Source organism: Virgibacillus siamensis (genome assembly GCF_039522605.1).
Lineage (GTDB): Bacteria > Bacillota > Bacilli > Bacillales > Amphibacillaceae > Lentibacillus > Lentibacillus siamensis.
This window is the reverse complement of the sequence record NZ_BAAADS010000001.1, coordinates 1-57,671: the sequence shown is the minus strand read 5'-3', so window position 1 is coordinate 57,671 and position 57,671 is coordinate 1. Positions and strand designations below refer to the sequence as shown.

Annotated in this window: 57 protein-coding genes, 2 riboswitches and 1 other annotated feature (1 of these 60 running past the window's edge); of the genes, 36 read left to right on the top strand and 21 right to left on the bottom strand. The window is 42.3% G+C overall.

Annotated features, from left to right (window positions below):
* The 3 genes from ABD010_RS00285 to ABD010_RS00275 form a co-directional block, all read left to right on the top strand.
* On the top strand, positions 1 to 386 hold the 3' end of the coding sequence (locus ABD010_RS00285; RefSeq protein ID WP_343809199.1) for a vWA domain-containing protein. 967 nt of this gene lie to the left of the window's left edge; only the last 386 of its 1,353 coding nucleotides appear in the window; the start codon falls outside the window, past its left edge; the stop codon is at positions 384 to 386.
* A gap of 20 nt (positions 387 to 406) precedes the next feature.
* A complete protein-coding gene (locus ABD010_RS00280; RefSeq protein ID WP_343809198.1) occupies positions 407 to 1,198 on the top strand; it encodes a hypothetical protein in 792 nt (263 codons plus the stop codon).
* A gap of 66 nt (positions 1,199 to 1,264) precedes the next feature.
* Complete coding sequence (locus ABD010_RS00275; protein ID WP_343809197.1) at positions 1,265 to 2,680, top strand: VWA domain-containing protein; 1,416 nt, start codon at positions 1,265 to 1,267, stop codon at positions 2,678 to 2,680.
* Between the two features lie 61 nt (positions 2,681 to 2,741).
* On the opposite strand, the gene ABD010_RS00270 is transcribed toward ABD010_RS00275, so the two are convergent.
* The gene (locus tag ABD010_RS00270; protein WP_343809195.1) at positions 2,742 to 2,912 is read right to left on the bottom strand and encodes an SAV0927 family protein; all 171 of its coding nucleotides are present in this window, start codon (positions 2,910 to 2,912) and stop codon (positions 2,742 to 2,744) included.
* A 187-nt stretch (positions 2,913 to 3,099) separates the two neighbouring features.
* On the opposite strand from ABD010_RS00270, the gene ABD010_RS00265 reads away from it, so the two are divergent.
* Complete coding sequence (locus ABD010_RS00265; RefSeq protein WP_343809194.1) at positions 3,100 to 3,540, top strand: DUF86 domain-containing protein; 441 nt, start codon at positions 3,100 to 3,102, stop codon at positions 3,538 to 3,540.
* 14 nt (positions 3,541 to 3,554) lie between these two features.
* Positions 3,555 to 4,325 carry a TIGR01457 family HAD-type hydrolase gene (locus tag ABD010_RS00260; RefSeq protein WP_343809193.1) on the top strand — a complete coding sequence of 257 codons (771 nt, stop codon included), beginning with the start codon at positions 3,555 to 3,557 and terminating at the stop codon, positions 4,323 to 4,325.
* A 37-nt stretch (positions 4,326 to 4,362) separates the two neighbouring features.
* On the opposite strand, the gene ABD010_RS00255 is transcribed toward ABD010_RS00260, so the two are convergent.
* Positions 4,363 to 4,875, bottom strand: coding sequence for a phosphatidylglycerophosphatase A family protein (locus ABD010_RS00255; RefSeq protein ID WP_343809192.1), 513 nt, complete (start codon positions 4,873 to 4,875; stop codon positions 4,363 to 4,365).
* 90 nt (positions 4,876 to 4,965) lie between these two features.
* Between ABD010_RS00255 and ABD010_RS00250 the strand changes: the two genes are divergently transcribed.
* Together ABD010_RS00250 and ABD010_RS00245 are read left to right on the top strand one after the other, a co-directional pair.
* Positions 4,966 to 5,943 carry a protein kinase family protein gene (locus tag ABD010_RS00250; protein WP_343809191.1) on the top strand — a complete coding sequence of 326 codons (978 nt, stop codon included), beginning with the start codon at positions 4,966 to 4,968 and terminating at the stop codon, positions 5,941 to 5,943.
* Positions 5,944 to 5,970: 27 nt separating this feature from the next.
* Positions 5,971 to 6,939, top strand: a complete 969-nt coding sequence (locus ABD010_RS00245) for a 2-hydroxyacid dehydrogenase (protein ID WP_343809190.1) — start codon at positions 5,971 to 5,973, stop codon at positions 6,937 to 6,939.
* An 85-nt stretch (positions 6,940 to 7,024) separates the two neighbouring features.
* Here ABD010_RS00245 and ABD010_RS00240 read toward each other — a convergent pair whose 3' ends face one another.
* Positions 7,025 to 7,249 carry a NifU family protein gene (locus ABD010_RS00240; RefSeq protein WP_343809189.1) on the bottom strand — a complete coding sequence of 75 codons (225 nt, stop codon included), beginning with the start codon at positions 7,247 to 7,249 and terminating at the stop codon, positions 7,025 to 7,027.
* A 150-nt stretch (positions 7,250 to 7,399) separates the two neighbouring features.
* Between ABD010_RS00240 and ABD010_RS00235 the strand changes: the two genes are divergently transcribed.
* The 4 genes from ABD010_RS00235 (at position 7,400) to ABD010_RS00220 (ending at position 9,458) form a co-directional block, all read left to right on the top strand.
* Positions 7,400 to 7,726 carry a YuzD family protein gene (locus tag ABD010_RS00235; RefSeq protein WP_343809188.1) on the top strand — a complete coding sequence of 109 codons (327 nt, stop codon included), beginning with the start codon at positions 7,400 to 7,402 and terminating at the stop codon, positions 7,724 to 7,726.
* Positions 7,727 to 7,739: 13 nt separating this feature from the next.
* Positions 7,740 to 8,597, top strand: a complete 858-nt coding sequence (dapF, locus tag ABD010_RS00230; protein WP_343809187.1) for a diaminopimelate epimerase — start codon at positions 7,740 to 7,742, stop codon at positions 8,595 to 8,597.
* 81 nt (positions 8,598 to 8,678) lie between these two features.
* Entirely contained in the window at positions 8,679 to 9,035 is a 357-nt protein-coding gene (locus ABD010_RS00225; protein WP_343809186.1) for a HesB/IscA family protein, read from the top strand.
* A gap of 69 nt (positions 9,036 to 9,104) precedes the next feature.
* Positions 9,105 to 9,458: a hypothetical protein gene (locus ABD010_RS00220; RefSeq protein ID WP_343809185.1), complete on the top strand. Its 354-nt coding sequence runs from the start codon at positions 9,105 to 9,107 to the stop codon at positions 9,456 to 9,458.
* 59 nt (positions 9,459 to 9,517) lie between these two features.
* On the opposite strand, the gene ABD010_RS00215 is transcribed toward ABD010_RS00220, so the two are convergent.
* Positions 9,518 to 10,501 carry an NAD(P)/FAD-dependent oxidoreductase gene (locus ABD010_RS00215; RefSeq protein ID WP_343809184.1) on the bottom strand — a complete coding sequence of 328 codons (984 nt, stop codon included), beginning with the start codon at positions 10,499 to 10,501 and terminating at the stop codon, positions 9,518 to 9,520.
* Positions 10,502 to 10,723: 222 nt separating this feature from the next.
* Here ABD010_RS00215 and ABD010_RS00210 point away from each other — a divergent pair, with 222 nt between their 5' ends.
* Both ABD010_RS00210 and ABD010_RS00205 read left to right on the top strand, forming a co-directional pair.
* Positions 10,724 to 11,035, top strand: coding sequence for a YuiB family protein (locus ABD010_RS00210; protein WP_343809183.1), 312 nt, complete (start codon positions 10,724 to 10,726; stop codon positions 11,033 to 11,035).
* Between the two features lie 64 nt (positions 11,036 to 11,099).
* A complete protein-coding gene (locus tag ABD010_RS00205; protein WP_343809182.1) occupies positions 11,100 to 11,780 on the top strand; it encodes a 3D domain-containing protein in 681 nt (226 codons plus the stop codon).
* 210 nt (positions 11,781 to 11,990) lie between these two features.
* Here the strand turns inward: ABD010_RS00205 and ABD010_RS00200 are convergent, their stop codons facing one another.
* From ABD010_RS00200 to deoD, 3 genes are all read right to left on the bottom strand, one after another.
* The gene (locus tag ABD010_RS00200; protein ID WP_343809181.1) at positions 11,991 to 12,464 is read right to left on the bottom strand and encodes a divergent PAP2 family protein; all 474 of its coding nucleotides are present in this window, start codon (positions 12,462 to 12,464) and stop codon (positions 11,991 to 11,993) included.
* A gap of 178 nt (positions 12,465 to 12,642) precedes the next feature.
* Positions 12,643 to 13,242, bottom strand: a complete 600-nt coding sequence (locus ABD010_RS00195) for a biotin transporter BioY (protein WP_343809180.1) — start codon at positions 13,240 to 13,242, stop codon at positions 12,643 to 12,645.
* Positions 13,243 to 13,366: 124 nt separating this feature from the next.
* Positions 13,367 to 14,074 carry a purine-nucleoside phosphorylase gene (gene deoD / locus ABD010_RS00190; protein ID WP_343809179.1) on the bottom strand — a complete coding sequence of 236 codons (708 nt, stop codon included), beginning with the start codon at positions 14,072 to 14,074 and terminating at the stop codon, positions 13,367 to 13,369.
* Between the two features lie 199 nt (positions 14,075 to 14,273).
* Here deoD and ABD010_RS00185 point away from each other — a divergent pair, with 199 nt between their 5' ends.
* The 3 genes from ABD010_RS00185 to ABD010_RS00175 all read left to right on the top strand — a co-directional run bounded on the left by ABD010_RS00185 (position 14,274) and on the right by ABD010_RS00175 (position 16,359).
* Entirely contained in the window at positions 14,274 to 14,537 is a 264-nt protein-coding gene (locus ABD010_RS00185; RefSeq protein ID WP_343809178.1) for a phosphocarrier protein HPr, read from the top strand.
* 148 nt (positions 14,538 to 14,685) lie between these two features.
* A complete protein-coding gene (locus ABD010_RS00180; protein WP_343809177.1) occupies positions 14,686 to 15,174 on the top strand; it encodes a cation:proton antiporter regulatory subunit in 489 nt (162 codons plus the stop codon).
* A 6-nt stretch (positions 15,175 to 15,180) separates the two neighbouring features.
* Positions 15,181 to 16,359: a cation:proton antiporter gene (locus ABD010_RS00175; protein ID WP_343809176.1), complete on the top strand. Its 1,179-nt coding sequence runs from the start codon at positions 15,181 to 15,183 to the stop codon at positions 16,357 to 16,359.
* A gap of 96 nt (positions 16,360 to 16,455) precedes the next feature.
* On the opposite strand, the gene kapB is transcribed toward ABD010_RS00175, so the two are convergent.
* On the bottom strand, positions 16,456 to 16,848 hold the full coding sequence (gene kapB, locus ABD010_RS00170) for a kinase-associated lipoprotein KapB (protein ID WP_343809175.1): 393 nt from the start codon (positions 16,846 to 16,848) through the stop codon (positions 16,456 to 16,458).
* Positions 16,849 to 17,027: 179 nt separating this feature from the next.
* Between kapB and ABD010_RS00165 the strand changes: the two genes are divergently transcribed.
* Positions 17,028 to 17,210, top strand: a complete 183-nt coding sequence (locus ABD010_RS00165; RefSeq protein WP_343809174.1) for a hypothetical protein — start codon at positions 17,028 to 17,030, stop codon at positions 17,208 to 17,210.
* Positions 17,211 to 17,292: 82 nt separating this feature from the next.
* A complete protein-coding gene (locus ABD010_RS00160; RefSeq protein ID WP_390350871.1) occupies positions 17,293 to 17,865 on the top strand; it encodes a superoxide dismutase family protein in 573 nt (190 codons plus the stop codon).
* A 160-nt stretch (positions 17,866 to 18,025) separates the two neighbouring features.
* On the opposite strand, the gene ABD010_RS00155 is transcribed toward ABD010_RS00160, so the two are convergent.
* The 5 genes from ABD010_RS00155 to ABD010_RS00135 all read right to left on the bottom strand — a co-directional run bounded on the left by ABD010_RS00155 (position 18,026) and on the right by ABD010_RS00135 (position 23,208).
* The gene (locus ABD010_RS00155; protein ID WP_343809172.1) at positions 18,026 to 19,195 is read right to left on the bottom strand and encodes a MalY/PatB family protein; all 1,170 of its coding nucleotides are present in this window, start codon (positions 19,193 to 19,195) and stop codon (positions 18,026 to 18,028) included.
* Between the two features lie 388 nt (positions 19,196 to 19,583).
* Positions 19,584 to 20,918 (bottom strand): glucose-6-phosphate isomerase, encoded by a 1,335-nt coding sequence (locus tag ABD010_RS00150; protein ID WP_343809171.1) that lies wholly within the window; start codon positions 20,916 to 20,918, stop codon positions 19,584 to 19,586.
* A 151-nt stretch (positions 20,919 to 21,069) separates the two neighbouring features.
* Complete coding sequence (yugI, locus tag ABD010_RS00145) at positions 21,070 to 21,447, bottom strand: S1 domain-containing post-transcriptional regulator GSP13 (RefSeq protein WP_343809170.1); 378 nt, start codon at positions 21,445 to 21,447, stop codon at positions 21,070 to 21,072.
* Between the two features lie 88 nt (positions 21,448 to 21,535).
* Complete coding sequence (locus ABD010_RS00140; protein WP_464888485.1) at positions 21,536 to 22,618, bottom strand: potassium channel family protein; 1,083 nt, start codon at positions 22,616 to 22,618, stop codon at positions 21,536 to 21,538.
* Positions 22,619 to 22,659: 41 nt separating this feature from the next.
* Complete coding sequence (locus ABD010_RS00135; protein ID WP_343809168.1) at positions 22,660 to 23,208, bottom strand: thioredoxin family protein; 549 nt, start codon at positions 23,206 to 23,208, stop codon at positions 22,660 to 22,662.
* Positions 23,209 to 23,348: 140 nt separating this feature from the next.
* Between ABD010_RS00135 and ABD010_RS00130 the strand changes: the two genes are divergently transcribed.
* The 4 genes from ABD010_RS00130 (at position 23,349) to menB (ending at position 31,604) form a co-directional block, all read left to right on the top strand.
* Positions 23,349 to 24,407 (top strand): M20/M25/M40 family metallo-hydrolase, encoded by a 1,059-nt coding sequence (locus tag ABD010_RS00130; protein ID WP_343809167.1) that lies wholly within the window; start codon positions 23,349 to 23,351, stop codon positions 24,405 to 24,407.
* Positions 24,408 to 24,974: 567 nt separating this feature from the next.
* A complete protein-coding gene (locus ABD010_RS00125; RefSeq protein ID WP_343809166.1) occupies positions 24,975 to 29,372 on the top strand; it encodes a S8 family serine peptidase in 4,398 nt (1,465 codons plus the stop codon).
* Between the two features lie 165 nt (positions 29,373 to 29,537).
* Positions 29,538 to 29,684: riboswitch (FMN riboswitch) on the top strand.
* 154 nt (positions 29,685 to 29,838) lie between these two features.
* Positions 29,839 to 30,429, top strand: coding sequence for an ECF transporter S component (locus ABD010_RS00120; protein WP_343810142.1), 591 nt, complete (start codon positions 29,839 to 29,841; stop codon positions 30,427 to 30,429).
* Positions 30,430 to 30,782: 353 nt separating this feature from the next.
* The gene (menB, locus tag ABD010_RS00115; RefSeq protein WP_390350870.1) at positions 30,783 to 31,604 is read left to right on the top strand and encodes a 1,4-dihydroxy-2-naphthoyl-CoA synthase; all 822 of its coding nucleotides are present in this window, start codon (positions 30,783 to 30,785) and stop codon (positions 31,602 to 31,604) included.
* Between the two features lie 183 nt (positions 31,605 to 31,787).
* Here menB and ABD010_RS00110 read toward each other — a convergent pair whose 3' ends face one another.
* On the bottom strand, positions 31,788 to 32,171 hold the full coding sequence (locus tag ABD010_RS00110; protein ID WP_343809164.1) for a hotdog fold thioesterase: 384 nt from the start codon (positions 32,169 to 32,171) through the stop codon (positions 31,788 to 31,790).
* A gap of 13 nt (positions 32,172 to 32,184) precedes the next feature.
* On the bottom strand, positions 32,185 to 33,120 hold the full coding sequence (locus tag ABD010_RS00105; RefSeq protein ID WP_343809163.1) for a 1,4-dihydroxy-2-naphthoate polyprenyltransferase: 936 nt from the start codon (positions 33,118 to 33,120) through the stop codon (positions 32,185 to 32,187).
* A 231-nt stretch (positions 33,121 to 33,351) separates the two neighbouring features.
* Here ABD010_RS00105 and ABD010_RS00100 point away from each other — a divergent pair, with 231 nt between their 5' ends.
* The 9 genes from ABD010_RS00100 (at position 33,352) to ytkD (ending at position 43,524) form a co-directional block, all read left to right on the top strand.
* Entirely contained in the window at positions 33,352 to 34,734 is a 1,383-nt protein-coding gene (locus ABD010_RS00100; protein ID WP_343809162.1) for an isochorismate synthase, read from the top strand.
* A 2-nt stretch (positions 34,735 to 34,736) separates the two neighbouring features.
* On the top strand, positions 34,737 to 36,470 hold the full coding sequence (gene menD / locus ABD010_RS00095) for a 2-succinyl-5-enolpyruvyl-6-hydroxy-3-cyclohexene-1-carboxylic-acid synthase (RefSeq protein ID WP_343809161.1): 1,734 nt from the start codon (positions 34,737 to 34,739) through the stop codon (positions 36,468 to 36,470).
* Positions 36,471 to 36,698: 228 nt separating this feature from the next.
* Entirely contained in the window at positions 36,699 to 37,499 is an 801-nt protein-coding gene (gene menH, locus ABD010_RS00090) for a 2-succinyl-6-hydroxy-2,4-cyclohexadiene-1-carboxylate synthase (RefSeq protein WP_343809160.1), read from the top strand.
* Between the two features lie 138 nt (positions 37,500 to 37,637).
* Positions 37,638 to 39,071 carry an o-succinylbenzoate--CoA ligase gene (locus tag ABD010_RS00085; protein WP_343809159.1) on the top strand — a complete coding sequence of 478 codons (1,434 nt, stop codon included), beginning with the start codon at positions 37,638 to 37,640 and terminating at the stop codon, positions 39,069 to 39,071.
* Positions 39,072 to 39,149: 78 nt separating this feature from the next.
* Positions 39,150 to 40,667, top strand: coding sequence for a mechanosensitive ion channel (locus ABD010_RS00080; RefSeq protein ID WP_343809158.1), 1,518 nt, complete (start codon positions 39,150 to 39,152; stop codon positions 40,665 to 40,667).
* Positions 40,668 to 41,013: 346 nt separating this feature from the next.
* A complete protein-coding gene (locus ABD010_RS00075; protein WP_343809157.1) occupies positions 41,014 to 41,856 on the top strand; it encodes an ABC transporter ATP-binding protein in 843 nt (280 codons plus the stop codon).
* Positions 41,857 to 41,960: 104 nt separating this feature from the next.
* Entirely contained in the window at positions 41,961 to 42,281 is a 321-nt protein-coding gene (locus tag ABD010_RS00070; RefSeq protein ID WP_343809156.1) for a hydrolase, read from the top strand.
* A 142-nt stretch (positions 42,282 to 42,423) separates the two neighbouring features.
* The gene (locus ABD010_RS00065) at positions 42,424 to 43,029 is read left to right on the top strand and encodes a hypothetical protein (RefSeq protein WP_343809155.1); all 606 of its coding nucleotides are present in this window, start codon (positions 42,424 to 42,426) and stop codon (positions 43,027 to 43,029) included.
* A gap of 33 nt (positions 43,030 to 43,062) precedes the next feature.
* The gene (gene ytkD / locus ABD010_RS00060; RefSeq protein ID WP_343809154.1) at positions 43,063 to 43,524 is read left to right on the top strand and encodes an RNA deprotection pyrophosphohydrolase; all 462 of its coding nucleotides are present in this window, start codon (positions 43,063 to 43,065) and stop codon (positions 43,522 to 43,524) included.
* Between the two features lie 30 nt (positions 43,525 to 43,554).
* Here ytkD and ABD010_RS00055 read toward each other — a convergent pair whose 3' ends face one another.
* The 3 genes from ABD010_RS00055 to pckA form a co-directional block, all read right to left on the bottom strand.
* Positions 43,555 to 44,364, bottom strand: a complete 810-nt coding sequence (locus ABD010_RS00055; RefSeq protein WP_343809153.1) for an ABC transporter permease — start codon at positions 44,362 to 44,364, stop codon at positions 43,555 to 43,557.
* Positions 44,351 to 45,160, bottom strand: a complete 810-nt coding sequence (locus tag ABD010_RS00050) for an ABC transporter ATP-binding protein (protein ID WP_343809152.1) — start codon at positions 45,158 to 45,160, stop codon at positions 44,351 to 44,353. The genes ABD010_RS00055 and ABD010_RS00050 overlap by 14 nt, the downstream gene beginning before the upstream one ends.
* A 240-nt stretch (positions 45,161 to 45,400) precedes the next feature.
* Entirely contained in the window at positions 45,401 to 46,990 is a 1,590-nt protein-coding gene (pckA, locus tag ABD010_RS00045; protein ID WP_343809151.1) for a phosphoenolpyruvate carboxykinase (ATP), read from the bottom strand.
* A 210-nt stretch (positions 46,991 to 47,200) separates the two neighbouring features.
* Positions 47,201 to 47,308: riboswitch (SAM riboswitch) on the top strand.
* Positions 47,309 to 47,438: 130 nt separating this feature from the next.
* Between pckA and metK the strand changes: the two genes are divergently transcribed.
* Together metK and asnB are read left to right on the top strand one after the other, a co-directional pair.
* A complete protein-coding gene (gene metK / locus ABD010_RS00040) occupies positions 47,439 to 48,641 on the top strand; it encodes a methionine adenosyltransferase (protein WP_343809150.1) in 1,203 nt (400 codons plus the stop codon).
* 154 nt (positions 48,642 to 48,795) lie between these two features.
* On the top strand, positions 48,796 to 50,700 hold the full coding sequence (gene asnB, locus ABD010_RS00035; RefSeq protein WP_343810141.1) for an asparagine synthase (glutamine-hydrolyzing): 1,905 nt from the start codon (positions 48,796 to 48,798) through the stop codon (positions 50,698 to 50,700).
* Positions 50,701 to 50,910: 210 nt separating this feature from the next.
* Here the strand turns inward: asnB and ABD010_RS00030 are convergent, their stop codons facing one another.
* Complete coding sequence (locus ABD010_RS00030; protein WP_343809149.1) at positions 50,911 to 51,438, bottom strand: gamma carbonic anhydrase; 528 nt, start codon at positions 51,436 to 51,438, stop codon at positions 50,911 to 50,913.
* Between the two features lie 87 nt (positions 51,439 to 51,525).
* On the opposite strand from ABD010_RS00030, the gene ABD010_RS00025 reads away from it, so the two are divergent.
* A complete protein-coding gene (locus ABD010_RS00025; protein WP_343809148.1) occupies positions 51,526 to 52,593 on the top strand; it encodes a tetraprenyl-beta-curcumene synthase family protein in 1,068 nt (355 codons plus the stop codon).
* On the opposite strand, the gene mnmM is transcribed toward ABD010_RS00025, so the two are convergent.
* On the bottom strand, positions 52,590 to 53,159 hold the full coding sequence (gene mnmM, locus ABD010_RS00020; protein ID WP_343809147.1) for a tRNA 5-(aminomethyl)-2-thiouridylate-methyltransferase MnmM: 570 nt from the start codon (positions 53,157 to 53,159) through the stop codon (positions 52,590 to 52,592). The two genes, ABD010_RS00025 and mnmM, sit on opposite strands and share 4 nt — an antisense overlap.
* A gap of 124 nt (positions 53,160 to 53,283) precedes the next feature.
* Positions 53,284 to 53,496: a binding site (T-box leader), on the top strand.
* A 118-nt stretch (positions 53,497 to 53,614) separates the two neighbouring features.
* On the opposite strand from mnmM, the gene leuS reads away from it, so the two are divergent.
* A complete protein-coding gene (gene leuS / locus ABD010_RS00015; RefSeq protein WP_343809146.1) occupies positions 53,615 to 56,032 on the top strand; it encodes a leucine--tRNA ligase in 2,418 nt (805 codons plus the stop codon).
* Positions 56,033 to 56,142: 110 nt separating this feature from the next.
* Here the strand turns inward: leuS and ABD010_RS00010 are convergent, their stop codons facing one another.
* On the bottom strand, positions 56,143 to 56,901 hold the full coding sequence (locus tag ABD010_RS00010; protein ID WP_343809145.1) for a hypothetical protein: 759 nt from the start codon (positions 56,899 to 56,901) through the stop codon (positions 56,143 to 56,145).
* Between the two features lie 112 nt (positions 56,902 to 57,013).
* Between ABD010_RS00010 and ABD010_RS00005 the strand changes: the two genes are divergently transcribed.
* Positions 57,014 to 57,319: a rhodanese-like domain-containing protein gene (locus tag ABD010_RS00005; RefSeq protein WP_343809144.1), complete on the top strand. Its 306-nt coding sequence runs from the start codon at positions 57,014 to 57,016 to the stop codon at positions 57,317 to 57,319.
* The last annotated feature ends 352 nt before the right edge of the window (positions 57,320 to 57,671 follow it).

Genomic DNA, 57,671 nt, shown 5'->3' with positions numbered 1-57,671 from the left:
CAGATATTTTTGAAGTTGCCCAGAATAATATCCAGGAAGCGGTCGAGACAGCAGAACTCAACATGTGGAGCGCCATGGAAGGTGTTGATCTTACCTGGGATGCCATTCACATGAATGATGATCTGGATGCAATTGCAGCAGATTTTCGTGAGATTAACAGGGATGAAAATGCTTTGTTGCTGGATGGTATGGAGAAACTGGTCTCGTTGAAGAAGATATCTGAAGAGAAAGAAGAAAAAGTAAGGGAAATGATTGAAGCAAGGGAAGAAAAAATCGGTAAAGTCAACGAGAAGAAAGAAGGTAAGCTGGAAAAACGAATTAAGGAAGAGAAACAAAAAGCTAGTGATATGATTGATGAGATGAAGAAAGAGCGTTCAAAGGATTAAGGCGAAGGAGGGTTATTTGCGTGCTCTATATCGGAATGGTGATTGTTGTTTACGTAATACCTTTCATATGGTTTGTGTGGTCTATGATTGATGTTCGAAACGGTAAAAGGCAAAAGGTTAACTGGAAGGGACCATTGATTTCCTTTATTGTGATCTTGGTTGGCAGCATTGTAATTAATTTTTATCTTACAGAAGCTTATAATCTTGCATTCTTTCAAAATAGTACCGGAAGTATTATTGGGTTATTTGTGGTTGGATTAATTGTGGTTATTATGGCTATCATTAATTTTTTTGCCACTTTATATGCACGCCGAAATAATTTATCAAAAACACTTCATAATCCAAAGGTGGTATGGGTTATAACTGGCATGATAGGCGGAACGATGCTTTTCTTTTTCCTGTGGTTCATGCCGTTGGGGCAAAAAATATCGTATGCTGTCACTTTGAATAACGCGATAAGTACAATGGAGGATGCCACAAGAAATAAGGAATTCTCAATCGTACTTATGAAGTCAACGAGTGATTGTTTAAGAATCAGGTGTATTGATGAGCAATTTGATAACGTGTTTTACATACGAAATAATCTCGATCAGAAAAAAGAGGTGCAAGTCAAGATACATGCACAGAATGGAGACAAGGAAAAGCTGAAGGTTATCAATTCAAAAATAATGGAATTGGATCCGGGTGAATTAAAAATGGTCAAAACAGAAGGTACAAGCGAACATAGTGACATTTGGAGACAATCAACTTTCACGACGGAAGAGCGGGTTGTTTATTATAAATACAATTACCGTTTTCGGGACGTGGAATAAGTTAATGAACCTAATGAAATTTGATGGAAAGGGGTTATGTTTGTTCAAAAGAAGTGGTTTGTATTCTTGATTGTAATTTTATTGTTTACATTACTTGCTGCATGTGGCGACAGTGGAAATAACAATGCAAAATCGGAAACTGACAAACAGGAAGAAAAAGAGGATAATCAGAACAAAAAAGAAAACAGTATTGCATCGAATGACAAGAATGAAAAAGAGGTTAAATCCGCTGAAAGTGAACAAACAGAAAAAGTTAAGCTAAAGGATTTATCTCCGATTCCAACAGATGTTGATGGGCTAGCTAAGCAAACTGCCGGTCCATTTGGTGGAGATGAAAAAAGCATTTACGATTTGGAACAAAAGATTAAAAAGAAGTTTGAAAAGTTAGGCCCAATGAGTAAGAATCCTACAGATAACGAATATAAAAAATACTTACGTTTCATGTACTGGCTTGTGTCAGAAAATTATCCCAACCCACAGGATACAATTAAAAAATGGGAATTTGCTTCGTTTGGAAATCCGGATTTACCTGATGCAAAATACCATTTTAAAGAGAATTATAATATCGAAATAATTTTGGATTCCAGTGGCAGTATGGCTAATCCAGCAGGCAGCGGAACACGGATGGATGTAGCTAAAGAATCAATTAATGCTTTTTTATCGCAGGTACCTGAGGAAGCAAATGTTTCATTACGTGTATATGGACACAAAGGAACAGGGTCTGACAGTGATAAAGAAATGTCATGTGATGCGATTGAACAGGTTTATGGATTTGATTCATTTAAAGAAGGCAAATTTCAGAATGCATTGGATAAATTTCAGCCAAGTGGATGGACGCCGCTTGCTGGTGCATTAAAACAATCAAAAAAAGCATTAAGTAAGTTTGATACAAAGAAAAATACCAATTTGATTTATGTCGTCAGTGATGGGATCGAAACTTGCGGTGGTGACCCTGTTAAAGTGGCAAAATCGTTGGCGAATTCCAATGCGAAGCCAATTATTAATATTATTGGTTTTCAAACCGATGCTGAAGCGCAAAAGCAATTGGAAAAAATGGCTGAGGTGTCCGGTGGTATTTTTGCCTCTGCTGACAATGAAGAAGAACTGCAGGAGGAATTCCAGCGTGCAAAAGAAGTGCTGGAGGCATGGGAAGAGTGGAAAGAAGATGCTCTGAATGATGCGGATTATATGGAGGTCGAAAATAGTTTTGATATTATGGGGCTTCATAATGACTGGTCTTTCACTACACTGGGAACAAGTAATAATCTAAACAGATTGGCCAATGTGATGAAAGACATTGGAATTATCACGCATGATCAAAAAATGGAACTAAAAGACAGAGTGGATGATGTTATTGATAAAATTGATGAAACAGTAGATGAACTGGAAGTGACGTTACAAGAAATCAGTAAACAAAAAATTACGGAAATGAAGAAGTCTATAAAGGAAAGATTTGAAAACGAGACAAAGAAGAACAAATAAATTACAAATTAAAAAAAGTAAAAAACAGGCAAGCCGTAATTACAGCGGCTTCCCTGTATTCTCACAGCACTCCCCGCAAAAACTCCCGAATCTCATCCGCTACCATCTCGGTCTCATGAAAAACATGCTCAATTCCGCCTTCCTTATCCAAATCATCCTTACCCAAAAATCCGAAGCGGTTTTTCTGCAAGTAGATGACAACATGCTTGGATGCATTTTCTTCATGCTTCATTAGGGCAAAGTCATAGCGTTGCAGGCTGCCCTTAAAGCTTATATAGCGGACTTTTTTGTATGTGTTTCATCTTTCAGTATGTTGAATTTTTCATCCATTTCATTCACTCCATGCGATTTTGTTTTACTATAACATGTCCTGGTTCTTATGATATAGTTAAATGAGCAAGATATGCGGAGGGTGAAAAATGTATTTTGTTGATCGAAAGAAAATAGAAGAAACACTTGATTATATGAATGAACTGCTGGCTGAAGTGAAAAAGCATCAGGTCAGTACGTTAATGGAAAAGTTATACTTGGAACGCACGGTACATATGGTGATCGAGTCGATGCTTGATGTTGGAAATATGATGATTGACGGGTTCATTATGCGTGACCCGGGCAGTTATGAGGATATTATTGATATTCTTGTGGATGAAATGGTGGTTCCGGAGAGTCATGATAAGGGACTGAAGGATGTCATTTTATTGCGCAAGCATCTGGTGAAAGAATATTTGTCGATTGATCATGAACTGCTTGAAAAAACAGTGCAGGACAACATGGAAAAACTGATGGTATTCAGTACCTATGTCCGAAAATATTTGGACAATGAATTTGGGGTAGCTAATGCATTTTTAAAGAATGAGTAGAAAGAGGTACTGCAGTGAAGAGATACAATGCATATTTAATTGATTTGGATGGAACGATGTACAGGGGAAATGAGCGGATTGAAGCAGCTGGTGAGTTTGTGGATAAGCTGGCTTCAAAGGATATTCCCTATTTATTTTTAACGAATAATTCATCCAAAACGCCGGAGCAGATTTCGGAAAAATTGGAGCAAATGGATATCAAATCGTCGCCGGAACACGTTTTTACATCGAGCATGGCGACGGCCAAATATATCCGGAAGCAAAAAGAAGGTGCGCGGTGTTTTGTGATTGGTGAAGAAGGACTTCATCATGCAATTCGGAGGGAAGGACTGCGTATTAGCGATCAGGATTGTGACTTTGTTGTAGTTGGTATTGATCATGATATCAATTATGAGAAGCTGTCAATCGCATGTATCGCGGTTCGGAATGGAGCATCATTCATCTCGACCAACAGTGATGTGGCGATACCGACCGAACGCGGGCTTGAGCCTGGTAATGGTGCGCTGACTTCGGCGATTACGGTTAGCACGGGCACGGATCCAATTTTTATCGGAAAACCGGAAGAAATAATTACGGAACAGGCATTAACTGCACTTGGTTCTTCCAAGGCCGATACATTGATGGTAGGTGATAACTATCATACCGACATTCTTGCCGGAATGAATGCGGGACTCGATACACTGATGGTTTTTACCGGTGTTACCCCGTTTGCTGATTATCCTGATTTGGCCAAAAAACCGACGTATTATGTAAAAAACTTATATGAATGGATGGAAAAGATGTAAAAAAGCTGCTCATAATCGAGCAGCTTTTTTATAACATTTAATCATCCAATTGTTTTACATCAGCTGTACCATGTGCAAGCCTGCTTGATGCGGCAGCTGCAATGGCCCCGACAATATCATCGAGAAATGTGTGGCACTCTCCGGTTGATTTGTCGTTAAGCTTCTTTAGAATGCCTGGTTTTTGTTTATCAATGTATCCGTAATTCGTGAACCCAATCGAGCCATATACATTTACGATTGAAAAGGCTACTATTTCGTCAATTCCATAAAGGCTTTCATCCGTTTCAATTGTTTGTTGCAATGGTTGATCAAGCATATTTTTCTCCGCAAGTGTATCAAGCTGAATCCCAGTCAGAATGGCGTTTTGCACTTCCCGCTTTGTTAATACACGGTCCACATTGTGCAGGCAATCATCCATACTCAGATTGTCATGATATTTGGCCTGAAGGTAAAAAACCAACTCAGCAATATCATGCAGTGTAACGCCTCGTTTCGTCAGCCATTCTCTTGCTTTTAATTCCAGTTCACTCTGTTGAGTATTTTTATCCATTTTTATCACCTGTTCTTTCATTTAATGTTAAAAAACTGCCGGTACATACATAGATATAATATAGATATTATTCGAATGGAGTGGATATCCATGAAAGAATTGCTTGCTGATTACTATAATATACAGGCGCAAGAAAATATTTTTATGAATGGAAGGGAGGGTTTTAAGCAGGATAACTTTCTTTATTTTACCATTTCAGCTGATTTTAAGGAAATCATACATATGGAGCAAGCATCAGCGGCATATTTTTTAGTTGAGAATAATTATACACAAGTTGCGTATCCAATTCAAAATTTAAATGGGGATTGGTTCACACGCTATTACGGGAAACATTATCTTGTATTGAAAGCTGCGTTTGCTGCATCCGGACATGGTAAATCAGAAGGGAAAGCTTTGGCAAATCTGCATCAGGCAGGAGTGGAGTATCCATTTGAACCGAGGGAGATTTCCAGTTATGGGCAGTGGAAGCAACTGTGGATTGATAAGTTAACAGCATTTGAAAATAAAATCAAATTGGATGCGGAGGAAGTTCCAGGTGAATGGAGTCAATTACTAGCTGATGTGCTGCCTTATATAATTGGTATTAGTGAAAATGCGATTCAGTATATGCAGGAAAGTGAGGGAGAAAAGCGGTTTTCTGAGGTGGATCAGGGTACGATTGGCTTAAGGCGCTACTCCGGAAAAATTATGGACGGATTTGTTTGGACGCACGAACTTGTTTATGATCATGCGGCAAGGGATTTGGCTGAATTCATCCGGTACAGTCTTCTGCAGGTAAATGATCCGATGAAGAAAATCAGGGATTTTTTGAACGAGTACCAGGAGGAACGGCAATTGTCTGTGTTTAGCTGGCGGTTGATCTATGCCCGGCTGATTTTTCCTATTCATTTATTTGATGCGATCGAACAGGGCTATATTAATTCGGGTTCCTCCGCCTCCGAGCGCGTGCGGGAAATGCAGGATCTCATGGAACGCCAAGGAGACTATGAACGGCGATTGGGTAAGTTTTTTGACGAAGCAGGTGTCGATTGTGAAAGGTTGCAGATTCCTGTGTTACACTGGTTATAATTACAATACTTAGAGGAGAGAAGCGTTGTGAAACCAGTTATCTACGTAACGCGAAAGATTCCGGAATGTTTGCTGGAACCGTATCAGGGTCAGTTTGCGTTTCGGATGTGGGAGAAATCAGAGGAACCGATCCCACGGGATGTATTGATGGAAGAAGTAAAAGATGCGGATGGATTGCTTTGCTTGTTGACCGAGCAGATCGACCGTGACTTACTGGATCAAGCGGAAAGGTTGAAAATCGTTGCCAACATGGCAGTTGGGTTTGACAATGTCGATATTGCCGCTGCAGCGGAGAAGGGCATTACGGTGACGAATACACCTGACGTGCTGACCGCAACAACGGCAGATTTGACGTTCGCGCTGCTGATGGCATCAGCGCGTCGGATCGTCGAAGCAAGTGCGTATATCAAAAAAGACGCATGGGAAAATTGGTCACCATATTTGCTGGCCGGTGCCGACATACATCATAAAACCATTGGGATTGTCGGAATGGGCAGAATCGGTCAGGCCGTGGGGAGACGTGCAAAAGGGTTTGATATGGATGTGTTCTATCATGCACGGTCACGAAAACCGGATGCTGAACGGGAAATCGATGCGGTTTATAAAGACTTGGACGAATTGCTTGCAGAAGCCGATTTTGTCGTTTGTCTTGTCCCGTTGACTGATGAAACGGAACATTTATTTGATCGTGAGGCGTTTAAAAAAATGAAGCGTTCGGCAGTTTTTGTGAATGTTTCGCGCGGTGGAACCGTTGATGAGGATGCCTTATATGATGCATTGACGGACGGTACGATTCGCGCAGCTGGACTCGATGTATTTAAAGGAGAACCAATCGGTGCAGATCACCAACTTGTTCAGTTGGAAAATGTCGTTGCATTGCCGCATATCGGATCGGCAAGTGAAGAAACGCGGTCGAAAATGCTGAAACTGTGTCTTGATAATCTGGCAGCGGTTTTTAATGGAGATGAAGCCTTAACACCAGTTAAAGTTAAATAAAATTCGGGTGGTGCCAGACACTTGTCAAATTTTGGCAGAGAAAAAAGCAGGCATGTTACGTGCCTGCTTTTGAAGTATATGTGATTTAAAATACCTGCTCGATTTCTGTTACACCAGGAACTTCAGCCATAAGTGCGCGCTCAATTCCGGCTTTCAAAGTGATCGTGGAACTGGGGCAATTGCCGCATGCACCCATGAGACGAAGAAGTACAATGCCATTTTCATCAACATCAATTAACTCCACATCTCCACCGTCACGCAGTAAAAATGGGCGTAATTTGCTCAACACTTCTTGTACTTGATCTTGCATTATCCATCTTCTCCTTTCTGATTAACATTATAAAACGAATTCGTGAAAAAATCTATCCAGAATTTATTTTCATTCATTATAGCTTCTTTTATTTTATCTTTAAATCAATATTTTGTAAAATAAAAATGACTATGAAGGTGAGGGATCAATATGGGGAAGAATTTGCAGATTACCGTTTACGGGGCTGAACAGATTTGTGCAAGCTGTGTTGGTGCACCCGGTTCCAAGGATACGTATGAATGGCTGCAGGCAGCAATTGGCAGGAAATATGTTGCTGATGACATTATGTACGAATATATTGATATTGATAATCCGCCTGAAATTAACAAGCATCAGGATTTTGTGAAACGGATTTTTGACGAAGATTTATTTTATCCAATCGTTTTAGTGAATGAGGAACTAGTTGCGGAGGGTATACCGCGGCTGAAAACCATTTATAAGGAATTGGATAAACATGGAATTGATTTGCAATTATAAGCGGGGTTTTAAAATGAAAATACCTTATACAAAAATGCATGGATTGGGCAATAATTATATTTATATTGATTTATTTCATTTTGATATGGATGAGAAGTTTTTTCCCGAAGTGGCGCGGCAGGTATCGAATGTCAATACGGGGATTGGATCGGATGGCATGATTGTAATTCATCCTACCGATGCTGCCGATGTTGGCATGCGGATTTTTAACAAAGATGGTTCGGAAGGCATGAACTGTGGAAACGGTCTGCGCTGTGTCGCGAAATATGTTGTTGAGAAAGGAATCATTGAAGCGGAACATTTTAACATTCAGACCAGGGCTAATGTAGTTGAAGCTGTGGTTCAGTCAGCGAATGGCATTGTTGAGGAAGTAACGATTAACATGGGAGCACCGATCTTGCAGCGGTCTTTAATTCCGATGGTGGGAACGGATGTTGAAAATGTTGTTGCTGAATCATTTGCTGTCGCTGAAAGAACGTTGGAGGTTACCGCAGTATCAATGGGAAATCCTCATGCGATATTTTTTGTGGATACTATTGCTGAAGCTCCTCTTCATGAATTGGGACCGGTTATAACGGATGATTCTCGGTTTCCGGATCAGGTAAACGTTGAATTTGTTGAAGTTGTTTCATCCAAGGAACTGAATTTTCGTGTGTGGGAGCGTGGATCCGGAATTACGCAGGCATGCGGAACCGGGGCTTGTGCGTCTGTCGTTGCCTCCGTTCTTAATGGGAAGTCGGAGCGGGGAAATGAGGTCACCGTCCATCTGAGCGGTGGCGATTTGGTAATTAACTGGGATTTGGATGGAACCGTCTGGATGACCGGTGGAGCGGAAATCGTTGCGGAAGGCAATTACTTTTTCCCGGATTGATTGGTTGAACGTTCCGGACATAGTTTGTATACTTAAAGTAATGATTCGTATGAAACCGTCAAAATACAGAGGAGGGTAAAGATGGTTATTTCCATTACGGATAAAGCAGTTGAACAGATCAAAGACATGATGCAGGGTGAAGAAGAAGGTGTTCGCATGCGCTTCGGTATTAAAGGTGGCGGCTGCAGCGGGCTTTCGTATTCACTCGGATTTGAATACGATGTCAACGAAGACTTGGATAATACTTATGATATCAACGGCATCCCGGTTGTTATTTTCAATCAGGATGAACCGATTATAGAAGGCACAACCATTGATTATAAACAGAACATGATGGGCGGCGGGTTCTCAATCGATAATCCGAACGCCATTGTATCGTGCGGCTGCGGTTCTTCATTCAAAGCGAAGAATCGTGAAGGCTCACCGGAAAAATGCTGAATGATATGTATGACGGATACGGAGCGCTTTAATGGCGCTCTTTTTTTGCGTGAAAAAATGTGAAGCGAATTGAACCACGAGGCGAAACATCGACCGCACGAGGGCGACATCAACCGCAAGAGGCGAAAGATCAACCGCAAGAGGGGAAACATCAACCGCAGAGGACAGAACATCAACCGCACGAGGGCGACATCAACCGCAAGAGGGGCAACATCAACCGCAGAGGACAGAATATCAACCGCAAGAGGGGCAACATCAACCCGCACGAGGGCAACATCAACCGCAGAGGACAGAATATCAACCGCAAGAGGGGCAACATCAACCGCAAGAGGGGCAACATCAACCGCAAGAGGGGAAACATCAACCGCACAGGCCGAAACATCAACCCCCATCGGAGAGAGCCACGGAATTTCGAGCATATGATAGTAAATAACGACTATGTAAAAAACCCGAACACTGAAAATAGTGTTCGGGTTTTCATATTAAAACATTGCCGTCGAGTGTTTCGGCTGGATACGGGCTTTCGGGTCGATATATTGCTTGGCGTTGTTGATGGCGGTTGGTCCTTCGCCGAATCCGGTGGCAATCAGTTTTACTTTTCCCGGATAGGTGCTAATATCGCCGGCTGCATAAATGCCTGGAATATTTGTTTCCATGCGCGAGTTGACGACGATACTGTTCTTTTCTATTTCCAGCCCCCAGTCTTTGATCGGTCCGAGGGTGGAGACGAATCCATAGTTACAGAGAACAGAATCGACTTCAACTTCAACTTTCTTATCACCTTTTACTTCTTCCAGTGAAACGGATTCGATTTTTTCTGTTCCGGAGATTTCTTTTGGAACAAACGGTGTCAAGATTTCCACATTCGATGCCATAAGCTTTTCAACGCTGTGTTCGTGTGCTCTAAACTTATCACGACGATGTACAAGACTGACTTTCTTTGCGATTGGTTCAAGCATGAGCGCCCAATCCACTGCGGAGTCACCACCGCCAAGCAACATCACGTTCTGGTCTTTATACTGATTCATGTCTTTTACATGATAGTGCAGATTAATGCCTTCAAACTGGTCACATTCACCAACGTTCAACCGCCGTGGCTGGAAGGCGCCATTTCCGGCAGTGATGATGATGGTTTTGGAGTAATGTACTTCTTTATCTGAAATAAGCTTGAATGTGTCATCTTCCAGCCGCTCAATTTTTTGAATCGATTGCTCAAGGACAATGGTCGGATCGAACAAATTAGCCTGTTCCATCAGGTTGTCCACCAGTTCCTGGGCGCCGACTTTTGGAAATCCGGCTATATCATATATATCTTTCTCCGGGTACAGGGCAGTAAGCTGCCCGCCGGTATGCGGTAAACTTTCAATTATTTTAACGCTTGCCTGGCGCATTCCGCCATAAAAAGCTGTAAACAAGCCAGTGGGGCCGGCGCCAATAATTGTTACGTCATATACTTTATCTGACATGGAAATTCCCCCATTTATAGTTGTCGAATAAAACACCATTCCTATCGTATCACAAACCACTGGCGTCTGTGTATTAATGCACACAGTATTCGTTTTTGCAAAATCGAATCGCAGTATTTTGTCGAAAAATTGTTAAAATCAGGGGCAGCAGCTGGACTTGTTGCCGGTGCTTTTTTCATATAAAATGGTTTTTGTATGTAAAGTGTGAGAGGAGACACAACGTTGATTCAATTGGTTGTTTCGATATTATTGTTTTTTGTTATATTTTTTGGATTGGCATTTATTTTGAATATGCTGCTGCGGCGCACGTGGCTGATGGCATTTATTTACCCGATTATTATTTTGATGATTGTCGATGATTTTTCAACTGCGGAATATTTTAAAAATCCGGGCGGTGCGTTTTCAGAAGCGTTTACGCGGTTGGTGAATATCACGGCTGTTGATATTATAATTCTTGGTGCAGGATTTATTGGCACAATTGTGTCCGGATTTGTTATTAGGTTCCTCCGTAAAAGCGGCTATCAGATGTTTTAATCTGATAGCATGAATAAAAAGTTAATAGATTGGAAATGATGACATGCAGAGTGAGGTGTTATCATTGAAAAATCTGAAATTTATTCTACATGCATGGATTTTACTGTTGTTCCTTGGCATATTTTCGACGGCAGAATCCGCACTGTCAGACGAGTTGACTGCTGATGTATATGCCCGGGATGCGAAGGACAATGTGGTGACTGGCGTTAATATGGAAAATAAACGGCGGACTGCTTTGAAAGAGAAAGAACTTAATTTTGTGCAACCACAAAAAAGGTATATCTCCAGTGAACAGGTCGAGGGGCCGGAAACATTGGCTGAAGCTGTGGATTATCAGCAATATCCGAGTGATACAGTAATTGCTACGGGATACACGGCAGGCTACGAATCAACTGGCAAAACACCGGAACATCCATCATATGGGGTCACGTATTCCGGAATAAAGGTTAAACGAGACTTATACTCTACTATTGCAGCAGATCTGGATGTGTACCCGATTGGAACGGTCATGTTTATCCCCGGGTACGGATATGGTGTGGTTGCTGATAAAGGCGGGGCAATCAACGGAAACAAAATTGATCTTTACTATGAAACCGTGGAAGATGTATATGCACAATGGGGCAAGAAAAAGGTTGAAGTGTATATTATCGAACGCGGTGATGGATCGTTAACAGCTGAAGAGTTGAAGAAAATGAACGAAAACCATGCATTACAGGTGTTTCGTGAGCAAATAAAAAAGAGTTGATTAAACAGGCGTTCCAACATCATGGGGCGCCTGTTTTTAGGCAGATAAGAAAGGATAAAACTTTCTTACTGCATAAGTGCAACTAAGGTTGTCACTTAAAGGCTTGGTTATAACCAAGTTTTCTAATAACGTCAGAAAGTATAAATTATGGTTGACCTTATAAGAAAAACTTCGGCAATCGCTATAATACGAGGCGAATGCCGAGTTTTTCTAATAAAACTGGTGGAGCAGAAAGGCTATGGCGACTCCTGACAACCCACCGAAAAAGACTTCAATTGGCTGGTGGCCGAGCAGTTCCTTCAACTCTTTTCGTTTTTGATATTCTTCTTTTTTGTTCCAATCCTTTGCACCGTCAACAAAATATTGAAAATCCTTGACAAGCTGATTCAGAACGACAGCCTGTTCACCTGCCTGTCTGCGTACACCGGATGCATCAAACATGATAATAATGCTGAAAACGGTCGCGACAGCAAAAATGGATGATGCGACTCCTTCCATGATGCCAACCCCGGTTGTCAGGGCAGTAACTGCTGCCGAATGACTGCTTGGCATGCCGCCGGTGCTGAATGCAAGACCAGGTTTGAATTCGCCTGTTACCGAAAGACGTATTGGGATTTTAACAACCTGGGCAAAAACAATTGCCGATAACGCTGCCCATAATGGAAAATTTGAAATGAGTTCCATAAATCGTTGAACATCCTTTCCCGTTGTTGCTTTCCTGTATGTTTTTTATGGGAAATTTGAAAATGCGTTCCTAAGTATTAGATATGTTATTTTATCACAATGACAGCAGTTTATCACGAAAAAAGGCATCCCTGTTGGCGGAATGCCCATGTAGTTATAATAAAAGCTTGTTGTGTTGTTAGGATGCTTTTGCTGTTGAGGTCCATCTTGCCGGAACCCTTTTCGCAAGGTTGATCATGAAAACTGCTGCCAAAACAGCCAGTGCAGCGTCTTTAATCAGAAATGGTATCATTCCGATCCAAGCTGCCTGGTAGGTAACCTGCAGTTCAAGCCATGTATTCATCGCAATGTACATATAAGTGACGCCAATACCATAATTGAAAATAAGGCCGATAAGCGCTGCAGCAGTATATATTGGTATGGAAGGCTTTCGCCCCAGTTGTGCTATTATCCCTGAAAAAAATGCGATAAATACAAAAGAGAAAATAAATCCGCCGGTTGGTGAAATGAGTGCCATTGGCCCAGCTGACATATTTGCGAATACCGGAACGCCTGCTACTCCAACCAGTATGTACGTAATCATTGAGATGCTCCCAAGCTTTCTTCCCAGCATTAGGCCTGCAAGTATGGCAAAAAAAGTTTGCAGGGAAAGCGGGACGGTTGCACCGCCAATAGGGATAGCAAGCATGGGAAACCAAACTGCGATATTTGCTCCAACCGTCATTAGACAGACAAAGACTGCTCCGAATGTAAGGTCAGTTGCTTTTAAATCCTTCATAACGTTCTCCTCCTTCATTTATTAATCATAAACGGAACAGCGAAATATTGTCAACTTATATTTTTGTTGGTGAACAATCAATGGAAAAACAAGCACTTCTTTATCCTGAAGTGCTTGTCTCCGCTTATTTAATTGCAGCATCCAGCGCAATTTCCATCATTTCGTTAAATGTTGTCTGGCGTTCGTCCGATGTGGTTTCTTCACCTGTCAGGATATGATCGGAGACGGTCAGTACGGATAATGCCTGGCGATCAAATTTTGCAGCAAGTGTATAAAGTGCAGTTGTTTCCATTTCAATTGCCAGTACTTTATATTTCGCCAGCAATTCATGGAGTTCCTGCGCATTATCACGATAGAATGAATCACTCGTGAAGACATTACCGACTCTTAAATTCAGACCTTTTTCGACGCCGGTGTCATAGGCATTTTTCAGCAAATCAAAATCGGCGATCGGGGCATAGTCAATTCCATCAAAAATCATTTGATTCATTTTGGAATCCGTTGTAGCACCCTGGGCGAGGATGACGTCCCGCACCTTGACGTCTTTTTGTATAGCCCCGCATGTTCCAACACGCAATAATTTTTGTACATCGTAGCTTTGAATCAGTTCATTGACATAAATGGAAATGGAGGGAACGCCCATCCCGGTTCCTTGTACGGAGATGCGTTCACCTTTGTATGTACCTGTGTAACCATACATGCCACGCACTTTATTGTATTGGATTACATCTTCCAAAAAAGTCTCTGCAATGAATTTTGCCCTCAGCGGATCACCCGGAAGCAAAATTTTATCAGCTATATCGCCTTTATTTGCTCCAATATGTACACTCATTTTCAAGGACCTCCTATTTTTCGGAATTATTCAAGGTAACGGTATCACATTGCGTGTTTAAAAACAAACAAGTAGTGTAAAATAGAAACAGAGATCGAGTAACTTTTGGGTTTCAAAAAAAGCAGTTATTGTTTATAATAAACATAGTGCAGATTACAAATCTACATAAAATGAACATACGAGCGGAAGGATGAATAAAATGCAGGAACAAACGTTTAAAATAACAGCGGATACCGGGGTGCATGCGCGTCCGGCGACATTACTGGTAAACAAAGCGGGACAATTTGAATCAGAAATTGAAATTTCCTATAAAGAGAAAAGCGTCAACCTTAAATCAATCATGGGAGTTATGTCGCTTGGAATTCCGAAAGATGCAGAAGTCAAGATTACCGCTACCGGTGGTGATGAGGAAGAAGCAATCAAAGGTGTAACAGAAGTCATGAAAGAGCATCTGGGGGAATAATTATTGGAAGCCTAGAGAAACTGCCTCTAGGTTTTTTATTTTAATGGATTATCAGAAAAACGCTGTCACCCGCTATAGGAAGAGCGGGTGATAGGTTTTTCTGTTAATGCGTTCATTAGAAAAACGGACAAATAAAGAGGTGACATGAATGAATATTTCTGTATCCCAGTTACCGGGGATTGGTCAAAAGATTTCCATGAAAACTGCTGAAGATGATATGTTAGTGATCATTGTTCATCACACCGGAAAAAGAGAGCTCTATTTCTTTGATGATGCAGAAAATGATGAAGCAGATTTTGCGATGGATTTAACGCCTGATGAAACAAGAGAAATTGCTGCTCAATTGCTCGGAGCGACTTATCAGCCGGTTGGTATTGATAAAATGCGTATGTTTAAGCGCCAGATAATAATTGATTATATTACACTTGATAAAAAATCAGTTCTGGCGAATAAAACGATTGAGGAGTCTGATGTTAGGAATCAAACGGGGGCGACAATTATCGGGATTGTCCACGGTGAAGATGTAATTGCAATACCTGAAGCCGACACCACATTGAAGCCGGGGGACGTTCTGATGTCTGTGGGAAAAGAAGAGCAAATTTCCACATTGTCCAAACTCTGTAAGGGTGAGGACTGATGCTATTTGTTGAATGATGTCCCCACGTTACTGGGTGCCGGCTTAGTATTACTTGGTATTTTTGTTTTAGGATATATCGGATTCCGTACCAGGTTTCCAAATGTTATTCTGTATATCCTTTTTGGTATTTCGATTGCAGGTTTACTTCATGAAAATGAAATTTTGCATTTTTCAAGTGAAGTTGCAATTGTTTTGTTGTTTTTCTTATTAGGACTTGAATTTAATATGAAACGCCTGGGTGGAATGGCCAAGAAGATTTGGAGCTCCGGTTTGCTGGATGTTATTCTCAGCTTGGTTGTTTCGATGGTGATTGCTTTTGTATTTGGGGCGGACTGGTTCAGTGCGCTGGTAATTGCTGGTATTACATATGCCACCAGTTCATCTATTACGGCAAAACTGCTTGATGATAAAGGCAGAATGGCAAACGCTGAAACCGAATATGTGCTTGGAATCTTAATTTTTGAGGATCTGGTCGCACCTATTTTGGTTGCGATTATTATTGCACTGAGCAGTGGCGATCAATTTACCGGAGTGGACATGCTGTTTCTGATCGGAAAAATAATCGGCCTGACGCTGCTTGCGGTTATTCTTGGAAAGACAGTTTTTATGCATGTGGAAAAGTTTCTGCTGCGAATAGATGACGAAGATTTTAAAATTGTTCTGTTGGTGGGAATTGCGGTAACGTTTGGTGGATTTGCTGTTTATCTGGGGCTGTCCGAAGTGCTTGGTGCGTTTCTGGCAGGTGTTATGCTTGCGGAAATTGGTAAAATTGAACAGGTGGAAGGAACCGTTACACCAGTTAGAGACTTACTGCTGCCAACATTTTTTGTTTATTTTGGAACAACGATTGAATTAGGGGAAGGTATACCATACGTTGGCATGTTGATTACACTTGTTGCCTGGTCCCTTATAGCGAAAATATTGGTCGGTATTGTTGGCGGAAAGCTGTATGGCCTGCCAAAACGGGTTGCATTGCGGGCAGGGCTGTCCCTGTGCGCGCGCGGTGAATTTTCCGTTGTCATTGCCGGAGTCGCGGCTGGCTCGATAAAAATATTCGGTGGTATATACATTATTATCACGGCATTTCTTGGTATGCTGCTATTTAACTACGCACCCAAGATAACGACCAAAATATACGGAAAGCCACCGAAAAAAAAGAAAGATTTACGCGTTCCGACCGTGTAAGGAAAAAAGAGCCTCACAACTGTGAACTGTGAGACTCTTTTTTCTGTATTCGGGAAAACTTTCTGGACTGCAGATGGACTCTGCAGCGTACTCATTTTATTTATAATAGCTTTTCGTATAGTCGTTCTCTTCCAGATTTTTCAAATTCGCCAGTGCCTGTTGGTTATATTCCGTATCTTTATTGGCAAGTGTTTCTTTCAGTTCGTCAATTGCAGTGAGCAATGATTCACTGTAATCCGGAATTTTTTCGTTGAATGAGCGCACAGCGGACCGGACAACGTTCATTTTTTCGTAATGTGCCAGTGCTTTTCGTTCATGAAAAAAGACACCATCAACTTGTCCAAGGTTATGCAGGTCACCCTGTTTTGGATGCTTTTGAACGGCCAATGTTTTGACCAGAACGCGATCGCCCCGGTCTTCCACAACTTCTCCTATATATTTTCCTGAGTTATACTTTACTTGTACAGTGTCCCCAATTGATATTGTCATATATTGATATACCTCCCTTGATTTCCATTGTGCCAAAAATTAAAGGGAAAGGCTAATCATTGTTCCGCAGATCTTTTAGAAAACTTGGTTTTCGCAACAATTGCTTTAGTTATAGAAAAAAATTTATCCTTTCCTGTAAGCCAAAAAATGTTATACTTGGCAGTGAGGACGTGATAAGGATGATGGAATTTCTTTATTTTCCGGAAGACAAAATGGAATATATTCCTGCAGTGATTACACTGATTATCTTCATGATAGGTGCTGCGGTGGCGATGTATCTTTTTTATAAAAAGTCCAAAAAAGAAGAAGAAGATTTTAATCAAAAGTATCAGCATAAATTGAATAACCATGACGAGGAGTAACGGGTCGGAAAAAAATCGGCCCGTTTAATTTTTGTTCCGTTGCAGATACTACCTGTAAAGTGTTTGTAAAGGAGCGGCGATGATGAGGTTTTTAATCATTTTTTTACTACTGCTGTTGACTGCCTGTCAGCCAAATGGAGAAACAAACAGAACCGTTAATATGTACAACCAGGACGGGAGTATGATTGGTACGGCGAAATTGACTGAACGGCCTGATGGGGTGCAGGTGAAGTTAAAACTCGAGGGACTTGAACCGGGATTTCACGGAATACACGTGCATGAATTTGCTAAATGCAAGACACCGGATTTCAAAAGTGCGGGGAACCATTTAAACCCCGGCGGAATGGAACATGGACTGATGCATCCGGAAGGTGCGCATCTCGGTGATTTGCCGAACATTGAAGCTGATTCAGGAGGACTTTCTGAAGCGGAACTGATGCTTCCCAAGGCGACGTTACTGGACGGCAAAAATTCATTGACCGAGGATGACGGAACCTCGCTCGTTATTACGGCGGGCATGGATGACGGTGTTAGCCAGCCAGGTGGGGATTCCGGTCCGAGAATTGCTTGCGGAAAAATTACCAGCAATGACAAGAGTCCGGGAAGTTCACCGACCGATCCGACACAATATAATGAGAAACAAGAAGAAAAGTAAGAGGTTGGGACAAGTCAGAAAGTGAAGATGAAAAGACGAACGATTTAAGGGACTAGCGAAGTATATTTCTGGAGCGGTTTAATTTGGTAAAACACTTTTTGTCCCAGCTTCATTGTTAAATTAAAAAAGCTCGCCAACATAGGTTGGTGAGCTTTCATGATTATAGGCTGTTGACTGCTTGGATAATCCTGTCTACACCTTCTTCCACTGTTTTTTTCGGGCAGGCAAGATTCATCCGCATAAATGCCTCACCTTCAAGTCCGTATTCGGCTCCGGCATTAAGGCCGACTTTGGCATTTTCAATCATAAATGTTTTTAATTCCGTTTTATCCATGTTTAATTTACTGCAATCAATCCATAGCAGATAGGTACCCTCTGAATGGGTTACCTGCAGAACACCATCTGTCTTTCCTTCGAGCATTTTAGTTGCGTAATCCCTATTTTCCTTCAATACATTCTTAAGTTCTTCAAGCCATTCTTCGCCATGCTGATATGCAGCGTAAAGAGCGGTGCTTCCCATTGTATTTAACATATGGTGTCCCTGTTCACCCAATTTTTCATCCAGGGCACTGCGTTTTTCCTGATCGGAAGTGATAATATATGATGCTTGCAGTCCAGCCAGATTAAAGGTTTTGGATGGTGACATGAACGTGATTGTCTGGCTGGCAATATCCTCGGAAAGTGAGGCGATGGCTGTATGTTTTTGATCCGGGTAGATAAGATCGGCGTGTATTTCGTCAGACAGAATCAGCACATCATGTTTCAGGCACAGCTCAGCCATTTTCTGTAATTCTTCCTTTGTCCAAACTCGTCCGACAGGATTATGCGGAGAACACAGCAGAAATGCTTTTGCATCTTTCAATTTCTCATCCATATCGGCAAAGTCAATCTTGTAATAGTTGTCTTCCTTTTGAAGCTTATTTTTCACGATTTGCCTGTCATGCCCCTCAATCACTTTGTAAAAAGGTGTGTAAACAGGTGTCTGGATCAGCACTTTATCGTTTGGTTGGGTAAAGGCCTGAATCGCCATATGCAGACTTGCTACCACGCCCGGGCTAAATGACAGCCAATCCTGTTTTACAGTCCATTGGTGTCGTTTTTCAATCCAGCTGGTTATGGAACCTTTAATATTTTCATCAATTATGGTGTAGCCATAAATTCCATGTTCTGCACGTTCCCTCAATGCATCATTGACTGCCTGTGGCGCTTTGAAGTCCATATCGGCAACCCACATTGGCAGTACATCATCGGTCTGAAAAACCGGCTCCAGCATATCCCACTTGACAGATCTTGTGTTTTTACGATTGTGAATTTCTTCAAATATTCCCATAATAAACCTCCTGCAAAATATTAATCAATATGGTAAGTATAACAAATCGGCTGGACAACCGCCCGGTAAACGGGTTATGATTTCGGTTTGAAATTGTTCTGATTTGATTGTGGAAGGGTCAGGAAGGGCCGTGTTTCCGGCTGAAAGACCATATCTTTTGGGAAGGACAGTTTTTCAATCTGATCCAAAATCGCGTTTGAGTAGCAGCATTCTGTCCCAATCCAGGTACGATTCATAAACTGCACAAAAAAAGAAGCAAAGCGTTAGAACGCCTTGCTTTACAGGGGGAATACGAGAAAGTCTTACAGTTATAGTTATTCCCCGTTTCCAATCATATAAACATATTTTGACAATAAAATTGTAATTTTTTTCTCTGCTGGAAAATATTCTATTTCAATCGATTTTCCAGGTCAGCTTTTTGATCTTCAAAACCGGGTTTCCCTAAAAGTGCAAACATGTTTTTCTTGTATGCTTCCACACCGGGCTGGTCAAATGGATTTACTCCCAGCAGGTATCCGCTGATGGCGCATGCTTTTTCAAAAAAGTAAACCATGTAACCGAATGAGTAGGCATCCAGTGCTGGCAGCTCAATAATCAGGTTCGGCACACCACCGTCTGTATGCGCGAGCATGGTGCCCTGGAATGCGTTGTCATTAATATCATGGATCGTTTTTCCGGCAAGGTAGTTCAGTCCATCGGAATTGTTTTCATCTGGTTCAAGCGTTATGTTATGCTTAGGCTTTGTTACATGCAATACCGTTTCAAAAAGATCCCGCCGGCCATCCTGGATATACTGTCCCATTGAATGAAGGTCAGTTGTAAAATTAGCAGAAGCAGGGAAAATACCTTTCTGATCTTTTCCTTCACTTTCACCAAATAATTGTTTCCACCACTCCGCAACATACTGCAGCTGCGGTTCATAATTGATTAACATTTCAATTGTTTTTCCTTTATTGTAAAGAATATTCCGGACTGCTGCATACTGGTATGCCGGATTTTCATCAAGTGAAGCATTATTCAGATCATTCACAGCCGTTTTTGCGCCGTGCATCATGTCGTCAATGGAAATACCACTGACAGCAATTGGCAGCAGCCCAACCGCGGTCAGAACAGAATAGCGTCCACCAATATCATCTGGAATCACAAACGTTTCATAACCTTCCTCATCGGCAGAAGTTTTCAGTGCGCCTTTCTCTTTATCTGTGGTTGCAAAAATTCGCTGACGTGCTTCGGATTCACCGTATTTCTCAATAAGATATTTTTTGAAAATACGGAAGGCGATGGCCGGTTCAGTAGTTGTTCCACTCTTGGAGATGACATTAATCGAAACGTCTTTACCTTCCAGCACATCAAATAATTCATGCAAATAGGTTGAACTCAGCTGATGTCCGGCAAAAATAATTTGCGGACCATTCGGATTAAGCCCAAATGAATGATTCAGCATTTCCAACGCCGCGCGAGCGCCGAGGTATGAACCACCGATTCCGATGACCAGTAGTACATCAGAATTGTTGCGAATTTTATCGGCGGTTTGTTTAATCCGTGAAAATTCCTCTTGATCATACGTTTCCGGGAGGTTGAGCCAGCCGAGGAAATCATTTCCTTGCCCAGTTTTATTATGTAAAGCCTGATGAGCCTGCTCGACTTGTGATTTCATGTAATTCAGTTCGTTTTCCTGTAAAAATGACAATGCTTTGTTGTATGAAAATGATACGTGTGTCATAATTTCCTCCTTGGTTAAACTTACAATTTTACTTTATCCAAGTTACGCCGCTAAATCAAGAATGAACTTTGATGAGACATACAAAAAAGGCATCCTTCAAGGAAACTCCGACCATTTGTGTCAATGGTTCCCTGAAAAATGCCTTCTATCATTATTTCTTAAAAGTACCTTCACGTTCCTTCGATTGTTCAATCCATTCTTCGAGTTTATCTTTCAACGTGTTAAAGCCTGCATTTGTATCTTCCTGTGCCTTATTGTTGCCAGGTTTTGATTCTTTTTTAGGGGCTTCTTCCGTAGCACGGATGGATAGTGATACTTTGTTGTTTGCTTCGTCAATGTTCAAAATCTTTACATTTACAGTGTCGCCAACAGCCAAATGATCATGAATATCTTTAACGTATCCGTGTGTTACCTCAGAGATATGAACTAATCCTTGGATTTCTTCATCCAAAGCAACAAATGCACCATATGGTTGAATTCCTGTAACTTTACCTTCCAAAATTTGACCGGTTTCAAACTTTTCTGTCATGCTGAACAACTCCTATATCTTATTCGATTCTTTTCACACAATAAAATATTTTAACATAAATACGCTATTGTAGCAAAAAGGGCCAGTTTTAGTTGTTCAGCGAATTTTGCTTCCAAGATTTAAGTACAATCAGTTTGTCATCTTTTTGCAGTGTAAAGTCAGGAGAAGGATTCAATACCCATTCATCATCACGATAAATACCAATCAGCAGCTCCCGATTCTGCAGCAGATGGGTCAGACAATCCTGAAATGTATATTCTATCAATTTATCAGGAATCGGTTTTTGAATAAACTGCTGGCTGTTTAACATATGAAGAACGGTCTCAAAAGGACGCGTTGATTCTTTATGGAAAATTTCATGGTAAAAAAGTGTGCTCATAAAATCATTCGAGCTGATTACAGTGTTGGCGCCTGCACGGATGGCATTTTCAACCTGCGCGATAGACAGAATTTCGGCATTTATCGGGACATCCTGATTGTTTCCTCGGACTGCAACGGTAGTTAAAATTGTCAAGACGTCGGCCTGCCGTTCTTTTTTTGTGATGTCTGAGGTAATTATTACGGAGGCTGCATGTTCAATGTTCGCTTGTGCAAGGGTAGCATCCTCGCTTGCGTCACCGTGGATGAAGTGTACGGGAACATTTTGATAGGGCAGATTGTTCACAGTACGATCAATTAAAACAATTTCCGCTCTTGCATTCTTACTGTTGATCAATCTGACCAGCTGCCTTGTTCGTTCATTCCAGCCAATTATAACGATATGTTTTTTTCCTTTATAATTTACCTTTCCTTTGGATAATTTCTGCTCATGGTTAATCGCAGCAGATGATAAGGCTGTGATGTAAAAGGTCAGTAACCCGCCGCCTGACAGCATTAGTATAATACCGATAATCCTGCCGGGAATGGTTTGGGGAACCAAATCGCCATATCCGATTGTTGCCCCCGTAACGACAACCCACCACACTCCATCAAATATCGTCGGAAATTCTTCCGGCTCTACGAAATTGATAACAGTCCCAAATACGAGCATTAACGCTAATACCGAAATCAAAAGTCTCACAATGAGCGGGATACGAAAATAAATATGTTTAAACGATTCGATATTCATGGAGTCACCTTTTAAAAAATAGTATATGGATAGTATGGGCAACAGCATGATAATCCTATTCATGCTATTAAAAAAACCCACCCTTATAAGGTGAGTTTTAACGTTTATTTCAACGTATCCTTGATGCTTTCATATACTGCCTGCCAAAATGATGGGTTGTCGCGGAATGATTTGGACATAAACATGTACATTTCTTTTGCTTTTTCATCATAATCATTGGCCTCTTTCGCTGGGAGTTTTTGTCTGGATTCCTCAACATATTCCTGGACTTTGCCTGCGCGCGGTCCCCATTTTGCTACTTCGTTTCCATCATCATCGATAAAAATAAAAATGGGGATGGAGCGGGATTTGCCGTTGGTCAGATACTGGTCCATCAGCTCCAGATTCTGATCCCGCAGCAGCATGTGAACCGGCATTTTCGCCTGCTCGGCCAATCGTAACAGTACCGGAACATTCAGCATGGCATCGCCGCACCAATCTTCTGTCAAAACAATCGCGCGTAGATAAGATTCCTGTAATTTTTGTATAAAAGCATCGTCCTCAGGCGGTTTGAAGCTGTCATAAATATGCAGCAGGTTTTCTTTATTCTGTTCCATTGCGTCAATATACGCATCAGGGTTCATTCCTTTGTTGAACCAATCGTTCAGATTCATTCGTCGTCCACTCCTTCAATGTAATGCTGCCATAAGTTTACCCAATTGGTGATAGGAGGTAAACAGATGTGCTTCACTTTGGAAAATCTGCTATGATGGTTACGTGAAAAGTTTCGAATCAAACTTGAAGGAGGACAAAAATGGAACAAGCGAACCGGGACTTCTTGCTGGAGCTATTACATACACCTTCACCATCAAGCAATGAAGTGGAAATTCAAAAAAAGTGGATAAACTATGTACAGGATTTTGCCGATGAAATCAAAACAGATCATGCCGGAAACGCAATCGGTGTCCTGAATCCAGCTGCCCCGTTTAAAGTGCTGCTGGCCGGTCACTGTGATGAAATAGCGCTCGTTATTAACCGAATTGACGAAGATGGATTTTTGCATTTTGATAAAATGGGCGGCATCAACCCAAAAGCCGCTGTCGGAATGAAGGTTACCGTTCTTGGATATAACGGACAGGTTACCGGGGTGATCGGTGTTAATGCACAGCACCATGGCGGATTGAAGAATGATTTTGATCTCGAGGATTTGTTTATCGACTGTGGTTATCGCAAAAAGGATGAAGCGGAAAAACACGTCCAGATTGGGGATTTAGCGGTATATAAAACAGACCCGGAAATTTTAATGGATCGATATGTTTCCGGCCGCGGCCTGGATAACCGGACTGGATCTTTCATCGTTGCAGAAGTTTTGAAACGTCTGTCGCAAAAAGGAAGCAATGTTGGTGTATATGCGGCAAGTACCGTCAATGAAGAAACCAATATGGGCGGGGCATATTTTGCTGCTGCCGGTATTGAACCAACCATGGCACTTGCCATCGATGTGACCTTCGCAACCGACTATCCGGGTGTCAACAAGAACAAGCATGGCGATGTGAAATTGGAAGGCGGCCCCGTGCTGGCAAAAGGTGCCCCGATAAATAATAAAATCAACAAACTGCTTGAGAAAACAGCACGGGAACTGAACATGCATGTACAGTATGAACTGACACCAAGAATGACGGGAACAGATGCAGATCGAATGCGGCTGACCGGCCGGGGAGTACCGGTGTCACTCGTTTCGCTCCCGCTTCGGTATATGCATTCACCGGTAGAAACGTCAAGTCTAAATGATATTGATGAAGAAATTGAATTGCTGGTTACGATGATCGCCAATTTGAGTGGAGATGAAAGTCTGAATCCACTTGATGATTGAGATATTTAAAAAACCCCGACTCTTTTAGGGTTCTGGGTTTTTGCGTTTGATCAGATCAGTAGTATAAAAGAACCTCATTTTACAGGATAATTCTATGTCTTTTTATCCAGTGAAATGAGGTTTTTTTGTAAAATAAGGAAAAAACAACCATATTTGACATGTTTTATAAATGAGTTGTCATTCACAACAAATGATACTGGTCGTTTGGATGCATTTTTTTTAATCGAATAAAGAAAGTTATTTAACCAATGTTTTGTTCAATATGCGCGTGTATTGTTGTAACGGCTTTCAGCGCCGTATACATGGTTTTTGTCAGTGAAAAACTGGTACTTTTGACCAACAAGAAATTTTTGCAAAATACGACAATTCTATCAATTGCGTTTACCCTAAGATTTATCGACTTCGTTCGACAGAAAATTTAAAAATAATACAGTACGATTACAATAACAACAAAGATATTACAAACAGCTCCACCATCAGCTGAGAACCGGCACTAATTTTATTAGTAAAGGAGGCGAGTGGGAGCTTTTTGTTGTATTACGGTACTTTTAAAAACAAGGAGGAGGAATGAAATTGCGCAGGAAAAAGCGTCAAGTACGGATCTTTAGTATTGTTGCGTCACTGCTTATGGTATTTTCGCTTGCAATGCCTGGACTTTCTTATGCCGAGTCGAATGGAAAAATTCATACATCGGTAAAAGATACACAGGCCGTTGCAAAAGAGAAAATGAACAATCGGCTGCAGAAGCAGTTTAAGCAGAAAGACAAAGTGACTTTCCTCATCAAGTTTAAAGAAAAGGCAGATTCGATGAAAGTCGCAAAACAAGCCAAGAAAAGTGCAAAAGCTGCTGATCTCACCGCACAAAAAACAGAATTTGTGCAGCGTTCGGCAGTCATTTCCGAACTGAAGTCAACCTCCCTTGAATCACAGCGAAATGTAAAGAAATTTTTGCAGAAGCAAAAAAAGAAAGGCAATGCCGACAATATTCAATCGTTTCATATTGTCAATGGGATGGCCGTTACTGCTACCAAGGAAGTGGCGAAAAATGTAGCGAGCTTTGCCGAAGTTGAGAAGATTTTGCCTAACGAAACGAGACAATTATTTAACGCTGTAACAAAGAAGGCAAAAACACCTGATTCAGGCTCAGACAATGTGGAGTGGAATGTGGAACAGGTCAGAGCTCCACAGGTTTGGGATATGGGTATCGATGGTTCCGGAACTGTCGTTGCCAGCATTGATACCGGCGTTCAATGGAATCATCCCGCGCTGAAAGATAATTACCGCGGCTATGATGAATCCACCGGTGAAGTGAACCATGATTTTAACTGGCTGGATACAACAGAAGGCCAAGCCGAGCCATATGACGATCTCGGACATGGAACACACACAATCGGCACCATGGTCGGAAGTGAGCCGGACGGTAGCAATCAGGTTGGTGTGGCACCGGGAGCTGAGTTTATTTCCGTTAAAGCATTTACCGCTGCGGGCGGAACTGATGTTGATCTGCTGGAAGCTGCCGAATGGATTCTGGCACCGACTGATTCAGAAGGCAATGCCCGTGCTGATATGGCCCCGGATATCGTAAACAATTCATGGGGCGGCGGACCGGGTCTCGATGAATGGTACCGTGATGTCGTTACCAACTGGAGAGCTGCAGGAATTCTGCCAGTCTTTTCTGCTGGTAATACTGGACTTGGTAATCCAGGCGGACCAGGATCAGTTGCAGCACCGGCAAACTATCCTGAGTCATTTGCGGTTGGTGCAACAGACAGCAATGACGAACTCGCCGGATTCTCATTACTGGGACCGTCTCCATACGACGAAATTAAGCCCGATATTTCTTCACCAGGTGTGGGAGTACGCTCATCTGTACCTGGCAGCGGATATGAAGGCGGATGGAGTGGAACATCGATGGCAGCGCCGGCAGTGGCTGGTGTTGCGGCACTAATGCATCAGGTTGACAGCGGATTGACCGTTGATGAGATGGAGCAGGTCATGATGGACACTGCAATTCCATTAACAGATGAAGAATATCCTGAGTCGCCAAACAATGGATATGGTTACGGACTGGTTAACGCGTATGCAGCCGTGTCAGCCATCAACAGTGGAATCGGTACAATTGAAGGTACTGTCACCAAGCCTGGTGAAGACAGTGAAGCTCCTGTACTTGACCATAATCCTCCTAGTGAAACATACGAGGGTATGGATTTGGAGTTGAATGTTCAGGTAAGTGACAATGTTAGTGTTAATACTGTTCAATTAAGCTATCTTGATACAAATGGGGAATGGCAGACGGTTGACGCCGGACGTATATCCGGTGATTTCAAGGAAGGCGAATATACCGCTACCGTCCCAGGCGATCAGATTGCTGAAGGAACCCTGACGTATAAATGGATCGTTAACGATTTTGGTGATAATGAAGTTGTCAGTGACGAATATACCGTCGAAGTCAAAGCTGGTATTTCCACCGGTTATTCGGAGGACTTTGAATCTGACCCTGCTGGCTGGACTTCATTTGGAAACAATGACAGCTGGGAGTGGGGTGAACCAACAGCAGGCCCTGATGACGCGGCATCAGGCGAAAAGGTTTATGCCACAAACCTTGACGGTGAGTATGGTGATGACATGAACGCGACATTAGTCATGCCGCCAATTGACTTACCTGAAGGAAATGCCTATTTGCAATTCAATCAGTGGTATAGCCTGGAAAAATATGATTCCGGAAGTGCTTATGATTTCGGGCATGTATTTATATCAACCGATCGTGAAGAGTGGACACAGCTAACACAAATCGAAGGCGATTCAAACGGCTGGGTTCAGGCGGAAGTTGATTTGTCCGAATACAGCGGTCAGCGAATATATATTGGCTTTAATCTGACCTCTGATGTCAGTGTCGGTGAACCGGGCTGGTATATTGATGATGTAGCACTCTCTGAAACATCACAGGGCAATAAGGCATCTCTTGGAAAAGAAAAAGGAAACAATAGCAGCAATGGACACGATAACCGCTTGTTCCAAGGCCTTGGAATCAGCAATGGGCTTGGTGTAGTAAAAGCCAATCCGAAAGCCGGTTTGAAGGAAAAGGTGGATCCGGATAAGATTAAACCGTTAATGCCGAAAGATGAAAATCCACCTGTTAAGGAAGATGCAGTAAATCCAAATCTGCTGCCAATGAGTGCAACAGTCAGTGTATTGGAATCCGGTCGATCGGTAACGACTGATCCGGCAACAGGTAACTATTCATTAAGTCATGCTGCTGGAGACTATACACTGAAGGCGGAATCATACGGGTTTGCCTCAGAGGAACAATCCGTGGAACTCGAAGCGGATGGAACAGTGGAGGCAGACTTTACGCTTGAAGAACTTCCACAGGCAACCATCAGTGGTACGATTACAGACCAGCAGACAGGTGAACCTGTTGAAGGGGCAACCATTATGCTGGAGGAAGATGCGAACGTTGAGCCGGTCACTTCTGATGAAAATGGTAACTATTCCATTACAGGATATGAAGGAACATATACGGTAAAAGTCCTTGCAAGAGATTACTACAGCAAGGAAGTTGAAGTAAATCTTACAGAGGACAAGCAGCTTGATGTCGAGCTGGAGCCATTCTACACCTATCCTGGCGGTGAAATCGGCTATGATGATGGCACTGCTGAAAATGCACGCGCATTCTATGATGCAGGTAATGGCTGGGCAGTAAAAATGTCTCTGCCTGAGGGTAAAGATTCAGCTGTTGTAACAGAAGGTGTCTTCCAGTTCCATGGCACAGACTGGCCGGTTCCGGGTGGCACGGACTTTGCGGTTGAAGTATGGGATGCATCCGGTCCTGACGGTGCACCAGGTGAAAAGATTGCCGGACCAATTAATGCTGAGGCAATTCGTGATCTGGACGAGTGGACTGTCGTTGACCTCCGCGAACAGAATATTGTTGTCGACGGTGATTTCTATATGGTGTATATCCAGAAAAATGATAATCCGAATGCACCAGGGCTTGCAACGGACGAAAGCAGCACAAATGCTGAGCGCAGTTACCAATATGTTGGCGGAACATGGTCACCATCACCAGTCAGTGAAGGTAACTATATGATTCGCGCCCGGGTCAGCTATGAAGTAGCCGCTCCGGAAATCACTTCACCGGATGAAGGTTTGATTACAAATGATCCGAACCTGACTGTTGAAGGTACTGCTTCTCCTACTACTACCATTCAACTCATGAATAACGGGGAAGAAGCAGGAACTGCCGAAATCGGTGACAATGGTAAATTTGCCATCGATGTGGAAATGAATGAAGGTGCAAATGAATTCAAGGCAGTATCAAAACTCGATGGTGCTGTCACAGGTGAATCAGATCCGGTTACCGTTACGCTGGATACGACAAAACCTGAACTGACGATTGACAGTCCTCAGGATGGGGATAAAACAAATCGTGAAACCGTGACTGTTGAAGGAATCGTTGCTGATGCAAACCTTGATTTTGTAAAAGTCAATGGACGTACAGCAGATGTAGCCGAGGATGGATCATACTCCAAACGGATTCTGCTGAACAACGGAGAAAATGAAATCGAAGTTGTTTCCAAAGACTTGGCCGGTAATACGACTACGAAAACAGTGACGATTGACGTGGACTTTGAAGCACCGACAATCAGTAACCTGACACCGACTGAGGATAAACATCTCGATGCAGGTGAAAGTGTAAGGATTGAGTTTGACAGTGAGCCTGGACAGAATGCAACGTTCTTTATCCACATGCCGCTGACAAACGCCAGAGCAAAAGTGTCCAATGCAACTGAACTTCCAATGATGGAAATGGAAGATGGGCATTATGTCGGCTACTGGACAGTGCCAAGCAACGTGGTTGCAGAAGGTGCTGAGATTGAAGTGAAAGTCGTTGATGACTTTGGTAATGAAACCCGTCAAACAACAGAGGGTAAATTATTTATCAATGTTGAAGGCGACGAATAATCAGTAGTTGATGTGAGAAGGGCGCTGATGTGGCGCCCTTCTTTAAATTTGCAGCGGGAATTTTACTGGTTCCAGCAAGCAAAATCAGCACTGCTGACTTTTTTGAAGCAAAAAACTTTTCAAATACATAAATTAATAGTATACTAATTTCAAACAACATATCGATTCCATCTTCGGGGCAGGGTGCAATTCCCGACCGACGGTGATGAACAGTTGATGTTCAAAGTCCGTGACCCGCAAAGCATTCGCTTAGCGGTTGACCTGGTGTGAGTCCGGGACCGACAGTTACAGTCTGGATGGGAGAAGATGCGAGCTGAAATGGTGCATTATTGCGCCTCTATTTTCCAGTGAATAATACCCTAAAGCCCCGATTAGGCTTTAGGGATTTTTTATATATTCAGGAATAAGCTTATCCTTCATCACTGCATAGATGTGAATCGATAAAAGATGAGGGAGGATTTTGATGATGAAAACTGCCAATGTGCAATCATCCAAATTGTTAAAACTTATTATTCTGGCATTACTCGGAACTATTTCGCTGTTATTATTTTTTGTTAATTTTCCACTGCCGTTTTTGCCGCCGTACTTGAAAATTGATTTCAGTGAGGTGCCGGCATTGATTGCTGCACTGATTTTTTCACCAATGGCCGGCGTCTTTGTGGAGGCAATAAAGAATATGTTATATCTGATTGTTTCAGGTGCCGGTGATCCGATCGGCGTTACCGCAAACTTTCTGGCAGGGGTCATGTTTATTGTGCCTGTTGCGGTTCTTTACCATAAATATAAAGGTGTAAAGAGTATTATTTCCGGATTGGTATCTGGAACTGTTATTATGGCAATCGGCATGAGCGTGCTGAATTACCTTGTTGTTTTGCCTGCATATGCATGGTTTATGGGCTGGGGCGATATGAGCAGCGCTGCTAAATGGGCAGCAGTTTCCCTTGGTGTTCTGCCATTTAATATTATAAAGGGTATTATTGTAGGGATGCTGTTTGTACCGTTATTTGTAAAAATGAGAACATGGATTGAGCAAAAACAATCGAATTTAGCCGCATAACTATGAAAAAGTGCTTCCGAATTGGGGGCGCTTTTTTGTTGGCAGTTAATAAAGAATGAGATTGAGGAGATAACAGTATTAACAAAGGGGTAAGTATGTTTGGAGAACAGTGAAAATATCGGGTGAAGGAAAATATATCGGCCGAATCACCAATAAATTGAGAATGCGGCTTCAAAAAATTGATTAATTATAATTAGATTTGATACAATTATGCTGGCTGTCAGGATTATGACAATTCCAATGCAGAAATTGTCATAATTGCTGACGCCTGACATGCGATTAATGTGAAACAACCACGCTTTTTGATAGAATAGTGAAGTAATGAATTATTGAAGATGAAAGGACTGAGTGATTTGTCAGTTGAATGGAAATCAGTGCGTACATATGACGATATTGTGTACGAGAAATGCGAGGAAGGCATTGCCAAAATCACAATCAATCGTCCGGAAAAACACAATGCATTTACCCCGAATACCATTGACGAGTTAATCGATGCATTTAGCGATTCCAGAAATGACAGCAAGGTCGGGGCAATTATTTTTACTGGAATGGGAGATAAGGCATTTTGTTCCGGTGGTGATCAGATGGTCAGGGGAGATGGTGGTTACGTCGGAAATGATCAGATTCCAAGACTGAACTTGCTTGATCTGCAGCGTCTTATGCGCTTCACACCGAAGCCGATTATTGCGATGGTAGCTGGTTACGCTATCGGTGGTGGCCATGGCCTTCATGTTATCTCTGACTTGACAATCGCTGCGGACAACGCAATTTTCGGCCAAACTGAGAGCCGTGTGGGCAGTGTTGACGCTGGATATGGACAGGGCTTCCTGGCCGAAATCGTTGGTCAGAAGAAAGCGCGTGAAATCTACTATTTAAGCTTGCAATATACGGCTGAAGAGGCGGATAAGATGGGGCTCGTTAATAAGGTGGTTCCCTTGGATCAGTTGGAGGAAGAAACGATTAAGTGGGCAAAACAGCTTGTCGCGAAAAGCCCAACAGCACTAAGACTGATGAAAGCATCATTTAATGCTGATACAGACGGCCTCGCAGGCTTGCAACAACTAGGCGGTGACGCAACATTGCTCTACTACAGGACGGAAGAATCAAAAGAGGGACGCGACGCCTTCAAGGAAAAACGCGAACCTGACTTTTCAAAATTCCCGCGTTTTCCGTAAACTATACCATGAAAAAACAGCTTGATGAGACTGCCATCAAGCTGTTTTTTATGATATCCAACATGGACTCTGAATGGTGGATATTTACTCATCATCAAGCTTTTTCCCCAAACTAAGAGAAGATAAGAAATAGACAGCTCAAAAAACCGCCTAATCAGACAGGCGGTTTCATCAAACAAGCAGCTATTTTTTTGGAACAACTCCAATCGTACAGCGGGAGATGCAAATTAGGTTATCCGCTTCATCGGTGATTTTAATTTCCCATACCATCGTTGTTTTTCCGAGATGTGTAGGGGTTGCAGCTGCGGTAACCGTTCCTTCACGTTTGCTTTTTACATGATTCGCGTTAATTTCAATGCCGAAAACGAGATTTGTTTCCGGATCAACATTCAACATGGAGCCCATGCTTGCTGCGGTTTCAGCAAGTGCAACACTGGCACCGCCGTGCAGGTATCCGACTGGCTGGTGAGTCCGGTGGTCAACCGGCATTGTCATGATCACTTCATCTTTGTCCATTTTCACTGTTTCAATGCCAAGTGCTTCGATGAGCGTGTTTGATGTATCCAATCGTAAGTCCCCCTCATACAAAATTGCTGATCAATAATGAGATTCCCAAAAGAAATCCGTAAATCGTGTTGGTTTTACCGGTAGCTACCATAGCAGGCAGCATTTCCAATGGTTTGGTTTTGCCCTGGAATTTTTTAATAACATCCACTGCAATTACAATGCTTAAGAACGAAATAAGCGACCACAGCGGTAATAATCCCGTGAAAATATAAATGGCCGTTAATACAAATGATACAGTAAACATGACAGCTAAAAATGTAATGGCCTTTTTCCTTCCGAGCAGGATTGCCAATGTTTTGCGGCCGTTTTCCTTGTCTCCATCCAGGTCACGGATGTTGTTGGACATCATGATGCCGCCAATAAATATAGCAATCGGTAAGGAAATCCATACAACGGATGCAGTAAATTCGAGTGTCTGGATATAATAACTGATACAGATGATGACGGTTCCCATCAAAAATCCGGAAGAAATTTCACCGAATGGCGTGTAAGCGATTGGATAAGGGCCGCCGGTATATAAGTATCCGAACAGCATGCAAACCGAGCCGATCACGGCAATCCACCAGCTTGAGGCTATGCAAATATAAACACCGAGCAGGACAGCAATTCCAAAGAAAGTAAGCGCCAGATTCAGGACTGTTTTCGGTTTGACACCATCCCTTACAATCGTCCCGCCGATACCAACAGACTGGTCGTTGTCCAAGCCTCGCACGAAATCGTAATACTCATTGAACATATTTGTTGCGGCCTGAATAAGCATGGATGCCAGCAGCATGGCAATGAATAATCCGACATGAAGTGTGTGTTCCTGGATGGCAAACATTGTTCCAATAAAAACCGGAACAAATGAAGCTGTCAAAGTGTGCGGACGGAGCAGGCGCCACCAGATTTGAAATCCGCTTTTTTCATTTAATGCTTGTTTTACTGATGTATGATTTGCTGAATTCACAGTTGTTCTCTCCCTAAATGTATATCATATTAATTTTAGGCAATTCCATAGGGGGTGTCAATTGTTAAAAGCCACAAAAACGACATAAAAGGAAAGATTTCTTGAGAATCACTTCAAAAGCGAATAAAATAGATATGGTACTTATGTGTGTTACTTATCACATTGCAAAGTGCTCCTATTTATGTGTTGTTAATGGGCGCTTCTGCTTTGTTTAAGACGGAGGTTCATGAAATGATTGAAATAAAGGAAGAACTGCTTGAGTCTGTACTTGAGGGGGCAATTCATGAAATAGACGATAATGCTGCAAAATTAATCAGCATTACGCGTAAAATAGACGCGATCGAGCCGCTGCATTTTTTTGTGAATGCGAAACAGCTCGCGAAAGATCGCACATTCTGGTCCAGTACTGCTGATCAGTTTTATATTGTCGGAATTGGCAAGGCACATACCATCCGTGCTGATTCCAACCGATTCCAAAAAACGGAAAAATTATGGAGGAACTTGCTGGATGAAGCGATAATCCATAATCCTTTTCAGACACCCGGAACTGGTATGCTTGCGCTCGGTGGCATGTCATTTGATCCGGGAATCCGCAAATCATCGCTGTGGGAAAAATTTGATCACAGCTTGTTTGCCATTCCTGAATACATGCTAACGGTTAATGAATCCGGATATTTTTTAACTGTAAATGTACAGGCAGATGCAGAAACAAATGCCAATAAATTAGCGGGTATAATCAGACGGAATGAAGAAGTATTGATAAAACCGCGTCCTGTATTGTCTGCAGGTCCATCGATTCAATGGCAGGAAGAAGTTGCTCCGCGTGATTGGATGGATACGGTTAAGGATGCAACTGAAGCGATTGAACAGAATGAAGCGGATAAAATCGTTCTGGCCAGAGAACTGCGTGTTAAGCTGGACAGCACAGTTGACATTGCTGCTGTTTTGAATAACCTGATAAAAACGCAATCAAACAGTTTTGTGTTTGCTTTTGAGCAGGGTGGGGACTGTTTTGTTGGAGCAACCCCTGAACGGCTCGCTAAGATTGAAGGGACAAATGTACTTTCAACATGTTTGGCAGGGACAGCACCGAGAGGGAAGACGGTTTCAGAGGACAAGCGTATTGGAGAGAACCTTCTTTACGATGAAAAAAACCGCAGTGAGCATGAATTTGTTGTCAGCATGATTAAGCAGGCAATGGATCAATATTGCACGGATATTGAAATACCGGATAAACCGGTGATTTATCCGCTGAAAAATCTGCAGCATTTATATACACCAGTAACCGCAACATTGAAGGATGGTTACAGTATTTTCGATATTATAGGTGAGCTCCATCCGACACCAGCCCTTGGAGGGGTTCCGCGTGATGAATCACTTGAATTTATTCGTGAACATGAGCAATTGGACCGTGGCTGGTATGGGGCCCCGATCGGATGGCTCGACAGCAACGGTAACGGGGAATTCGCTGTTGCGATCCGGTCTGGACTTATCCAGGGAGATGAAGCGTCACTTTTTGCCGGCTGTGGTGTTGTTCGGGATTCAGATCCTCTGGCGGAATATGAGGAAACAGCTATCAAATTTACACCAATGTTGTCCGTGTTAGGAGGGTAACCATGAATCACACAGAAAAACTGACTCGTTATACGGCAAATTTTGTGGATGAACTTGTCATTAGCGGACTAAGGGATGTGGTTATTTCACCGGGTTCCCGCTCGACACCGCTTGCCATGACTTTTTCCGAACATCCGGAAATGTCGCAGTGGGTGATTCTTGATGAACGGTCGGCTGCATTTTTTGCGTTGGGGATGGCTAAAAAGAAACAACAGCCGGTCGCAATTGTCTGTACGTCCGGGACGGCAGCTGCCAACTATTTTCCGGCTATTGTCGAGGCTTATTACAGCAGGGTTCCTTTGGCTGTTCTTACAACAGATCGTCCACATGAGTTGAGAGATGTGGGTGCACCCCAAGCAATCGGGCAATTGAAATTATATGGTGATTATGTGAAATGGTTCCATGAGATGGCATTACCTGAAGCGGACGATACCATGCTCCATTATGTCCGAAGTAAGGCCTCACGTGCTGTCAACACCGCAAGTGAGGGGAATGCCGGTCCGGTACATTTGAATTTTCCGTTCCGCGAACCGCTTGTACCTGATTTCACCCTGGAAAATTTGTGGGGTGAGCATACTGGTCATGCCTACTATCCAACTTTTACCGGCTCAAGAAAGCTGCGTGATAATCAGACTGAACAGCTTTTTGATCAGTTAAAGCCGTATGGGAAAGGTCTCATCGTGTGCGGTCCACACACAGACCATAATTTAGCCGTGGCACTTGTACAGTTTGCATCTGCATGGGGGCTGCCGATTCTCGCTGACCCGCTTTCACAACTCCGGGCCGGAAAGCATAATAAAGACGTCATTATGGAAGGCTACGATGCAATTCTGAGGGATGAAACAATCCGGCAAAAGCTGAAACCTGATTATATTATCCGCTTCGGTGCCATTCCTGTTTCCAAACCATATCTTTTTTATGTGAAAGAACATGGCGACGTTCCGCAGTTCATTGTCGAACAGGAGGCGGGTTACCGGGAACCAGCTGGCAACCGCTCTCAGTTTATTTATGCGGATGCGGTTGAATTGTGCAGAGAACTTGCTGCTAAAAAGAACACTTCTGATGAAAGTTGGCTTGCTTCTTGGCAGTCGATGAATCACATTGCCAAACATCATCTGCTGAACCAGGAAGAGGATCTGACGGAAGGTAGTGCTGTAAGGGTTCTGGCGGAAACCATCCCTGAAGGCGGAAACCTGTATGTCGGCAACAGCATGGCGATACGAGATGTGGATACCTTTTTTGCGACGACCTCAAAATCGGTAACTATTTTGGCCAACCGAGGTGCTAATGGTATCGATGGTTTGGTTTCGAGTGGTCTTGGTGCAGCGGCATCTGGTGAACCGACTGCCTTGCTGCTTGGGGATTTGTCTTTTTTCCATGATTCAAACGGGTTGCTCGCTGCCAAACAATACAACATCAATATTACCATTTTACTGATTAACAACGATGGTGGCGGGATTTTTTCATTTTTACCGCAAAAGAATCATGAGCAGCATTTTGAAGCGCTATTCGGAACACCGATGAATGTTGATTTCAGCCGTATCGTCGGGATGTATGACGGGACTTATGCACACGTATCGACTACCCGAGAATTACAGGATGCGCTTGAAGCAAGTTACAGGTATCATGGTTTATCAGTGATTGAAGTAAAAACAGACCGTACGGAAAACATGAACTGGCATCGCGGAAAGTGGGAAGTTATTACGAAAGAGTTGTTAAAAAAACTCTCTTCGTAAATTTTGCACTTCATAATCTCGTGATCGAACGAAACTGCGACATAGTTCCGATTAGCATGTTGCACTTCGGCCCACGCCGTTGGAATATACTCGCTTTCACTTATGCTCGAAAGTGAAAGCGAGGTGTATTTCCGCAGCGGTGTTATACCACTCAACTTTTGTCAACGTACTTCGCAGGTTTATGGATTCTGTGTTAAAAACAACAGTTGAAAATAAAGGAATGATTCGGTGTATTTTTCGACAAGTAATACATCCTATTGGTACGAGACAACAGGTGAAGGGGAACCGGTGGTATTGTTGCATGGGTTCACTGGAAGTTCTGAAACCTGGTCCGGTTTTGTGCGTCAGTGGCAGCATGAATTTCAGGTGATTACAATTGATTTACCGGGCCACGGAAAAACAAGGCACAGCCGGCCGGTGACGATGGAAGAATGCTGCTCGGACCTGGTGAGTCTGTTCAACCATCTCGCGCTTCGAAAAGTTCATGTGATTGGTTATTCAATGGGCGGCAGAACTGCATTATCGCTAGCGATGCTTTACCCGGAAAAGCTGTGTTCACTTACGCTTGAAAGTACATCTCCCGGTCTTTCGTATGAACAGGAGCGAATGGATCGCCGGAACCGGGATACGCAACTCGCAAAACGACTCGAACGGGATGGGATTGAAGTATTTGTTCATTTTTGGGAAAACATTCCGCTGTTCGATACGCAAAAGAAATTGCTGAATGATACGAGACAAAAAATTCGGAATGAACGGTTAAACCAATCAGCAGAAGGGCTCGCCATGTCACTCCGCAGTATGGGAACAGGGCAGCAGCCATCTTGGTGGGGCAGACTGCATGAGTTGAAGCTGCCGGTTTTACTGCTGGCGGGAGCGTATGATGAGAAATTTATCGGAATCAATAAAAAAATGGCAAAGCGCATGCAACAAGCGAGTCTGAGGCTAATTGAGAATGCTGGACATGCAATTCATGTGGAGCAACCGCAGATTTTTGGTAAAATAGTAACTGAATTTTTAAGGACCAAATAATGGTACATGTGAAAGTGGTAAAGTTTCCGTGAATTCCCGATTGAATACGTTGATGAGAGGCCTTTGCTGAATTTAGGCAAAGGCTTTTCCGATGAAAAAATATAGCTGATCCCATTTTTATAAAGGAGGTATAAACCAATGTCTGAATCAATTCCACACTGGCTGACCAAACAGGCAGATCTTGCACCGGGTAAAATGGCAATTGAACATGAGGACGGCTTAGCCATTTCGTTTCGAGAACTTAAAGAATCAAGCCAGCATTTTGCCAAAAAGTTGGCTCAGCTTGGGATTACAACTGGTTCGCGTGTGGGTGTTTTATCAGCCAACCATAGTGATATGGTAATTGCTGTTCATGCTTTAAGTTACCTAGGGGCAGTTGCCGTTATGCTCAATACGCGTTTGACCGACAATGAATTGAACTACCAGATTCATGATGCCGATGTTGCATTTGTACTGGTACAGGAACACGGTCCGCAGCTGGATGCTTCCGTATACACATTTTCAGAAATAAAAAAGTTGGAGGAAAAAGACGTATTCCTGCAAACGGAATTAAATCTGGATGATGTATTTACCATTATTTATACATCAGGCACAACCGGCTTTCCGAAAGGGGTCATGCACACATACGGCAATCACTGGTGGAGTGCAGTTTCCTCCATGCTGAATTTCGGCCTGGACAAAGACGATAAGTGGTTGGCTGTCTTGCCGATTTTTCATGTCGGCGGGCTGTCCATCTTTTTACGCAGTGTAATTTATGGAATTCCGGCATATTTGCTGGAAAAATTTGATGCAAACAAAGTGAACGAAGCAATTTTGACAAAAGATATTACGATTGCATCGGCAGTACCGGTCATGCTGAAAAAATTGACGGACGCTCTTGGCAGTCAAACCTACCCGGATAAATTCAGAAGTGTATTGCTTGGTGGAGGTCCTGCATCAAGGTCCCTTTTGGAAAAAGCCAGGACTCATAAGATTCCGGTATTTCAATCTTTTGGAATGACCGAAACTTCATCCCAAATCGTGACACTGAGTCCGGATCATGCTTTGGATAAACCAGGCTCATCAGGAAAACCATTATTCCCGGCGCAACTAAAAATTGACCCGTCTGAGAACGGAATCGGTGAAATTTTAGTAAAGGGGCCAATGGTTACAAAAGGATATTTCAACAACAAGTCTGCGACGGAACGAACTTTTGTCGACGGCTGGCTGGCAACAGGCGATCTTGGATATACAGATGATGATGGTTTTCTTTATGTTGTTGACCGTAGAAAAGATTTAATTATATCCGGTGGCGAAAATATTTATCCGAGTGAAATTGAGACGGTACTTTCCAGACTTAATGTCATTCGGGAAGCCGCTGTTGTCGGTGTGAAAAGTGACGAATGGGGCCAGGTTCCCGTAGCATTTGTCGTGAAAAACGGAGAAACGACTGCTGAAGAAATTATGGAATTTATGAAGAATCACCTGGCCAAGTACAAACTGCCGAAAGAAATTCATTTCATCGACAAGCTTCCGCGAAATGCCTCCAACAAAATTGTCCGGGCTAAATTATTGGACCTTTTGGCAGAATAATGCAATTTTTTATCGAAAAATGTTTAAAAATCTCTCCTGAAGGTATATATAACTATATTTCAGGAAAGGGGAGTTTTGATGAACTTTTTCGATCAGTATTTATCCGCAAATTTTATGCAGGGATTGCAAAATTTCGTCATTGCAATTGTCATACTACTTGTTGGCTGGCTGATTGCGAAGCTTATTGCCAATGCCGTTGAAAAGGGACTTGGAAAAACAGATTTGGATGAAAAGTTGTTCAACAAATTTCGGACAAGTGATAAACCGCTGAACTCGAACCAGATTGTTAGCAAAGTGGTTTATTACATATTGCTGATCATCGTGTTTATCATTTTCTTTAATTTGTTAAACCTTAATATGATCGCAAATCCTTTATCTGACTTGATTTCAACATTCTTTGCATTTATCCCGACAGTTTTAAAAGCAGCATTAATTCTTCTGCTTGCTTTTGTACTGGCCAGCGTTATTCAGTGGCTCGTCGTTACCGGGGGTAAGAAGGCAAATCTGCAGAAATTATTTTCCAAGTTAAAGATTTCAGCAGACGAAGATAATGCCGATAGAACGATTGAAACAGCAGGTAAAGTAGCATTTTATCTGATTCTGTTACTATTCATCCCAGGTGTGCTTGATGCGCTGAGTATCGAGGGTGTATCAGAGCCGTTCAGCGGATTGCTGGCAACAGTACTTGCTTTCATTCCGAGATTGATAGCTGCTGCATTAATCTTTGTTGTCGGCTGGTTCCTAGCAAAAATTATTAAAGGAATCATTGTTAATCTCTTGAAGGCATTGGGTTCCGAGGGCTTGGTCATTAAACTGCGGCTGCAAAAGGTATTTGAAGGAACAAGTCTTGCCGCATTTGTCGGGAATCTTGTATTCATTCTGATCATGATTCCAATAACCATTGCAGCGTTGGAAAAGCTTGAACTGACTGGAATTACGGATCCGGCAATATCCATGCTGAATGAGATCATGAATATGATCCCGAATATTCTAATTGCTGCTGCACTTATTCTAGTGGGTGTGTGGCTTGGTAAATTTGTTGGCGAATTTGTTGCGGATTTACTACAGCGCCTTGGTTTTGACGGACTGGCAGCTAAAATTCAATTAGGTAATATGAATGCCTCTGAATCGAATATGAAACCTTCAGCACTTGTCGGGTACATTGTTCAGATACTCATTGTATTTTTTCTGGCGGTGCAGGCATTAAATCTGATTGGACTTGTATTCCTGGTTGATATTGCTTCAGCGATTACAGCCTATCTGCCAAATGTTCTGGCTGCGGTCCTTATTTTGGGTATTGCATTAATTGTGGCAGGCATTGTTGAAAAAGTGCTTGTAAATGTGCTGACCGGACCGGCAATTAGGATTCTGGCCACTTTTGCAAAATACGCGATTATCGTATTGGCAGGGTTTATGGCACTTTCACAACTTGGTATTGCAACATCCATTGTTACGTCAGCGTTCATCCTGATCCTTGGAGGACTTGCCCTAGCGTTTGGTCTTGCATTCGGTCTTGGCGGAAAAGAATTTGCAAGCAAGCATTTAGCTAAGTTTGACCGTACGCTGGATGAAACAAAAGTAAAAGACAATGAATAATGTGGAATATTGGAAGAGCATCTGCATATAATGCAGATGCTCTTTTTTGACGGTTAAAAAGAGGAAAAATCCTTTTTACTCCAGAAACAGTTGTTCGGACATTTTCTGAAATTTTAATTTTTCATTGAAAATGATTCTCAAAGTCATTGACTTATCCTTCCAAAGCAAATAAACTGTATATAGAAGATGTAAAAAAGTAAGTACATACATTCAGCTACATTTGTATGTTTGTTAGGTAAACAAAGATAGACCGTCTTCTGTATGCACATTGGCTAATAAGCATAATGATGAAAATTAGCCTGATTTTTCAAATGCAAAGAAGAATGACACAGGGAGAGATTCCAATATGCAGACGTTGGCAGCGAAGGATTTAACGCTTGGCTATGGCGACGATATCATAATAGATGATTTGGACATATCAATTCCAAAAGGTGAAATAACAGTATTTATTGGTGGTAATGGTTGTGGAAAATCTACTTTACTACGTTCATTAGCCCGTCTTTTGAAACCCAAAGGCGGCGATATTGTGCTGAATGGTGAAGATATCGCCAAAATGCGAACAAAGGAAGTGGCACAAAAACTTGCCATTCTTCCGCAGAGTCCGGTAACACCTGAAGGGTTAACGGTATTGGAACTTGTCAAACAGGGTCGTCATCCATACCGTGGATTTCTGAAACAATGGTCCAAAGATGATGACCAGGCGGTTAATAAAGCACTTGATGTAACAAATATGGCTTATTTACAAGATCGCACGGTTGATTCGCTTTCGGGCGGACAACGCCAGCGTGCATGGATTGCGATGACGCTCGCACAGGATACAGACACTATTTTACTTGATGAACCAACAACGTACTTGGATATGACACATCAAATCGATGTACTCGATTTATTGTTCGAGTTAAACGAGAAAGACGGACGTACTGTTGTAATGGTACTGCATGACCTGAACCTTGCCTGTCGGTACGCACATCATATTGTGGCTATCAGGGATAAGCAGGTTTTTGCACAAGGAAAACCGGAAGAGATTGTAACATGTAATCTTGTCCATGAGGTTTTCCAGATGAAATGTGACGTGACCTTTGATCCCATGTTCGGCACCCCGATGTGTATTCCGCATGGTAGAGGCAGATGTATCTATGCGAATGGTGCAGGAACCGGGACTGGTACATCACAGACCGCGCTTAATTAATTTGTTTAAAATGATATGCCCATTAATCGGCAATAAACCGGTTAATGGGTTTTTCTGTACATTCATTTTTAATTCTTAGGCAAATTAAGAATGGGAGGTGCAGCATGGAAAGAAAAAAATATTATGTCAATATGGCAAGTCAGGAAATTTCACGTATTGAATACGGAAATAATGCGGATTTTGTTATCTATGCCACGTGGGAAGAAGCACAAATGCTGCGGGCAAAGCTGGATCGTATGAATGATGCTGATTTCAATGGCTTCTTCAGAGCACATGTACCGATACGGCCATACCATCATGATCAGGCAAATGATGATTATGATGAGGGAATAACAGATGCATTCCGGATGATTTATGATTTGGGTAATGAAGCGACAAAAGAACATATTGTCAATATGGGAGTATTATCAGAAAATCATATGTAACTTGCAGCGGAAGAACAGGGTTGGAAGATCCTGTTCTTTTTTAGCTGATTATCCGATTTTACTAATACGTTTATAAATCTCAAAAAAAGGAATAGTATTACCAGTTTCATCCTATACATAAAATACAAGGGAGGAAGCAGCAGTGAAGAAAAATCATTCGTCAAATTTCAAAAAATGGATTTTTTGCAGTGCACTTATTTTACCATTATTGCTTATGATTCAGACAGCCAATATGCAGACTGCAGCAGCTGTTAAGGACGGTAAAAGTCATAAAGCTTCCATAACAAGCATCGAGAAGGTACAAGCATTTCAAAAATTGGATGAAAAGGTTTCAGAAAAGAATGGAACAAATGAAGTAGGTAAAAAGAAAATCTCCCGTGATACAATCGTTTCTCTAACAGACAGGTTCAGGGATATTCTGGTGCAGGAATTGGATAAGCATAACAAGGTAGTTCATTACGATTCAAAAGAAACATTATTGGATGAATTTGAGAACATAGCCACCAGAAAAACAGCGTCCAAATACGTGGATTTTTATTTTAAAGAAAAAGCAGACGGATTGTATGTTATTCCAACTGAGACACCGGCCTGGTTTCAGAAAAACCGCAACTATGATATGATACGTAAGGATGAAAATGTAGTACAGGTGGTTCAGCAAAATAAAAGCGAATTATACGGAGCATATACGGTGGTATTCGAGTTCACCTATAAGGATAAATGGATGATAACGAATATCCTGCATAAATAACGTAAATGAACACGAAAGCAGTTGAAATTATTAATGTACACTTTTAAAGATTATTATCACAATAAAGTAAAATTATCATTTGATGACCATCCATTCTCCAAAAAACCGATGCATGTTTGGATTATCTGCAACTATAATGGAAAATGGTTACTGACAAGGCATAAAGATCGTGGTCTTGAGTTCCCGGGTGGAAAAGTAGAGCCGGGCGAATCGGCACTGGATGCAGCCATTCGCGAAGTTATGGAGGAAACTGGTGGAACCATCAGTGAAATTCGGTATCTCGCTCAATATTTTGTGGCGGGTAAGGCCGGTAATGTGATAAAAAATGTTTACTTTGCTGATATTGGTGAATTGACTGAACAGGAGACATATTATGAAACCAATGGCCCGGTTCTGTTGCATTCAATTCCTGATAATGTTGAAACAAATGAATTGTACAGTTTTATAATGAAAGATGGTGTGCTGATTCATTGTATGAAACACTTGAATATATAAAGAGGCTGTTGCCGTTGTCAGTCTCTTTTTTTATTTAATTTTTTGGAGCAGCCAGTGTTCAGTTCGCTCAACAATTCCATACATGATAGCAGCAGATACTGCAATTAGAAGCACACTGGCCAGGATAAGCGTGAAATCATTTACCCGGGTTCCGTAACTTATCAAATAACCGAGTCCCCCTTTTGAAACAAGAAACTCCCCGATAATAATTCCGATCCAGGAAATAAGGATATTTATCTTCAATGTTGAAATCACTGTTGGCAGCGCGGCAGGAAAAACAGCTTCCTTAAAAATTTCCCCACGCGTTGCACCAAAACTTTTTAATAATTTTATATAGTTGTCATCGACCGCTTTGAATGCTGAATAAACAATGGACGACGTAGTGATTGCCGAGAAGACAGCCCCTATGGTTATGATTGCGCCATAATCCGGCCAGAGGACAATGATGATAATTGGTCCCAGGGCCCATATAGGCATGGCTTTCATGATGATTAGGCCAGAATTCATTACGGTGGAAAATCGAAAAGATGTCCAAAGTGCTCTGGCTGTTAGGATGCCGCTAATTGTACCGATGATTATTCCGGCAGCTGTCTCAAGCAATGTTGTCCTGAGGTGTATCAGCACGAATTCACTCGAGCCGTTGCCAAAAAGGAACGCAGTGATTTGGGACGGGGAGCTGCAAATAAATGGATCAATCCAATACATTCTACTGGCAAGTTCCCAAAGAAGGAAAAAGCTAACCAACACCATAATCTGCCATGATAGTACAATTATTTTTTTACGGTTTTGGTTTTGTTTAAACCTTTTAAAAAGTTGAAAGTCAGCTTCAGTTTCCTTCATAAGGCTGCACCACCTTAGCTTCTGTAAAGCTTATTTCTTTTGACTCCAGTATTTCCCAAATTTTATCAAAAAGCAGCAGATATTTCGGATGTCTGCGGACCAGAATCGGTCGTTCTTCACGAAGCTCAATTGGTACATTAAATATCTTGGCAACTGAACCGGGCTTGGCATCCATGACAATAATCCGATCACTTAAGGCAATCGCTTCACCAATATCATGCGTTGCCAGCAGTGTTGTTTTATGGCGGGCTTTAAGCATTTTTGAAATAAGGTCTTCCAGTTTGACATTTGCCTGGTAATCCAGGCTCGAAAACGGTTCATCTAACAGGATAATTTTCGGATCTGTCATCAGTGTTCGGACCAACGCAACTCGCTGACGTATCTCATCGGATAGGGAAGCGGGATATTTATCGCCAATATCCGGTACACCAACATCACACAGAAGGTCAGATGCTGCCTGCCTGGTTTTGTCTGACAGATGACCACTGATTTTCGGACCGAGCAGTACGTTATCCATTATTGATTTCCAGGGAAACAGGTAATCTTTTTGCAGCATGCAACCGATTGTACGTTCAGAGTGGTTCAGTGGTTTCCGGTTCAGCAGGATTTTACCTTCTGTTGGATGGATGATACCGGATAAGATCGAAAGCAATGTTGACTTACCGCAACTTCTTTGGCCGAGGACTGCTACGATTTCACCTTCATCTACCTTGAAGTAAACGTTATCCAGCACTTTGGTGAATGAACTTTTAGTGAAATAGTAATGTGATATATTATCTAAGGTAAGAAATGACATTTGTTTCTCCTCCTTAGTTTCAACCCGGTTACTCGGCGGTTGTTTGAGTGAACGTTGTTCCGGGTGCATAACCGAACGTGATATGTGATGTCATAACCTATGCTTCGTGGAACAAATGTGTGATTGCCTATAGAGAAATTAAAAAACGGTCTCTTTAAAAAGAGACCGTTATCAGCACTTGGCTGATGATATTTTTCCTTCATATATAAAAATCCTTGTGGGATGAGGAAACGATTCGTATTAACCCCGATATAACGGACCCGCATTCCTTATTGCATCACTTACATGGGTGAACTGCTTGAAGTTTTCATGGAATTTCATGGCAAGCGTTTGTGCTTCTTTTTCATACGCTCCCTTATCATCCCATGTTTGTTTCGGAATCAGTACTTCATCTGGAACACCGGGGACGTGCATAGGGATTTCCAGCCCGAAAATATCATCGCTTGTTGTTTCAGCTGAGTTCAGTTCTCCTTCAAGCGCTGAATGGACCATAGCACGGGTATACGATAGTTTCATCCGTTTGCCGATTCCATATGATCCACCAGTCCAGCCGGTGTTAACCAAAAATACACTTGTATTATACAAATCAATTTTTTCCCCTAGCATTTCAGCGTATGTCGCTGGTTTGAGCGGCAGAAATGGTGAACCGAAGCATGCTGAGAACGTTGCCTGTGGATCGGTTACACCTCGTTCCGTACCGGCAAGTTTACTGGTGTATCCACTTAAAAAATGATACATCGCCTGTTCTTTGGTTAATCTGCTGATTGGCGGCAATGTGCCGGACGCATCAGCAGTCAGGAAAATAATCGTGTTCGGGTGGCCGGCAACACTTGGTGAAACAATATTATCAATGTTGTTTAGCGTATAGGCAGCGCGGGTGTTTTCTGTCAACGATGTGTCATCATAGTCCGGCTGACGTGATTCTTCGTGGAGTATGACGTTTTCCAGCACGGATCCGAAACGAATTGCATCGTATATTTGCGGTTCTTTTTCCTGTGACAGATTGATACACTTCGCATAACAGCCACCTTCAATATTGAATACACCATTTGTGCTCCAACCATGTTCATCATCGCCAATCAGGCGACGGTATGGGTCTGCGGAAAGTGTTGTCTTACCGGTTCCGGAAAGCCCGAAAAATAATGCAACATCACCTTCCTGACCAACATTGGCGGAGCAGTGCATTGATAATATGTCACGTTGGGGAAGCAGAAAATTCATCACGGAAAAAATTGATTTTTTAATTTCCCCGGCGTATTCTGTACCGCCAATCAAAACAATGCGCTGTTTAAATGAGACAAGAATAAATGTTTCAGAATTCGTTCCATCGATTTCCGGATCTGCTTTGTATGTAGGAGCAGATACGACGGTGAATCCAGATTGATGTGTTTTTAATTCTTCCTTTGTCGGTTCAATAAATAACTGTCTGGAGAACAGATTATGCCAGGCATATTCATTGAAAACTTCAATTGGCAACCGATAATTTGTGTCTGCGCCGGCATAGCCCTGGAAGCGATATAACTCGTTTCGATCCTTTAAATAGTCAACCACTTTTTTGTAAAGGTTATCAAAAGAAGCCTCATCAATTTCCTGATTTACGATTCCCCAGTCTATAACGTCCCTAGTTGTCTCATCCCGAACGATGAACTTATCTTTTGGGGACCGTCCGGTATATTTTCCGGTGGTCGCACGAATTGCCCCTGATGCGGACAGAGTACCCTCCTCACGTCCCAGAATTTTTTCAACAAGCTGAGGTGCAGAAAGATTATTTTGCAGGTTATCATGTGAAAGTAATTCTTTAATCATTTTTGATTGTTCCACCGCATTCATTTGTGATACCTTCCTTTATGATGGATTTTTATTAATGTACAGTTTAATGATAAGTTGTAAATCTGTTTGTTTAGTATAACACATTCATAAAATTAGTCCATACTAATTATACGAATATTTATATGAACTTTTCGTGTCAAGTGTGTTACCCTAATGTAAACGATTGACATGACAGTGTTTTTCCGTTATTATGTTTTTCGAGCGGAAACTCTCTTATTCAGAGTTGGTGGAGGGACAGACCCCATGAAGCCCAGCAACCGTCACATAATGTGAAAAGGTGCTAACCTGAAGCAAGGATTTATCCTTGGACAATAAGAGCGAAAGGCTTCACAATTCCTTTCCTCATGATTGCGGGAAAGGTTTTTTATTTTTTCTAACTTTATTTAAACATAAACATACACTGAATAGACAGTTTTCCGTACTACTTTTTAAGGGAGGACTTAGCCAAATGGCTGCAAATCGTCGTTTATTTACATCAGAATCTGTTACAGAGGGGCATCCTGATAAAATTTGTGATCAGATATCCGATGCCATTTTGGACGAAATATTAAAAAATGATCCCAATGCACGGGTGGCCTGTGAGACAACAGTAACTACAGGCTTAGTGTTGGTTTCGGGGGAGATTTCTACTACTACATATGTAGATATTCCTGCAATTGTCCGTCAAACCATTAAAGACATTGGCTACACACGTGCGAAGTTCGGATTTGATGCGGAAACATGTGCAGTGCTGACCGCTATTGACGAGCAGTCAGCAGATATTGCCGGCGGGGTTGATACGGCGTACGAAACACGACAGGGGGAGAAAACCGATGAAGAAATTGCCTCCATTGGTGCAGGCGATCAGGGGCTGATGTTCGGTTTTGCCTGTGATCAGACGGAAGAATTAATGCCATTGCCAATTTCCCTTGCGCATAAATTATCAAAGCGGCTGGCAGATGTGCGTAAAGAAAATATTTTGGATTATTTGCGTCCGGATGGGAAAACACAGGTGACAGTGGAATATGATGAAAACGATAATCCGGTAAAAGTAAATACCATCGTGATTTCAACGCAGCATCATCAGGATATACAAACGGATCAAATTGAAAAGGACTTGATTAAGTACGTAATCCAGCCGATTGTTCCAGCTGATTTGCTTGATGAATCAACCAATTTTTTCATCAATCCGACGGGAAGGTTCGTGATTGGCGGGCCACAGGGTGATGCTGGACTGACAGGACGTAAGATCATTGTCGACACATATGGTGGATATGCCAGACACGGTGGCGGTGCTTTTAGTGGTAAGGATTCCACCAAGGTAGATCGGTCTGCATCGTATGCAGCCCGTTATGTCGCCAAAAATATTGTGGCGGCACAGCTTGCTAAAACATGTGAAGTTCAACTGGCGTATGCAATTGGTGTTGCCGAGCCGGTATCAATTTCTGTTAATACATTTGGCACCGGTACGGTTGATGAAGCAGAGCTAGAAGCCGCAACACGAAAAATATTTGATCTGCGGCCGGCAGGGATTATACGGATGCTGGATCTGCAGCGTCCAATCTATCGAAACACAGCTGCATATGGCCATTTCGGCAGAACAGATATTTTATTCCCATGGGAGAAAACCGATAAAGTTGAAGAACTGCAGGCTATTGTAAAAGAAGGGTAACGGGGGTGCTTGATTGCACCTCTTTTTTTTACAGTACAACCAAGTTTTCTAACATGTACTTATGGTGGTTAAAAACAACATATGCTTTCGTCAAGACTCATCTTTTATGATATAATCTTAAGGGTTCAACATGAATGAAAGCGAGGCAAAAGCGATGTGTGGTTTTATTGGAGTACTGCGAAATAAACCTGAGAATTTAAACGATGATCAGCATAAACAATTTATAAAACAAAACAGCATTATGACACATAGAGGTCCCGATGATGAGGGGTACTATCACGATGAATACGTATCTTTCGGGTTCAGGCGCCTGAGTATTATTGATATTGAAACCGGTCAGCAGCCATTGAGCTATGATGATGAAAAAAGCTGGCTTATTTTTAATGGTGAAATTTATAACTATGTTGAATTACGTGAGGATTTGGTGAAAGAAGGATACACATTTTCCACCGAATCCGATACCGAAGTAATTGCCGCATTATTTTCCAAACATAAGGAGAATGCGTTTCAATACTTGAGGGGAATGTTTTCTATCCTGGTTTGGGATAAAGAGCAGCAAACACTTTATGGTGCGCGTGATCCATTTGGCATCAAGCCATTATTTTATAAAGAGTCAGAAGAAGGGACTTTTTTTGCGTCGGAGAAAAAAAGCATTACGTTAATGATGGAAAATGAAGAAGTTAGCGAAGAAGCACTGCAGCATTATTTAAGCTTCCAGTTTGTTCCGGAGCCATTGACAATGACAACAGGCATAAAAAAAGTTGAGCCTGGCCATTATTTTGTAAAAAAACCGGGACAGGCATTGGAATTTTCCCGGTATTGGCACGCAACGTTTAATCCGGTGTTAATGGAGAAAAATGACTGGATCAACCGAATTCAGGATGTCATGTACGATTCCGTCAACGTTCATATGCGAAGCGATGTTCCGGTTGGATCATTTTTATCCGGCGGAATTGATTCAACAATTATTGTGGCGATGGCCAAAAAATTCAACCCGAATATCAAGACGTTTTCCGTCGGCTTTGAACGGGAAGGATTTTCAGAAATTGACGTTGCAAAAGAGACAGCAGATAAGCTGGATGTAGAGAATATCTCCTACATCATTTCACCAGAGGAGTATGTGGAGAAACTGCCCAAAATCATGTGGCATATGGACGATCCACTGGCTGATCCGGCGTGTGTCCCGTTATATTTCCTTGCCCGCGAAGCCCGTAAACATGTAACGGTGGTCCTTTCCGGAGAAGGATCTGATGAATTATTCGGCGGCTACAATATTTACCGTGAACCGGAATCTTTGAAAGTGTTCAATACGATACCGACTCCGGCAAAGTCATTGCTTGCCCGGGTGGCAGAAGCGATTCCGGAGGGCGTACGCGGCAAAAGCTTTCTGGAACGCGGAACAACACCGCTCCGTAACCGCTACATCGGAAATGCGAAAATGTTTGAGGATACGGAAAAACGTGCTTTGTTAAAGACATATAATGAAAATGTCTCCTATCAGCAGGTGACAGAAAAACTATATGACCAGGTTAGTGACTATCCGCTTGTGAATCAGATGCAGTATGTGGACATTCACACGTGGATGCGCGGGGATATTTTACTGAAAGCAGATAAAATGACCATGGCAAATTCACTGGAATTACGAGTGCCATTCCTGGATAAAAAAGTATTTGATGTGGCTAGTGAAATTCCGGTCGATATGAAAATTGCCAATGGAACGACGAAAAGTATTTTACGAGAGGCATCACGTGGGATTATCCCTGATCATGTGCTTGACCGTAAAAAGCTTGGGTTCCCGGTCCCGATCCGTCATTGGCTGAAAAATGAACTTAACGGGTGGGCAAAACAGCTTATTCAGGAAAGTGAGACAGATCATTTGCTGCATAAAGATTACGTGCTGAATTTGCTTGATGCGCATTGTCAGGGCAGAGGTGATTACAGTAGAAAAATCTGGACGGTGCTTATGTTTATGCTGTGGCATCAAATTAATATTGAAAACAAATTTGATGTTGAGGAACTAAGCAAACCGGACAGTGCTATCGAAGCGATTACGCAATAAGTATTAAAAAAACAGGCGACACGGCCTTTGAACCGTTGTCGCCTGTTTTCTTATGTACGGTATTTATACATAGGAATACCATTTAATGTGAAGCAAGAACTATGGTCCCACCGCCGTACATTGGGGGAAATCCGCCGTACTAAAATTAAATTAAAGGAATCCCCGCAGCATTTTCAACTGCATAGCAGCAATACTAGTGATGATTAAATGCTAAAAGTTCTGTCCCAGATTTGTATTCTGTTTATAATATTGACCTTTTTCCACGTAGGATTGCAGGACGCGTTTCATTTCTGTATAGTCAGCGTTTGTTAAAGAGCGAACGACTTTAGCGGGACGACCCATTACAAGTGAATGCGGCGGGATTTTTTTGCCGGGCGGGACGAGACTTCCTGCTCCGACAAATGCATGCTCGCCGATTTCAGCTCCATCCAGGATGAGTGTCCCCATGCCTATTAAAGCATTTTTACGGACAGTGCAGCCGTGTAGTGTAACCTGGTGGCCGACCGTTACATCATCTTCAACAATTACCGGGCTGCCAGGGCTCTGGTGCAGCATCGATAAATCCTGGATGCTGACACGTTTGCCAATCCGGACCGGGGCAACATCCCCCCGTATAACGGTTTTGAACCAGATACTGGCCTGTTCATCGATTGTCACATCGCCGATTATTTCGGCATCATGGGCGATAAACACAGAGTTGTCTATCGATGGTTTTACATTTTTATAATGATGAATCATTTGAAACCCCCTCCAAAATATGGTCATATATGTATTATAGCAGAATGTTAAAATGGAAATCGAAGGATAGTCAAGAACGGAGGAGCAATGTTGGGTCTACCAAAAACATCATTGAGATTAATGGTAAATGTATATTGGAAGGTTTTCCCGGCAGTCAAACAGGAATTGGACTACTGGAAAAAACGAGCGGCAACTATTCCGGATCAGGAGCTGCAAACTCAGGCACTTGCCAGCTTGGAAACGAAACGGTTCCACTGTCAAGGGGGGGCAGTGTACGCTCTTTTGGCTGGTGATAAATGGAGAGAGGCAATTCGCTTTATCGTGGCATATCAGACAATCAGTGATTATTTGGACAACCTTTGTGACAGAAGCACATCACTTGATCCGGATGATTTTCGGCTGTTACATCAGTCCATGGTTGATGCATTGGTTCCTGAAAATGACATGCAGGATTATTACAGGCTGCGTGACGAGCGGGCTGATCATTCCTATTTGACAGACTTGGTTCAAACATGCCGGAAAATAATCAGCACATTGGACAACTATGAAGAAATATATGATCATCTGTTGCGTTTGAATCAGTTGTACTGTGATTTGCAGGTACATAAGCATGTCAGGCCGGAAGAACGAATTCCACGGTTACAGAAATGGTATCAGGAAGAATGCGGGGGTCAGGCAAAATTGTCCTGGTATGAATTTTCAGCAGCGGCAGGATCAACGTTAGGTATCTTTTGTCTGGTATCGTATTCACTTGGAAGAAGGATTCCGGCAGAACTGGCTGAACGAATCCGACGGGGTTATTTTCCCTATATGCAGGGTCTTCACATACTGTTGGATTACTACATTGATCAGCAGGAGGATATCGAGGAAGCGGATTTGAATTTCTGCAGTTTTTATGACAATCAAGCGTATATGAGAAGCCGTCTTGCATTTTTTATCGAACAGGCGAACAATCAGACCCGCAACCTGCCGGATCCCCGTTTCCATGAAATGGTGCAACAAGGGTTAATTGGACTCTATCTTGGAGATCCGAAAGCAAGCAAGCTGTCCGGCGGGCAAAAAATGACCAAACAGCTTTTGCGCATCAGTGGCGGAAGCACCTGGTTTTTTCATTGGAATACCAAGGTCTATTATCGCCTGAAAAGAATCAATTAATTTCGTTTCTGAATGGCGAGAATGAAGGGTGGATCATTTTTCTGGTTAATGAATCCGTAATACAGTACATGAAACATTTTTTGATCCAGCAGCCGGGTATATCTCATTAGCTGTTCTTTTTCTTCCGTACCGCCTTCGTGTCCATGGTAAATAACGAGCACGACCAGCCCGTTCTGTTTCAGGTGGGAAAGAATCCCTTCAATCGCAAGTATGGTTGATTCACTTCGGGTAATGATCGATTTATCACTACCCGGCAAATAACCCAGGTTAAAAATAGCCCCGCCTAGTCTCGTCAGTTTATCGACGGGAATATGATGGATAAAATTGCTGTGGCTGTCCTGAATGATATCGGTGTTGGTCAGGCGGTTTTTCGTAAGTCTGTTCTGTGTGTTGATGACAGCCTGTTCCTGTATATCAAACCCGAAAACGTGCCCTGTTTCTCCGACCAATTTTGACAGAAAGAGGGTGTCATGACCGTTTCCACACGTCGCATCGATGACAGTATCGCCCTTTTCAACAGCGGTTTCAAGCAAGTAATGGGAATAATTAATAATTCCTTTTATCATGGATAGGTTCGCTCCTCTGTATAATACTATCATTTATTCTATCACGAAATTTTCGTGCGGCGAAAGATTGTGTCCCAAATCTTGACAAAGCGGCACACATTGATTAAAATGCGATATACATATAGTATCGGCGTTGCAAAGGATTAGTAGTGAATTGTTCAGGTTAAGCGAGGCAGTGGCTGGTGTGAACTGCCCCTGAGGATTTATGAACTCACCTTTAAGCTGCAGGGATGAAGAAAGTAGTTCCTGCCGTAATTCTGCGTTAAGGATCCAAGTGAACGCTCATTCAGCGTTAATTCGGGTGGTACCGCGGGAAGCATAGTCTCTCGTCCCTTTTTAATAACAGGGATGGGTGGCTTTTTTTATAACGTCATAATGAGTAGGTTCAGCAGACCTTATGAAAAAACTTCAGCCTATCTGACTGGTTTTTTCAATCGATGAAGGAGGCAATCTTGATGACATTCAACCATAAGGAAATTGAAAAGAAATGGCAGCAGTATTGGGAAAAAAATAAAACATTTAAGACAGATACGTATTCAAACAAGGAAAAAGTATATGCACTTGACATGTTTCCATATCCATCAGGTGCCGGATTGCATGTTGGTCACCCGGAAGGATATACGGCCACAGATATTTATTCGCGTATGAAGCGGATGCAAGGATATGAAGTGCTGCATCCTATGGGGTGGGATGCATTTGGACTTCCTGCTGAACAGTATGCACTGGATACCGGCAACAGTCCTGCAGCTTTTACAGATAAAAATATTGAGACATTTAAACGCCAGATTAAGGAACTTGGCTTTTCATATGATTGGGATCGTGAAATAAATACAACAGATCCGAACTATTATAAATGGACCCAGTGGATTTTTACCAAGCTGTATGAACATGGCCTTGCTTACATGGATGAGGTGGCGGTGAACTGGTGCCCGGCGCTTGGCACAGTTCTGGCCAATGAGGAAGTGATTGATGGCAAAAGTGAACGCGGCGGGCACCCGGTTGTCCGTAAACCGATGAAACAGTGGATGTTGAAAATCACCGCTTATGCAGACCGACTTCTGGAAGACCTGGATGAACTTGACTGGCCGGACAGCATTAAAGATATGCAGCGAAATTGGATTGGACGTTCGGAAGGTGCAGAAGTGAATTTCTCCATTGATGGTTTTGATGAGACATTCACCGTCTTCACAACGAGACCAGATACACTGTTTGGTGCAACGTATGCAGTCTTTGCCCCAGAGCATCCGTATGTGGAAAAAATCGTTACTGCCAAGCAAAAGGATGCAGTGGATTCATATTTAAACGATATCCAGACAAAATCCGAACTGGAGCGGACAGACTTAGCTAAAGATAAAACAGGAGTATTTACCGGTGCTTATGCAATAAACCCGGTGAATAATAAAAAGGTCCCGATCTGGGTTGCTGACTACGTTCTGATGTCCTATGGAACCGGTGCAATAATGGCGGTACCGGCACATGATGAGCGTGATTATGAGTTTGCAACGAAATTTGACCTGCCGATTACGGAAGTTGTTGCAGGTGGTGATATTTCGAAAGAACCTTATGTTGGTGACGGCGAGCATGTTAATTCAGAATTTCTCAATGGTCTTGGAAAAGAGGAAGCAATAAGCAAAATGATCAGCTGGCTTGAGGAATCTGGCAAGGGAGAGAAAAAGGTTACGTATCGTCTGCGTGATTGGCTTTTTGCGAGACAACGCTACTGGGGTGAACCGATTCCGGTCATTCATTGGGAAGACGGCTCCATGACAACGGTCCCTGAAGACGAACTGCCGCTGGAACTGCCGGAGATGGATAATATTAAGCCGTCCGGAACCGGTGAATCACCGCTGGCCAACAGTGATTGGGTTAATGTCACTGATCCGGAAACCGGGATGAAGGGCCGGCGTGAAACAAGCACAATGCCGCAATGGGCGGGAAGCTGCTGGTATTTCCTGCGATTTATCGACCCGGACAATACAGAACAGCTTGCTGATCCTGAAGCATTGCGGGAATGGCTGCCGGTCGATATATATATCGGTGGTGCTGAACACGCTGTACTTCATCTGCTGTATGCACGGTTCTGGCATAAATTCTTGTATGATATTGGCGTTGTTCCAACAAAAGAACCATTTATGAAATTGTTTAACCAAGGTATGATCCTTGGTGAGGGTCACGAGAAAATGAGTAAATCGAAGGGAAATGTTGTGAATCCCGACGATATTATTCATTCGCACGGTGCGGATACACTCCGTCTGTACGAAATGTTCATGGGACCGCTTGATGCTGCAGTTGCCTGGTCAACAAACGGCCTGGATGGTTCTCGTCGCTTTTTGGAACGCGTTTGGCGGCTGATTGTGAATGAAGATACAGCCGAAATTTCCGATAAAATAGTTGAAGGTAATGGTGATGAGTCGTTTGATAAGGTATATCATGAGACAGTTAAAAAAGTAACCGAAGATTTCGGTAACCTGCATTTCAATACTGGAATTTCCCAGTTGATGGTATTCATAAATGAAGGGTATAAAGCAGATAAATTAAATAAACAACATGTGGAAGGCTTTGTAAAAATGCTGTCACCAGTTGCACCACATCTGTCGGAGGAACTGTGGAACCGTCTTGGACATCCAAGAACAGTTTCCTTTGAAGAGTGGCCCCAATATGACGAATCCAAACTGGTTGAAGAAGAGGCTGAGGTTGTGTTACAGGTAATGGGCAAAGTCAGGGCAAAAATAAACGTTCCAAAAGATATCTCAAAAGATGACTTGGAAAAACACGCGCTTGAACATGAAAAAATTCAGGAATGGATTGAAGGAAAAACGATTCGTAAAGTAATCGTTGTACCAGGAAAGCTGGTAAATATTGTGGCAAATTAATTAAAATGGATCTCTTCGCACTTCATGCGAAGGAGATCCTTTTTACGTTTATTGAGATAAAGCTTTCTTCTACATGCGTTTGGTTAGGAATAGTTGATAAGCCAAATTTCCTAACGGGATGGTATCCATTTGGTTTTTAAGATAAGCCAGTTGTCGTTTTCATAATACCACAGCGTTTCAATGCTTCCGATGGTATCAGTATGTCCGGTGCCATTAATTTGCTGGTAGCTTTTCAATCCGTATCCTTTTTGTTTATTGATAAACACCGGCTCATACCTATTGATTGGTTCCATTACTACAGAGCCATCTGTCAGAAGTTTTCCCTGTTTATTATAAATTCCTTTCTGAATATAATCTGAAGCCCGCTTTTTTACATTGGTAATATATGGTTTTTGTTCAGGTGAGAGTTTAACTTCCAATCGAAAACCATCTGTAAAATAGGCTTTTACATAACGCTGGACAGGTAATTGGATTTCTTTAAGTTCCCCATTTGACAGGGTGTGTAATGCTTGATTGTGCAATCCACCCTGCCCCTCACTTCGATAAAATATGTCCAGTACCTTATCATGATTCAAATCCAGAAACTCCAAGTTGGGATTATATCCGCCATCATATGGAATTTTCCGTTTTTTATTGTTTTCCAGTTGAATTTCCACCCACGCATCCTTAAGGTAATCTGTTTCCATTGAAAATTTGACACCTTTAAGGACAATGGATTCCTTTCGCCCGTCACCTGTCAGATCCTCGTTGAATTCGAGGAGTTGTTTAGGGGATGGTACTTTAACCGTATCTTCTGCGGCATTTATTGTCACCGTTGTCGTCAGGAACAAAAGCAGAATGAAGCATATTTTACTGATGAGAAATTTCATAGGATAAAACCTCACTTTGTATGGTTAGTGTATTTTGTGTTATATAGTTGCAAGCTATTCATTCCAGAAGTTATGATAAGTAGGGAATATTTTTATACGGAGGATGATCGCAATGGATGAAATAAATGAAATAACCCCCGAAGAGGTAGAAGAACTGCTGGGGAATGAACGCGATGTAATTATTGACGTGCGGGAAGACGATGAAGTTGCCCAGGGAATGATAGATGGTGCCAAACACATTAAACTTGAAAATATACCACATTCATTGCAGGAACTGGATGAAGAGAAGCATTACATCATGGTATGCAGATCAGGTAGAAGAAGTATGATGGCAGCAGCCTTTATGGATGAGCATGGTTATAAGGTATCAAGTATGGCAGGCGGGATGCTTGATTGGAAAGGTGAAGTGGTTGTGTGAATCGCTGGTGTTGTTTTACACCGCCTGAAGTTTTGGGGATTCCGGACTGATGTCATTTAAGAATCCTTTATCAGGCAGCATTTAAAAATGATGTGTGGAAAGCGTGATTTCTAAATCTATACGCTTTCTTCCATTTTAAAAAAAGACCATTGACATTTTTATCTGTGGAGAGTAATATTGATTTTGCTGTTGAAAAACAGCCCTAAAAAATGTTGAAAAATGTTGTGTTGACAAACATTATCAACAATGATACAATTTATATGTTATCGATAGATTTCATTTTTGCTCTTTGAAAACTGAACAAAACAACCAGTATGTCAAGTGAAACAGGACGAAAGCAAATGCTTTCCCC

Excerpts from the sequence above, each read along its gene's own strand:
- ABD010_RS00270 (WP_343809195.1), bottom strand. The coding sequence starts at position 2,912 with ATGAAGCATGAAGAAAATGCATCCAAGCATGTTGTCATCTACTTGCAG.
- ABD010_RS00265 (WP_343809194.1), top strand. The coding sequence starts at position 3,100 with ATGTATTTTGTTGATCGAAAGAAAATAGAAGAAACACTTGATTATATG.
- ABD010_RS00255 (WP_343809192.1), bottom strand. The coding sequence starts at position 4,875 with ATGGATAAAAATACTCAACAGAGTGAACTGGAATTAAAAGCAAGAGAA.
- ABD010_RS00250 (WP_343809191.1), top strand. The coding sequence starts at position 4,966 with ATGAAAGAATTGCTTGCTGATTACTATAATATACAGGCGCAAGAAAAT.
- ABD010_RS00240 (WP_343809189.1), bottom strand. The coding sequence starts at position 7,249 with ATGCAAGATCAAGTACAAGAAGTGTTGAGCAAATTACGCCCATTTTTA.
- ABD010_RS00235 (WP_343809188.1), top strand. The coding sequence starts at position 7,400 with ATGGGGAAGAATTTGCAGATTACCGTTTACGGGGCTGAACAGATTTGT.
- dapF (WP_343809187.1), top strand. The coding sequence starts at position 7,740 with ATGAAAATACCTTATACAAAAATGCATGGATTGGGCAATAATTATATT.
- ABD010_RS00225 (WP_343809186.1), top strand. The coding sequence starts at position 8,679 with ATGGTTATTTCCATTACGGATAAAGCAGTTGAACAGATCAAAGACATG.
- ABD010_RS00215 (WP_343809184.1), bottom strand. The coding sequence starts at position 10,501 with ATGTCAGATAAAGTATATGACGTAACAATTATTGGCGCCGGCCCCACT.
- ABD010_RS00200 (WP_343809181.1), bottom strand. The coding sequence starts at position 12,464 with ATGGAACTCATTTCAAATTTTCCATTATGGGCAGCGTTATCGGCAATT.
- ABD010_RS00195 (WP_343809180.1), bottom strand. The coding sequence starts at position 13,242 with ATGAAGGATTTAAAAGCAACTGACCTTACATTCGGAGCAGTCTTTGTC.
- deoD (WP_343809179.1), bottom strand. The coding sequence starts at position 14,074 with ATGAGTGTACATATTGGAGCAAATAAAGGCGATATAGCTGATAAAATT.
- ABD010_RS00185 (WP_343809178.1), top strand. The coding sequence starts at position 14,274 with ATGCAGGAACAAACGTTTAAAATAACAGCGGATACCGGGGTGCATGCG.
- ABD010_RS00180 (WP_343809177.1), top strand. The coding sequence starts at position 14,686 with ATGAATATTTCTGTATCCCAGTTACCGGGGATTGGTCAAAAGATTTCC.
- kapB (WP_343809175.1), bottom strand. The coding sequence starts at position 16,848 with ATGACAATATCAATTGGGGACACTGTACAAGTAAAGTATAACTCAGGA.
- ABD010_RS00165 (WP_343809174.1), top strand. The coding sequence starts at position 17,028 with ATGATGGAATTTCTTTATTTTCCGGAAGACAAAATGGAATATATTCCT.
- ABD010_RS00160 (WP_390350871.1), top strand. The coding sequence starts at position 17,293 with ATGAGGTTTTTAATCATTTTTTTACTACTGCTGTTGACTGCCTGTCAG.
- ABD010_RS00155 (WP_343809172.1), bottom strand. The coding sequence starts at position 19,195 with ATGGGAATATTTGAAGAAATTCACAATCGTAAAAACACAAGATCTGTC.
- ABD010_RS00150 (WP_343809171.1), bottom strand. The coding sequence starts at position 20,918 with ATGACACACGTATCATTTTCATACAACAAAGCATTGTCATTTTTACAG.
- yugI (WP_343809170.1), bottom strand. The coding sequence starts at position 21,447 with ATGACAGAAAAGTTTGAAACCGGTCAAATTTTGGAAGGTAAAGTTACA.
- ABD010_RS00140 (WP_464888485.1), bottom strand. The coding sequence starts at position 22,618 with ATGAATAGGATTATCATGCTGTTGCCCATACTATCCATATACTATTTT.
- ABD010_RS00135 (WP_343809168.1), bottom strand. The coding sequence starts at position 23,208 with ATGAATCTGAACGATTGGTTCAACAAAGGAATGAACCCTGATGCGTAT.
- ABD010_RS00130 (WP_343809167.1), top strand. The coding sequence starts at position 23,349 with ATGGAACAAGCGAACCGGGACTTCTTGCTGGAGCTATTACATACACCT.
- ABD010_RS00125 (WP_343809166.1), top strand. The coding sequence starts at position 24,975 with ATGAAATTGCGCAGGAAAAAGCGTCAAGTACGGATCTTTAGTATTGTT.
- ABD010_RS00120 (WP_343810142.1), top strand. The coding sequence starts at position 29,839 with ATGAAAACTGCCAATGTGCAATCATCCAAATTGTTAAAACTTATTATT.
- ABD010_RS00100 (WP_343809162.1), top strand. The coding sequence starts at position 33,352 with ATGATTGAAATAAAGGAAGAACTGCTTGAGTCTGTACTTGAGGGGGCA.
- menD (WP_343809161.1), top strand. The coding sequence starts at position 34,737 with ATGAATCACACAGAAAAACTGACTCGTTATACGGCAAATTTTGTGGAT.
- ABD010_RS00085 (WP_343809159.1), top strand. The coding sequence starts at position 37,638 with ATGTCTGAATCAATTCCACACTGGCTGACCAAACAGGCAGATCTTGCA.
- ABD010_RS00080 (WP_343809158.1), top strand. The coding sequence starts at position 39,150 with ATGAACTTTTTCGATCAGTATTTATCCGCAAATTTTATGCAGGGATTG.
- ABD010_RS00075 (WP_343809157.1), top strand. The coding sequence starts at position 41,014 with ATGCAGACGTTGGCAGCGAAGGATTTAACGCTTGGCTATGGCGACGAT.
- ABD010_RS00070 (WP_343809156.1), top strand. The coding sequence starts at position 41,961 with ATGGAAAGAAAAAAATATTATGTCAATATGGCAAGTCAGGAAATTTCA.
- ytkD (WP_343809154.1), top strand. The coding sequence starts at position 43,063 with ATGTACACTTTTAAAGATTATTATCACAATAAAGTAAAATTATCATTT.
- ABD010_RS00055 (WP_343809153.1), bottom strand. The coding sequence starts at position 44,364 with ATGAAGGAAACTGAAGCTGACTTTCAACTTTTTAAAAGGTTTAAACAA.
- ABD010_RS00050 (WP_343809152.1), bottom strand. The coding sequence starts at position 45,160 with ATGTCATTTCTTACCTTAGATAATATATCACATTACTATTTCACTAAA.
- pckA (WP_343809151.1), bottom strand. The coding sequence starts at position 46,990 with ATGAATGCGGTGGAACAATCAAAAATGATTAAAGAATTACTTTCACAT.
- metK (WP_343809150.1), top strand. The coding sequence starts at position 47,439 with ATGGCTGCAAATCGTCGTTTATTTACATCAGAATCTGTTACAGAGGGG.
- asnB (WP_343810141.1), top strand. The coding sequence starts at position 48,796 with ATGTGTGGTTTTATTGGAGTACTGCGAAATAAACCTGAGAATTTAAAC.
- ABD010_RS00030 (WP_343809149.1), bottom strand. The coding sequence starts at position 51,438 with ATGATTCATCATTATAAAAATGTAAAACCATCGATAGACAACTCTGTG.
- ABD010_RS00025 (WP_343809148.1), top strand. The coding sequence starts at position 51,526 with ATGTTGGGTCTACCAAAAACATCATTGAGATTAATGGTAAATGTATAT.
- mnmM (WP_343809147.1), bottom strand. The coding sequence starts at position 53,159 with ATGATAAAAGGAATTATTAATTATTCCCATTACTTGCTTGAAACCGCT.
- leuS (WP_343809146.1), top strand. The coding sequence starts at position 53,615 with ATGACATTCAACCATAAGGAAATTGAAAAGAAATGGCAGCAGTATTGG.
- ABD010_RS00010 (WP_343809145.1), bottom strand. The coding sequence starts at position 56,901 with ATGAAATTTCTCATCAGTAAAATATGCTTCATTCTGCTTTTGTTCCTG.
- ABD010_RS00005 (WP_343809144.1), top strand. The coding sequence starts at position 57,014 with ATGGATGAAATAAATGAAATAACCCCCGAAGAGGTAGAAGAACTGCTG.